This is a genomic window from Litoreibacter arenae DSM 19593 (assembly GCF_000442275.2).
Taxonomy (GTDB): Bacteria; Pseudomonadota; Alphaproteobacteria; order Rhodobacterales; family Rhodobacteraceae; genus Litoreibacter; species Litoreibacter arenae.
In genome coordinates, this window is the sequence record NZ_KE557307.1 from 1 (window position 1) to 57,671 (window position 57,671).

The 57,671-nt window shown below is 57.6% G+C and carries 50 protein-coding genes, 8 pseudogenes and 1 other annotated feature (1 of these 59 running past the window's edge); of the genes and pseudogenes, 26 read left to right on the top strand and 32 right to left on the bottom strand.

Annotated features, from left to right (window positions below; translation table 11 throughout):
- Together THALAR_RS07235 and THALAR_RS07240 are read right to left on the bottom strand one after the other, a co-directional pair.
- Positions 1-254: helix-turn-helix domain-containing protein (locus tag THALAR_RS07235; RefSeq protein ID WP_040818003.1), on the bottom strand; the 254-nt coding region annotated here is incomplete at its 3' end.
- Positions 217-621 (bottom strand): hypothetical protein, encoded by a 405-nt coding sequence (locus THALAR_RS07240; protein ID WP_040817958.1) that lies wholly within the window; start codon positions 619-621, stop codon positions 217-219. The genes THALAR_RS07235 and THALAR_RS07240, both read right to left, overlap by 38 nt.
- Positions 622-700: 79 nt before the next feature.
- Between THALAR_RS07240 and THALAR_RS07250 the strand changes: the two genes are divergently transcribed.
- Positions 701-1,830, top strand: a protein-coding gene (locus THALAR_RS07250) for an IS3 family transposase (protein WP_154666771.1) whose coding sequence is annotated in 2 segments (ribosomal slippage) — positions 701-935 and positions 935-1,830 — 1,131 coding nt in all. Because the reading frame shifts where the segments join, the coding sequence is not laid out codon by codon here.
- Here the strand turns inward: THALAR_RS07250 and THALAR_RS18935 are convergent.
- Both THALAR_RS18935 and THALAR_RS18375 read right to left on the bottom strand, forming a co-directional pair.
- On the bottom strand, positions 1,780-1,962 hold the full coding sequence (locus THALAR_RS18935) for a DUF6330 family protein (protein WP_083483420.1): 183 nt from the start codon (positions 1,960-1,962) through the stop codon (positions 1,780-1,782). The genes THALAR_RS07250 and THALAR_RS18935 overlap by 51 nt on opposite strands.
- A gap of 22 nt (positions 1,963-1,984) precedes the next feature.
- Positions 1,985-2,179 (bottom strand): annotated as a pseudogene (locus tag THALAR_RS18375) (zincin-like metallopeptidase domain-containing protein); the annotation flags it as partial.
- A 308-nt stretch (positions 2,180-2,487) separates the two neighbouring features.
- Here THALAR_RS18375 and THALAR_RS18070 point away from each other — a divergent pair.
- A pseudogene (locus THALAR_RS18070) lies at positions 2,488-3,157 on the top strand (IS3 family transposase); the annotation flags it as partial.
- Positions 2,646-2,761 (top strand) — a sequence feature (AL1L pseudoknot). Its footprint overlaps the pseudogene before it by 116 nt.
- Before the next feature lie 15 nt (positions 3,158-3,172).
- Here THALAR_RS18070 and THALAR_RS07265 read toward each other — a convergent pair.
- Positions 3,173-4,183, bottom strand: a complete 1,011-nt coding sequence (locus tag THALAR_RS07265) for a GlxA family transcriptional regulator (protein WP_021100866.1) — start codon at positions 4,181-4,183, stop codon at positions 3,173-3,175.
- A gap of 140 nt (positions 4,184-4,323) precedes the next feature.
- On the opposite strand from THALAR_RS07265, the gene THALAR_RS07270 reads away from it, so the two are divergent.
- The 9 genes from THALAR_RS07270 (at position 4,324) to THALAR_RS07310 (ending at position 11,196) form a co-directional block, all read left to right on the top strand.
- On the top strand, positions 4,324-5,406 hold the full coding sequence (locus THALAR_RS07270; protein WP_021100867.1) for a class I SAM-dependent methyltransferase: 1,083 nt from the start codon (positions 4,324-4,326) through the stop codon (positions 5,404-5,406).
- Between the two features lie 24 nt (positions 5,407-5,430).
- Positions 5,431-5,646, top strand: a complete 216-nt coding sequence (locus THALAR_RS07275; protein ID WP_040817965.1) for a DUF1127 domain-containing protein — start codon at positions 5,431-5,433, stop codon at positions 5,644-5,646.
- 32 nt (positions 5,647-5,678) lie between these two features.
- Positions 5,679-6,902 carry a flavin-containing monooxygenase gene (locus tag THALAR_RS07280; RefSeq protein WP_021100869.1) on the top strand — a complete coding sequence of 408 codons (1,224 nt, stop codon included), beginning with the start codon at positions 5,679-5,681 and terminating at the stop codon, positions 6,900-6,902.
- 23 nt (positions 6,903-6,925) lie between these two features.
- Entirely contained in the window at positions 6,926-8,065 is a 1,140-nt protein-coding gene (locus THALAR_RS07285; RefSeq protein WP_021100870.1) for a YncE family protein, read from the top strand.
- Positions 8,066-8,156: 91 nt separating this feature from the next.
- Positions 8,157-8,561 carry a cupin domain-containing protein gene (locus THALAR_RS07290; RefSeq protein ID WP_040817967.1) on the top strand — a complete coding sequence of 135 codons (405 nt, stop codon included), beginning with the start codon at positions 8,157-8,159 and terminating at the stop codon, positions 8,559-8,561.
- Positions 8,558-9,250, top strand: a complete 693-nt coding sequence (gstA, locus tag THALAR_RS07295; protein WP_021100872.1) for a glutathione transferase GstA — start codon at positions 8,558-8,560, stop codon at positions 9,248-9,250. Before THALAR_RS07290 ends, gstA begins: the two co-directional genes overlap by 4 nt.
- Positions 9,251-9,252: 2 nt before the next feature.
- Positions 9,253-9,945 (top strand): class I SAM-dependent methyltransferase, encoded by a 693-nt coding sequence (locus tag THALAR_RS07300; protein WP_040817970.1) that lies wholly within the window; start codon positions 9,253-9,255, stop codon positions 9,943-9,945.
- A 36-nt stretch (positions 9,946-9,981) separates the two neighbouring features.
- Positions 9,982-10,608 (top strand): LysE family translocator, encoded by a 627-nt coding sequence (locus tag THALAR_RS07305; protein WP_021100874.1) that lies wholly within the window; start codon positions 9,982-9,984, stop codon positions 10,606-10,608.
- Between the two features lie 48 nt (positions 10,609-10,656).
- On the top strand, positions 10,657-11,196 hold the full coding sequence (locus THALAR_RS07310; protein ID WP_021100875.1) for a dihydrofolate reductase family protein: 540 nt from the start codon (positions 10,657-10,659) through the stop codon (positions 11,194-11,196).
- Between the two features lie 319 nt (positions 11,197-11,515).
- Here THALAR_RS07310 and THALAR_RS07315 read toward each other — a convergent pair whose 3' ends face one another.
- The 6 genes and pseudogenes from THALAR_RS07315 to THALAR_RS07340 form a co-directional block, all read right to left on the bottom strand.
- On the bottom strand, positions 11,516-13,672 hold the full coding sequence (locus THALAR_RS07315; RefSeq protein WP_021100877.1) for a hypothetical protein: 2,157 nt from the start codon (positions 13,670-13,672) through the stop codon (positions 11,516-11,518).
- Complete coding sequence (locus THALAR_RS07320) at positions 13,669-15,474, bottom strand: hypothetical protein (RefSeq protein ID WP_021100878.1); 1,806 nt, start codon at positions 15,472-15,474, stop codon at positions 13,669-13,671. Before THALAR_RS07320 ends, THALAR_RS07315 begins: the two co-directional genes overlap by 4 nt.
- Positions 15,471-16,856, bottom strand: a complete 1,386-nt coding sequence (locus THALAR_RS07325) for a tyrosine-type recombinase/integrase (protein ID WP_021100879.1) — start codon at positions 16,854-16,856, stop codon at positions 15,471-15,473. The genes THALAR_RS07320 and THALAR_RS07325 overlap by 4 nt, the downstream gene beginning before the upstream one ends.
- Positions 16,857-17,025: 169 nt before the next feature.
- Positions 17,026-17,748: pseudogene (locus THALAR_RS07330) on the bottom strand (ArdC family protein); the annotation flags it as partial.
- Between the two features lie 34 nt (positions 17,749-17,782).
- Positions 17,783-18,253, bottom strand: a pseudogene (locus THALAR_RS07335) (hypothetical protein).
- A gap of 343 nt (positions 18,254-18,596) precedes the next feature.
- Positions 18,597-19,753 (bottom strand): IS3 family transposase gene (locus tag THALAR_RS07340; RefSeq protein ID WP_407638134.1). Its coding sequence is split into 2 segments (ribosomal slippage): positions 18,597-19,516 and positions 19,516-19,753, totalling 1,158 coding nucleotides; the frame shifts between segments, so codons are not numbered across the junction.
- A gap of 230 nt (positions 19,754-19,983) precedes the next feature.
- Here THALAR_RS07340 and THALAR_RS07350 point away from each other — a divergent pair.
- The 3 genes from THALAR_RS07350 (at position 19,984) to THALAR_RS18380 (ending at position 23,778) form a co-directional block, all read left to right on the top strand.
- Complete coding sequence (locus tag THALAR_RS07350; RefSeq protein ID WP_021100884.1) at positions 19,984-20,925, top strand: glycosyltransferase; 942 nt, start codon at positions 19,984-19,986, stop codon at positions 20,923-20,925.
- A gap of 227 nt (positions 20,926-21,152) precedes the next feature.
- On the top strand, positions 21,153-22,418 hold the full coding sequence (locus tag THALAR_RS07355) for a lipopolysaccharide biosynthesis protein (protein ID WP_021100885.1): 1,266 nt from the start codon (positions 21,153-21,155) through the stop codon (positions 22,416-22,418).
- A 235-nt stretch (positions 22,419-22,653) separates the two neighbouring features.
- Positions 22,654-23,778: a hypothetical protein gene (locus tag THALAR_RS18380; RefSeq protein ID WP_154666773.1), complete on the top strand. Its 1,125-nt coding sequence runs from the start codon at positions 22,654-22,656 to the stop codon at positions 23,776-23,778.
- Positions 23,779-23,815: 37 nt separating this feature from the next.
- Here the strand turns inward: THALAR_RS18380 and THALAR_RS07365 are convergent, their stop codons facing one another.
- From THALAR_RS07365 to rfbC, 7 genes are all read right to left on the bottom strand, one after another.
- The gene (locus THALAR_RS07365; RefSeq protein ID WP_021100888.1) at positions 23,816-24,634 is read right to left on the bottom strand and encodes an ABC transporter permease; all 819 of its coding nucleotides are present in this window, start codon (positions 24,632-24,634) and stop codon (positions 23,816-23,818) included.
- Entirely contained in the window at positions 24,631-25,287 is a 657-nt protein-coding gene (locus THALAR_RS07370; RefSeq protein ID WP_021100889.1) for an ABC transporter ATP-binding protein, read from the bottom strand. The genes THALAR_RS07365 and THALAR_RS07370 overlap by 4 nt, the downstream gene beginning before the upstream one ends.
- Positions 25,288-25,290: 3 nt before the next feature.
- Positions 25,291-26,436 (bottom strand): capsule polysaccharide export inner-membrane protein, encoded by a 1,146-nt coding sequence (locus THALAR_RS07375; protein WP_021100890.1) that lies wholly within the window; start codon positions 26,434-26,436, stop codon positions 25,291-25,293.
- A 162-nt stretch (positions 26,437-26,598) separates the two neighbouring features.
- Positions 26,599-27,477: a glucose-1-phosphate thymidylyltransferase RfbA gene (gene rfbA, locus THALAR_RS07380; RefSeq protein WP_021100891.1), complete on the bottom strand. Its 879-nt coding sequence runs from the start codon at positions 27,475-27,477 to the stop codon at positions 26,599-26,601.
- The gene (rfbD, locus tag THALAR_RS07385) at positions 27,474-28,325 is read right to left on the bottom strand and encodes a dTDP-4-dehydrorhamnose reductase (protein WP_021100892.1); all 852 of its coding nucleotides are present in this window, start codon (positions 28,323-28,325) and stop codon (positions 27,474-27,476) included. The genes rfbA and rfbD overlap by 4 nt, the downstream gene beginning before the upstream one ends.
- Positions 28,322-29,371 (bottom strand): dTDP-glucose 4,6-dehydratase, encoded by a 1,050-nt coding sequence (gene rfbB, locus THALAR_RS07390; RefSeq protein ID WP_021100893.1) that lies wholly within the window; start codon positions 29,369-29,371, stop codon positions 28,322-28,324. Before rfbB ends, rfbD begins: the two co-directional genes overlap by 4 nt.
- Positions 29,368-29,931 (bottom strand): dTDP-4-dehydrorhamnose 3,5-epimerase, encoded by a 564-nt coding sequence (rfbC, locus tag THALAR_RS07395; RefSeq protein WP_021100894.1) that lies wholly within the window; start codon positions 29,929-29,931, stop codon positions 29,368-29,370. The genes rfbB and rfbC overlap by 4 nt, the downstream gene beginning before the upstream one ends.
- Positions 29,932-30,643: 712 nt before the next feature.
- On the opposite strand from rfbC, the pseudogene THALAR_RS18815 reads away from it, so the two are divergent.
- A pseudogene (locus THALAR_RS18815) lies at positions 30,644-30,909 on the top strand (IS110 family transposase); the annotation flags it as partial.
- A 1,236-nt stretch (positions 30,910-32,145) separates the two neighbouring features.
- Complete coding sequence (locus tag THALAR_RS18680) at positions 32,146-34,296, top strand: calcium-binding protein (protein WP_021100895.1); 2,151 nt, start codon at positions 32,146-32,148, stop codon at positions 34,294-34,296.
- 353 nt (positions 34,297-34,649) lie between these two features.
- On the opposite strand, the pseudogene THALAR_RS18820 reads toward THALAR_RS18680, so the two are convergent.
- The 3 pseudogenes from THALAR_RS18820 to THALAR_RS18085 form a co-directional block, all read right to left on the bottom strand.
- A pseudogene (locus tag THALAR_RS18820) lies at positions 34,650-34,883 on the bottom strand (integrase core domain-containing protein); the annotation flags it as partial.
- 397 nt (positions 34,884-35,280) lie between these two features.
- Positions 35,281-36,448 (bottom strand): annotated as a pseudogene (locus THALAR_RS07415) (nucleotide sugar dehydrogenase).
- A gap of 960 nt (positions 36,449-37,408) precedes the next feature.
- Positions 37,409-37,561 (bottom strand): annotated as a pseudogene (locus THALAR_RS18085) (IS481 family transposase); the annotation flags it as partial.
- Between the two features lie 313 nt (positions 37,562-37,874).
- Here THALAR_RS18085 and THALAR_RS07425 point away from each other — a divergent pair.
- A complete protein-coding gene (locus THALAR_RS07425; protein WP_040817985.1) occupies positions 37,875-38,801 on the top strand; it encodes an FAD:protein FMN transferase in 927 nt (308 codons plus the stop codon).
- A gap of 15 nt (positions 38,802-38,816) precedes the next feature.
- On the opposite strand, the gene THALAR_RS07430 is transcribed toward THALAR_RS07425, so the two are convergent.
- The 10 genes from THALAR_RS07430 to THALAR_RS07475 all read right to left on the bottom strand — a co-directional run bounded on the left by THALAR_RS07430 (position 38,817) and on the right by THALAR_RS07475 (position 48,242).
- A complete protein-coding gene (locus tag THALAR_RS07430) occupies positions 38,817-39,494 on the bottom strand; it encodes a CbiX/SirB N-terminal domain-containing protein (RefSeq protein WP_021100902.1) in 678 nt (225 codons plus the stop codon).
- 13 nt (positions 39,495-39,507) lie between these two features.
- Positions 39,508-41,055, bottom strand: coding sequence for a cytochrome D1 domain-containing protein (locus tag THALAR_RS07435; protein ID WP_040817988.1), 1,548 nt, complete (start codon positions 41,053-41,055; stop codon positions 39,508-39,510).
- The gene (gene nirJ, locus THALAR_RS07440) at positions 41,030-42,247 is read right to left on the bottom strand and encodes a heme d1 biosynthesis radical SAM protein NirJ (protein ID WP_021100904.1); all 1,218 of its coding nucleotides are present in this window, start codon (positions 42,245-42,247) and stop codon (positions 41,030-41,032) included. The genes THALAR_RS07435 and nirJ overlap by 26 nt, the downstream gene beginning before the upstream one ends.
- Positions 42,248-42,250: 3 nt before the next feature.
- Positions 42,251-42,736, bottom strand: coding sequence for a siroheme decarboxylase subunit beta (ahbB, locus tag THALAR_RS07445; protein ID WP_021100905.1), 486 nt, complete (start codon positions 42,734-42,736; stop codon positions 42,251-42,253).
- A complete protein-coding gene (locus THALAR_RS07450; protein WP_021100906.1) occupies positions 42,733-43,182 on the bottom strand; it encodes an Lrp/AsnC family transcriptional regulator in 450 nt (149 codons plus the stop codon). Before THALAR_RS07450 ends, ahbB (THALAR_RS07445) begins: the two co-directional genes overlap by 4 nt.
- A complete protein-coding gene (gene ahbB / locus THALAR_RS07455) occupies positions 43,179-44,171 on the bottom strand; it encodes a siroheme decarboxylase subunit beta (RefSeq protein ID WP_021100907.1) in 993 nt (330 codons plus the stop codon). The genes THALAR_RS07450 and ahbB (THALAR_RS07455) overlap by 4 nt, the downstream gene beginning before the upstream one ends.
- Positions 44,172-44,174: 3 nt before the next feature.
- Positions 44,175-45,323, bottom strand: a complete 1,149-nt coding sequence (locus THALAR_RS07460; RefSeq protein ID WP_021100908.1) for a cytochrome D1 domain-containing protein — start codon at positions 45,321-45,323, stop codon at positions 44,175-44,177.
- Positions 45,320-45,622, bottom strand: a complete 303-nt coding sequence (locus tag THALAR_RS07465) for a c-type cytochrome (RefSeq protein WP_040817991.1) — start codon at positions 45,620-45,622, stop codon at positions 45,320-45,322. The genes THALAR_RS07460 and THALAR_RS07465 overlap by 4 nt, the downstream gene beginning before the upstream one ends.
- Complete coding sequence (gene cobA / locus THALAR_RS07470) at positions 45,615-46,394, bottom strand: uroporphyrinogen-III C-methyltransferase (RefSeq protein ID WP_021100910.1); 780 nt, start codon at positions 46,392-46,394, stop codon at positions 45,615-45,617. Before cobA ends, THALAR_RS07465 begins: the two co-directional genes overlap by 8 nt.
- 93 nt (positions 46,395-46,487) lie before the next feature.
- Entirely contained in the window at positions 46,488-48,242 is a 1,755-nt protein-coding gene (locus THALAR_RS07475; protein ID WP_021100911.1) for a nitrite reductase, read from the bottom strand.
- A 167-nt stretch (positions 48,243-48,409) separates the two neighbouring features.
- On the opposite strand from THALAR_RS07475, the gene THALAR_RS07480 reads away from it, so the two are divergent.
- The 3 genes from THALAR_RS07480 to THALAR_RS07490 all read left to right on the top strand — a co-directional run bounded on the left by THALAR_RS07480 (position 48,410) and on the right by THALAR_RS07490 (position 51,820).
- Positions 48,410-50,392: a NosR/NirI family protein gene (locus THALAR_RS07480; RefSeq protein WP_083483425.1), complete on the top strand. Its 1,983-nt coding sequence runs from the start codon at positions 48,410-48,412 to the stop codon at positions 50,390-50,392.
- A gap of 148 nt (positions 50,393-50,540) precedes the next feature.
- On the top strand, positions 50,541-51,248 hold the full coding sequence (locus THALAR_RS07485) for a Crp/Fnr family transcriptional regulator (RefSeq protein WP_021100913.1): 708 nt from the start codon (positions 50,541-50,543) through the stop codon (positions 51,246-51,248).
- Positions 51,245-51,820 carry a DUF4202 domain-containing protein gene (locus THALAR_RS07490; RefSeq protein WP_021100914.1) on the top strand — a complete coding sequence of 192 codons (576 nt, stop codon included), beginning with the start codon at positions 51,245-51,247 and terminating at the stop codon, positions 51,818-51,820. Before THALAR_RS07485 ends, THALAR_RS07490 begins: the two co-directional genes overlap by 4 nt.
- Before the next feature lie 50 nt (positions 51,821-51,870).
- Here the strand turns inward: THALAR_RS07490 and pdxR are convergent, their stop codons facing one another.
- Positions 51,871-53,343, bottom strand: coding sequence for a MocR-like pyridoxine biosynthesis transcription factor PdxR (pdxR, locus tag THALAR_RS07495; RefSeq protein ID WP_021100915.1), 1,473 nt, complete (start codon positions 53,341-53,343; stop codon positions 51,871-51,873).
- Between the two features lie 154 nt (positions 53,344-53,497).
- Between pdxR and THALAR_RS07500 the strand changes: the two genes are divergently transcribed.
- From THALAR_RS07500 to THALAR_RS07525, 6 genes are all read left to right on the top strand, one after another.
- Entirely contained in the window at positions 53,498-54,514 is a 1,017-nt protein-coding gene (locus THALAR_RS07500) for a TRAP transporter substrate-binding protein (protein WP_021100916.1), read from the top strand.
- A gap of 63 nt (positions 54,515-54,577) precedes the next feature.
- On the top strand, positions 54,578-55,144 hold the full coding sequence (locus tag THALAR_RS07505; protein WP_021100917.1) for a TRAP transporter small permease: 567 nt from the start codon (positions 54,578-54,580) through the stop codon (positions 55,142-55,144).
- Positions 55,144-56,484: a TRAP transporter large permease gene (locus THALAR_RS07510; protein ID WP_021100918.1), complete on the top strand. Its 1,341-nt coding sequence runs from the start codon at positions 55,144-55,146 to the stop codon at positions 56,482-56,484. The genes THALAR_RS07505 and THALAR_RS07510 overlap by 1 nt, the downstream gene beginning before the upstream one ends.
- 24 nt (positions 56,485-56,508) lie before the next feature.
- Positions 56,509-57,012, top strand: coding sequence for a universal stress protein (locus THALAR_RS07515; RefSeq protein WP_021100919.1), 504 nt, complete (start codon positions 56,509-56,511; stop codon positions 57,010-57,012).
- Between the two features lie 25 nt (positions 57,013-57,037).
- Complete coding sequence (locus tag THALAR_RS07520) at positions 57,038-57,424, top strand: nuclear transport factor 2 family protein (protein WP_021100920.1); 387 nt, start codon at positions 57,038-57,040, stop codon at positions 57,422-57,424.
- 27 nt (positions 57,425-57,451) lie between these two features.
- Positions 57,452-57,671, top strand: the start of a protein-coding gene (locus THALAR_RS07525) for an NAD(P)/FAD-dependent oxidoreductase (RefSeq protein WP_021100921.1). It continues 1,175 nt past the right edge of the window; the window shows 220 of its 1,395 coding nt (coding positions 1-220); its start codon is at positions 57,452-57,454; its stop codon lies off the right edge, out of view.

Here is a 57,671-nt window from a genome sequence, read left to right on the forward strand (position 1 = left end):
CCCAAGTGATACTTGCGACGCAGATACAGCACTTTCTCGACGATCTCGGCAGGCGTTTGATTGGCGGGGTTCTTCGGAATTGATTTGGCGTTCTTCAAGCCAGCCTCGCCATGCTTTTGGTATGCATCGCGCCATCTATAAAAACTGGACCTGCCGACCCCAAAATACCGGCAGGCCTTGCGAGCATTGCCGATCTTCTCGGCGTGCTGGAGCACTCTAAGTTTGCGTTGAATGTCGCGTCCTTCGTTCGTCATGAATACTTCCTCCATCCCAAATCAGGGAATTTACAGGAAGTGTCCCGAGAGTCCGTACATATCTACAGTCGGCTTCGTCGGGCGAGTCTTCTGCCACGTTTGGCTCGACATGCTCAGAACCAGTCGTTTGCATCATCGGCGGACACCAGGTGGCGACCGCCTCGCGTTGCGCATCCGTGAGCGTGGCAAAAGGTTCGGCAAAGAGCTTGTCGCAGAAGGCGACGATCTCCTTCTTGGTCGACGAGGCCAGCGTGATGGCTTCCTGCGCGAGCCCCAGCTCCTCGCCGAGGATCTTGAGGAGCCAGGCCTTCTTGAAGCGGTTGAAGAGCGCGGCATTGGGTGTCCAATGCGCCCGAACATCCGGCATCACCTCGATCTCGAAATGGACCTGTCGCGGTTTGGTGCCGCTCCTTTGGTAGCATAATGTGCAGCAAAGGAGACGAACTATGGGCACAGGAAGAACGGATGAATTCCGCAAGGATGCAGTGCGAATTGCGCTGACCAGCGGGCTAACACGGCGGCAAGTTGCGGATGATTTAGGCGTTGGGCTTTCGACGCTGAACAAGTGGGTGACAGCGCACCGCGCTACGGATGTGGTATCGCCCGAGGATCGCGAGCTTGCGCGGGAGAACGAACGACTTCGGCGCGAGAACCGTACCCTCAAGGAGGAGAGGGACATCCTAAAAAAAGCCACCCAGTTCTTCGCGAGCCAAAAGCCATGAGGTTCAGGTTCGTTGAAGAACAGTGCGGGGCCTTTCCGATCGACCGGCTGTGTCAGGTCATGAACGTCAGCCCGCGCGGGTTGCGGGCGTTCCGCAGCCGTCCGGCCAGCCACAGGCAGCGCATGGATATGATCGTTCTGGCGCACATCAAGGAACAGTCGCGTCTCAGCCTGGGTAGCTACGGCAGGCCCCGAATGACCGAAGAACTGAAGGAGGTCGGCATTGATGTGGGGCACCGCCGGGTTGGTCGCCTGATGCGCGAAAACGGGATTACCGTTGAGAGAACACGCAAGTTCAAGGCAACCACTGACAGCGATCACACGTTCAATATTGCGCCGAACCTGCTGGATCGCGACTTCCGTGCGACTGAGCCGAACCAGAAATGGGCAGGCGACATCAGCTACATCTGGACTCGCGAGGGGTGGCTATATCTGGCGGTCATCCTCGACCTGCATTCCCGGCGTGTCATTGGGTGGGCCGTCAGCAACCGGATGAAGCGCGACCTGGCGATCCGGGCGCTGAAAATGGCCATCGCCTTCCGGGCACCACCCAAGGGCTGCATCCATCACACCGACAGAGGTAGCCAATATTGTTCGCATGACTATCAGAAGATCCTGCGCGAACACGGCTTCCAGGTCTCGATGAGCGGGAAAGGCAATTGTTATGACAATGCGGCAGTCGAGACGTTCTTCAAAACCATCAAGGCTGAGCTGATCTGGCGCAGACCTTGGGTAACCCGGCGCCAGGCCGAGATGGCAATCTTCGAATACATCAACGGCTTCTATAATCCGCGACGACGCCACTCAGCACTGGGCTGGAAAAGCCCGGTCGCTTTTGAACGGAAGGTGGCTTAAACGAGCACTCGGAGCGGCACAAATACGCGACAGGTCCATCCACCAGTAAGCGCCTTGCCGATACGCAATGATCCATCGGCTACCATCGGACCAAAACGCGACTCGCAGCGTCTTCGGTTCTTTCCTGCTCATGGGTCACACCTCCACTCGCGAATCACGCAGCCTCATCGGCCGAAGCGGCGATGAGCCAGTCACAGGCCCGCTGCGCATCCGCGGCGTGTTTGAAGATTGCGGTTTTGTCCGAGCGCAGGACGCGGAGCCAGTTGTCGAGATAAGCGGCACTCATTTCGAGTGTGTGAGCCGAAAACCCAAGCGCCTGCCCCAGAAAACACGAGGTGAGTTCGGCCACTTATCCTGACAGTCAAGCTCGAAATATGCCTTGTCAGTGACCGCAGACATTCGTGCGAGCTGCGGCTAATGCCCGGAAAGAGCCCAGAGCCGACATGTCGATTTCACGCTGTAAACGCAAAATGAGAGAATCTTTCTGCGCAGGCATCAAGATCTGATCTGCGGTCCGGCAGAAGTTGCAGCCATTCATGTAGCGTGCAGCAAACCCCAACGAAGAATTTTCACAGCGCGGGACAAAGCGGCCGTAGGACGATTGTCCGGCTTTGGCGCACTAGCGAGCTACTCTTCAATCAAGCCGGTTGTTTGGGCGGCTGCTCGACGGAGACCTTGCGCAAATGGGTGCGCCGCGAGGAGCGTGACACCGGCCAGCGAGCGGGGCCGACCAGCGATCAGCTTGCGCGTCTCAAGGAGCTGGAGCGGGAGAACCGTGAGCTGCGGCAGGCCAATGAGATCCTGCGCAAAGCGAGCGCTTTTTTGCCCAGGCGGAGATCGACCGCCCTCTGAGGAAATGAAGATGTTCATCGATGACTATCGCGAGAGCTACGGGGTCGAGCCGATCTGCGACGTTCTGCCGATCGCCCCGTCGACCTACTATGCTCATGCCGGGCGGGCGGCCGATCCCTCGAAGCGGCCCGAGCGGGCCAGGCGGGATACTGAGGTGCGACGCGAGATCCGGCGGGTCTGGGACGACAACTTCCAGATCTACGGCGTGCGAAAGGTGTGGCGGCAGCTGAACCGGGAAGGGATCGCAGTGGCAAGATGCAGCGTCGCGCGTCTGATGTCCGACATGGGCCTGGCTGGCGCGGTCAGGCGAAAACCCGTGAAAACAACGCGGCCCGACCCGGCGACGCCCTGCCCCGAGGACCGGGTGAACCGCCAGTTCAACGCAAGGGCGCCAAACCGGCTCTGGCTCTCGGACTTCACCTATGTCGCGACATGGACCGGCTTCGTTTACGTGGCCTTCGTCATCGACGCCTTCCCAACACCCAACCGATCACTGAGATGCTGGTGAGAGAGCCTGCCATTTCTTTCGGTAGGCCGAGGCGGAGGCACCGACGCGTTTTCGGAATGCCGAGCGGAAGCTTGACGGCTCGGAGTATCCGACCTCGGCGGCGATCTCGTCGATCGGCGCGGCGGTGGTTTCGAGAAGCTGCTTCGCTTCTTCGACCCGCAGGGTCTGGATGTACTCGACCGGCGCCTGACCTGTCGCCTTCCTGAACCGACGATGGAACCCGCGTTCGGTCATGCCGCTCAGCTCTGCCATGGCTGCGACGGGGCTTGGCGTGTCGTAATGCTGCGCCGCCCAGACTTGTGCCTCGGCGATCAACTGGTCCTCGTGCTGTCGCGCCGAGGTTAGCGATGCGTATATCAACTGCCCGTCGAGATGCGGATCGATGAGGTATATTTTCGCAATCCTACGCGCTTCTTCGGTGCCCGCGAAACGCCCGATCAGATAGAGCATGAGGTCTTCCCAGGCCGACATGCCGCCGGCGGTGATGACGCGGTGGCCCTCGCCTGTGGGCACGAGGATCCTTTCGCGGCAGACGTTCACCTTGGGGAAATTCCGGCCCAGCATGTCGGCATAGCCCCAATGGGTCGTCGCCTCCTTCCCGTCAAGCAGGCCGGCCATCCCCAGAAGCACCGCACCTGAGCAGACCGAGGCGACGATGGCGCCACGCGCATGGGCGTCACTGATCCACTCGGCGATCGAGGCGAAATCATCGGGTAGCCCGCTCTCGGGGGCGAACATCAGATCGGGCACAACGATCAGGTTGGGGACGGGCAGTTCGTCCAGCATGGCGTCCGGTGTGATCTTGCGCCCGTTGATGTCCCAGTAGGGTGCACCGTCCAGGGTTCTCAGACTGACTTGGAAAACCGGTTCCGATGCGGGGATGCCATGCAGCATGGCCCAGTCACGCCCGACCGACGCCAGCACGTCGAGGATCGAGAACAGCACCGAGGATCCGGCAAGGCGCGATCCGATAACAGCCGTATGGATGCTCATTTGGGCCTCCTGACTACTGGATTGGTCCGATAAGAACCGTTTTGGTCTTTTTCGCTTCTATCTCGACTCGCCTGTTAAGTCCATCTCCTTGCACATGACTACGGCCGTTCAGGCCAAGCAAGCACCAGAAAGGACAGAAGGTGACAGTTCAAGAACAGATCCCTGCGTTCGACGATGCGAAAGCGGAAACCTTCGCAGAGCGTTTCGTCGGCACGTTAAACGAGGCGGCTTTGGCCGTTATGACTTCGCTCGGCCATCGCGCCGGCCTGCTCGACGAGCTGGCAGCCAATCCTGACCTCACCTCGGAGGCACTTGCCGAACGGATCGGCGTCAACGAACGCTACCTGCGTGAGTGGCTTGGCGTGATGGTGACGTCCGGTGTCGTTGACTACGATGCGCAGGCGAGAAGCTACGCGCTGCCGCCCGAACACGCTGCCTTCCTGACGCGTGCGGCCAGCCCGGACAACATGGCGGTGACGACCCAGTTCATCGGTCTCGCGGCGTCTGTCGAGGACAAGCTGCTTGAGCGATTCCGCACTGGCGAGGGCCTGTGCTATCACCATTTCGACCGTTTCCACGAGGTTATGGCGGAAGACAGCGCCCAGCTTGTCGTCGCCAACCTGACGGAAGCGATTCTGCCGCTTGCTCCTGGCCTCGTGGAACGCTTGGAGAGCGGCATCGACGTGGCCGATTTCGGCTGTGGCGGAGGCTGGGCGATGCTGCGTCTCGCGCGGGAATTTCCAAACAGCCGCTTCCACGGGTTCGACCTCTGCGAGGACGCTTTTGCCGACACGCAAGCCGAGGCGCACTCCGAAGGACTGAAGAACCTGAAATTCGAGGCCCGCGATCTATCGTCGGCAGAGACCGTCGGACAATTTGATCTCGTGACTGCGTTCGATGCCGTCCACGATCAAGCGGATCCCAAAAGGTTTCTCCGGCTCATCCAGCGGTCGCTTCGACCTGACGGCGTCTTCCTGATGCAGGATATCGGCGGTTCGCGCGATCTGGAAAAGAACATCGCCAACCCCTTCGCGCCGTTGCTTTTCATGATTTCCAGCATGCACTGCACGCCGATCTCGATCGGTCAGGGCGGACCGGGGCTGGGCGCGATGTGGGGTGTCGAGACGGCCGAGGAATACCTCGCGGAAACCGGCTTTGCCTCGGTCGAGACGCATCGGCTGCCGCACGATCCCCTGAACGCATACTTCATCGGTCGCCCTTGAGAGCGGCCAGAAAGGACCAAGCACATGAGCATGATTTCACCCCACGTAGGTGCACGGCGCCGGAACTTCGTCGGCTTCGCGCACCGACTTCATCAATGGCTCGGGGCGGCCCGAGAAAGACGACGCGTGCGCCGCGAGATGGCGGCGCTCTCTCACCTTTCCCGGCATCTGCTGCGCGACATGGGCCTCGAGGAATACGCGGCGCCGCGTGAGCCAGTGCAATGGCGCCAGTTGCCATGAGACGGCGAACTCAAACAACGAAGGGAAAGAGAATGAAACCGATCGATATCGCCGACACGCTGGTGATCGGCGCGGGGCTTTCGGGCCTTGCGACCGCCCGCGCCCTCGCCGACCGTGGTTTTCCCGTCACCGTGCTGGAGGCGCGGGAGCGGGTCGCCGACCCCTGGCGCGGCCGTCACCCGGCGCTCAGGCTTAACATCCATCGCCGCTTCGCCGGACTGCCGGGACAGACGGCGCCGAAGACCGACGGCACCTACCTCAAGCGCGACACCGTTGTGGCGCATCTGGAACGCTACGCCTCCAGGCTCGATGCACCGATCCACTACGGTGCTGTCGTGACCGAGGTCGCCCCGTTCGCGGGCGGATGGGAGGTCAGCACGACGACCGGCGGTTATCATGCCGGGAATGTGGTCATCGCGACCGGCCGCGAGAGCATCCCCCATATCCCGGAGTGGCCGGGGCGGGAGAGCTTTGCGGGCGAAATGCTGCATGTTGCCGACCTGGGCGACGTATCCCGTTTCGACGGCAAGCGCGTGCTTGTCGTCGGCGCCGGAAACTCCGGCACGGACGCGCTGAACCACCTTGCCTTGCACCGACCCGCGGAGGTCATGGTTTCCATCCGGTATGGTCCGGCGGTCGTACCGAAGCGGATATTCGGCTATCCGATCCATGGGCTGGCGCGCGTCTTCGCCACCCTGCCGAACAGCGTCCTCGACCCGGCTTTCAGGCTGACGGAGCGGCTGTTTCTCGGCGATCTCCGGCGCTACGGGCTGACCAGCCACCCGGACGGCGGCAGCACGCGGCTCTTGCGGGACGGCGTGACCTTCGCGATCGATGATGGGTTTGTCGCGGCGCTGAAGGCCGGACGTTTCCGGATCGTCCCGCGCGTGGAACGCTTCGAACGCGACCGCGTTCTACTTGCCGACGGCTCGTCCTGCGCGCCCGACATCGTCATTGCGGCGACGGGGTATGGGACGGGGCTCGAACCGCTACTGGGTCATCTCAGCGTGCTCGACGAAAACGGAAGGCCTCGCCATCCGATGGGCGAGCACGACCCGGACAATCCGGGGCTCTGGTTCACGGGCTACAAGCCAATCTACACCGGCTTCTTCGACGCCGCCGGGATCGCGGCCCAAAGGATCGCTACCGGCATTGCCGCTGATCCGCGCCGCGTTTCGGCTCCCGAAACGCCCGGCGCATCTGTCAGTTGCGCCACCCCGAAGCCCACCGCAACAGCGGATGCAACACTCTCCTGAAACCTGATGAAAGGACCTATCCAATGAAACCGATTTGCACGCTTCTCGCCACCACCGCGCTCGCCGCCATTGCAGGCTCGGCCACGGCCGAGCAGACCGCGGTGGTGCTTTACGAGACCAAGGGCACCGCCACCCCTCGCCATGAGGCGCTCGCCTTTGTCGAGGTCGATCCCGAGGCACCCGACTTCGGCGAGATCCTCGCCGAGATCCCGTTGCCTTCGGACATGATCGCGCACCACATCTTCTACAACCCGGCGCGCGACAGGGCGTATGTCACCTCGCTCGGACGCAGCGAACTGACCGTCTTCGACGTGACCGCCTTTCCGTGGCGCAAGACAGTGGTTGACGTGCCCGACTGCGTTGTCGGTGAGGACGTGGCCTTTTCGGCGAAACTCGACCGCTGGTATCTGACCTGCATGGGCAGCTCGGTGATCGTGGTCGGTGACGGCAAGACCGACAAGGTGATCGAGACGGTCCCGACGCCCGAGCCCTGGCCGCACGGCATCACCGTGCGCGACGACCTTGGGCGTGTGCTGGCCACCAGCACCGAAGACCCGGTCGATCCGACCGTGATCGGCGACAGCATCGTGGAATTCGACCTGGAGACCATGGAGCATCTCGCCACCTATGCCACGACGGATCCCGACGGCGCGCCGTCCTCGCCGGTCGAGATCTTCTTCGTTCCCGGCGCCGAGCCGCCCGTGGCCTATGTCACAAACGCGGCCTCGGCCGATCTTTGGATCGCCGAATGGCGACCGGAGGAGGAGCGCTTCGATTTGCGTCAGGCCTTCGACTTCGCGCCGCTCGGCCAGAAGGTTCCTCTCGAAGTCTATTTCGACGCAGACGCCAAGCGCGCCTATGTCACGACCACGGCTCCGGGCCATCTCAACGCCTTTGACATCACCGACCCGCTCTATCCCAGACACCTCGGGGCGGCGGAGACGGCGCCTGGGGCGCACCATCTCGCCTTCTCCGAGGACGGGCGGCTGGCTCTGGTGCAGAACGGGCTTGCCAACATCGAGGGGATTAACGACGGCTCGATCTCGGTGGTCGACCTTGAGGTCATGGAGATGATCGACAGCATCGATACGTTCAAGAACGCCGGATTCACGGTGAACATGATCGAACTTTTGCCCGATTCGCCACACGTCCATACCCACTGATCGAACGGGGCCGGCCTGCACAGGCCGGTTCTGCCCCCGCCGGAGTTGCTGCCCGGCGGACCCATTGGACATCTTCAAGGGAAGAAAAGCGATGAAACATGTTCGGATTTGCGCCGACGCGAACGGCGGTTCCTACATTGCCGAGGGCTCCTGGCCCCTGAAGAAGGGCAACTTCACGCCGCCATCACCCTCCGGATACAGCGTCACCGACACCCTTTGCGCGACAGGCGTTTTGATGATGCACCACCCTGCCGGGTATCGGGACGAATGGCATTGCGCCCCTGCACCGGTTCTCGGAACCGTTCTGACCGGGGCCGTTCGCATCCAGACCAGCGACGGCGATTCCCGTGTTCTGTCACCGGGCGATCAGTTCGCCGCGGCGGACCTGACCGGAAAGGGGCACAAGATGGAGGGCGTGGATGGAACCGCCTACGACCTGATGCTGGTCGTTCTCGCCGCACGTCCCGACACACCGTTCGGCGGAGGGGTGAAATGAAGCTCTACTTCATGCCCGGCGCCTGCTCTATGGCACCCCATATCGCGCTTCGCGAAGCCGGACTGCCGTTCAGCTTGGTCGAAGTTGACTATCGGTCACGACTGACAGAGTGCGGTTGTGATTTCCTTGAAATCAATCCCAAGGGCTATGTCCCGGCGCTGGTGCTGGAGAATGGCAAGATGCTGACCGAAGTACCAGTGATCCTGCAATTCGTGGATGGCCTCGCACCCGATGCGGGCCTGTTCCCCACGTCCGGTATGCGGCGGTGGCGAGCACTGGAATGGCTGAATTTCATTGCGACCGAGATTCACAAGAGTTTCAGTCCGCTCTTCCGGCCGACGACGCCCGAAGCCTTCCTGAACCCGGGCAAAGACCATCTGACCCGACGCATGACTGTGATCGAGCATCATCTGGGCGTTCACAGATACCTGATGGGGCGCGACTTCTCGCTGGCCGATGTTTATCTGTTCGCCGTCTGCCGTTGGATGGGGGATCAGGACCTGTCCATCGCCGACTGGCCGGCGTTGCAACGGCATTTTGATGACATTCAGGCCCGGCCGGCTGTCGGGAAGGCTTTGGCCCGAGAGGGGCTGACGGGAACAGCCGTGGTGCCCGACCAGCTTGCGGATTGTGATCGGTCCGAGCAACTTTGCCATAGCCATCACATGCAACATCGGTGCAGGAGGTAGGCATGATCACCCGTTCGGCGGGCCTCCAGGCTGACCGGAGAGCCATGTATCGGGAAATGCAGCGCGCAGTTCCCGGTCTCGACGCAATGTATCGCCTGGTGCAAGCCCTGGTCACCAGCCACACCGGCGATGCGCCGCATGTCCTGGTCGTAGGGGCCGGGAGTGGCAGGGAGATCGAAGCACTTGACGGTTGCAACGTGGTCGGCCGGATTACCGCGATCGACCCCTCGGCCCGGAACCTCGATACGGCGCGGGACACTGCGGGAGCCTTGGGCGCATCGCTCGATGTCCGGTTCGTCGTCGGAACAACCAATGACATCCCCGACGGCGAAGCCTTCGATGTCGTGACATCGCTTCTGGTGATGCACCATCTGCGGGATGATGGCACCAAGTTCGCTTACCTAAAAGGCCTTCGGGACAGGCTCGCCCCCGGTGGGCGATTGATCCACGCCGACGTTTGCTTCGATGAGATCGACGACTTCGACCGGCTGGTCCCGATGTATCTGGCGCACGCAGACATCGTCGGCGTATCAGCCGACGCGGCGCGTCTGGAGCTGAACGCGATCCCCCAATTGCCGGTGATATCAGAGAGGCGCACCCGCGCGCTCTTTGCCGAAGCGGGCCTGACCGAGCCGTTCGAGATTTTCCGCAGTCTCTGGTACAGATGCTGGACCAGCAGCCGAGCCCCGCAGTGACCAAGCCCGCGCGCCGCAAATGAAAGAGACCACGCCATGCCCGAATTGCCGGTTCTGCTAACCTACATCGCCGTTCTAACGGGGTTCGTCTTCTTTCCTGGCCCGTCGATCCTGCTCACGCTCACCCGGTCATCTATCTCTGGAATGCGCATCGGCGTCGCAACAAGCCTTGGCATCGGGCTGGGCGACCTCTTCCATACGGCCATGGCGGTTGCCGGGATCTCCGCGATCCTGCTGGCCTCGGCACAGGCGTTTACGCTGATCAAGCTGCTTGGAGCAGGATACCTGATCTATATCGGCTTGCGTTCACTATTCGAGGGCCGCCTTCGCAAGGCGTCCGAAGCCGCCCCTCCGATATCGACAGGTCAGGCATTCCGACAAGCCTGCCTCGCCGAAATTCTGAACCCGAAGTCCGCAATGTTCTTTCTCGCGTTCCTGCCGCAATTCGTCGATCCGGGCCTCGGACAGATTGCGCTGCAGCTTACGATCTTTGGACTGCTCTTCGTCCTCATGGGGACATTCGCAACGCTGGTAACGGCGGTTGCGGCCGGTCATGTCGGTCGGTTTCTTCGACAGAACCCGGGTATCCAGCGCTGGCAATCGAAGGTCGTCGGTAGTATATACTGTGCCCTTGGGATCAGGCTGGCATTTCAGGAGCGCTGACCGGCTGGGATTTTCGTTAGCCAACCAACGCAACCAGAGGTCTATCAGATGCAACAGATCATTTATGATTTCGCCGTCTCGATCGACGGATATATTTCCGGGCCCGGCGGCGATATCTCGCAGTTTGCCCAGGAAGGCGCGGTGGTCGAAGAGTACTCAGCCCGCCTCCAAACCTATGCGACCGCGATCATGGGCCGGGCGACATACGAGTTCGGCTATCGTTTCGGCATGCAGCCGGGCCAGAATCCCTATGCGCACCTGGAAACCATCGTCCTTTCGAAGTCGCTCGACCTGCCGGATGGCGCCGAGGTCGCAGTGCAGAGATCCAGCGACGCCGAGGCAATCGACGCCATAAGAACCCGATCTAGCGGGCCGATATACCTTTGTGGCGGAGGTGCGCTCGCCGGATCGCTTCTTAGTACGGGACACATCGATGTCCTCCGCCTGAAACGCGCACCCATCGTTCTCGGGGAAGGCGTCCCGTTGTTCGGCGGCACCAGAGTGTCGCCTCACCTCGAACACACCGGGACACGGGACTATGGCGACGGATACCTGTTTCAGGAATTCCGGGCTCGCCACGAAGTGTGAGCTACCTGATCGGAAGATCCGGAGACCAGTTCAGGGCGGTCGTTTGCATCATTCAACCCGAAATCCGCCCGCTGCGCTACTTGTCTGTCAAAGCCGGTCGCCGCGAATGATCAGTTCCCGACCCCTGAAAACTGAAAATCGGGCGGCTCGAACAGCCGCTTCAGCGACTTGCGCTGCATTGCAGCAAATGGCACGCCGCACTTGCGAAGCCATGCTGCGCTAGCAAAAGCCTCAAACCCGAAGGTCCGCAGAGTCCCGCAGTGCGGGAGTTCGTGACCGCCCTGGCGAACGGCCGGTTAGCCAACGTACATGAAAACTCTCATTGCTCCGAAAACTCCCTGATCACATCGCGAATACGCTCCCGCTCTGCCTTTAACGCGGATCGCTGTGCGCCCGATAATCGCTTCTCTTTCAGAAGTAGTTTGGCGTCAGCCTCCGCCCTCTTCCAAGCCGGAAGATGCCGGGCCCGGATACAGGCGTTGGGACACTTTGTCGGCTGGCAGAGCGCAGTTTGCGGCTTGCTCTGGTCGGTGGCCGCCTTGAGACAAAGGGCCATCGTGGGATCGAAGAAACAATCTGCCAAAACGCCAATGTGAAACGTGCGGGCAAGATCGCCCAGCATCGTCCGCAGCCGTCCCCGATCGGCGATACGCGCGGGAAGCGAGTCAAGTTCGTTGACTGTTTCCTCGAACGAGACCGTCAGACGGGCCGCCGCCGGGCCACCGAACGTGTCACCGACCCGGTGTGCGTCGAAATATTCCAGGATGTCATCCAGTTGGCCGTACCGATGCTCTTGATCGACCTGTCGCATAAATCCGGACGGGCTCGATCCCGCATATCCTTCGAAGGCGGCGACCGAGGCGTGCTTGTACTGGATCATGCCAGCGATCGTGCCAAAGGGCCGGTTGGCGATGTGCCACGCGAGAGTGCGGCGAAACTGGCGGGTGGTGATCTTGAACGCCTTGTCCATGTGCGTCGTCGGGATCGACTCGACCGGATCGTTACTCGCCAATTCGGCATTGATATGGTCTCGGAAAGCGTTGAGGGAGCGCACGATCTCCGTCGACAGATGGGTCTTGCCCGCAGCCTTCACGTCGAGAACGGGCCAGAGCGTGTCGATGCCGTGCGCGACGCAGGCGTCCTTCGAGAGCCGTTCGAGGACACCGATCACCTCGGCGACTGGCTCTATCGTGATCCAATCTGCCGGAACCCCCGCCGCGCGCTTCCATTTGTACGCCGTCGAGCGCACCCGGTATCGCTCGATTAGCCCGTCCTCGCTGCGCTTGATGTCCAGACAGCCGGGGCGCATCGCCTGGACTTCGCAATCGCGCATGCCGGTCAGATAGGCGCAGAGGATGTATCCCGCTGCCTGCAACATACGCTCTTCGCGCTTCACCGCCAGATGATCGAAGCCCGAACGCCACGGCCGTTCGGTATCCGGGTCGCAAGAGACGGGCGTGTCGAAGCCGCCCCGTTCGACCCCGTGTTCAGCCATGTGGCGTTCGACCATCTGCCTCGCAGATTTCCGCATCCTGAGATGGCTTCCGGGGCTCATCCGCACATCAACACCCGCAACAAGATTCAGCAGATGCCAGTTAATCGGTGGGCTGTCCGCACTGTCGCGCGTCGCTCCGTTCGTCGGCTGCGCCCAGATCGGCACCCCGCGGCCTTCCCGCGCTCTTGCTGCGAGCCAGCGCTCAATCCGGGCGTAGCGCAAAGCAAGTGCATCTTTCCGGGGGCGATCCCGATCCGTCTTTACAAGACGCTCGGCACGGTCTGCTATTGCAGACAACTCGGCACGCGCAGCGAAGATGTCGCCCGCGAATACCTGCACGTATTTGAACGCCCAGTTCAATAGAGGCATCAGGATCGGCTCTGGAATGCGGGCCGTCCGGTTCTCCTGCGATTTCGAAGAATACCCCACGACGGACGCAGAACTCTGCCCTGGCCAGGGCTCGAATTGCAGACCGCCGCCGGGAAGGTGCATGCGATAATGATGCAGATGCCAGATCGGCTTGAGCAGCAGGGCGTTAACCGCCGGCTGCCGTGCCTTCGAGGTCATGACGGATTTTGCGTATCGATCCAGCAGCGCCTGATCGACTCCGGCAAGATCGACCGCGCCCACTTCATCATGAACAAACTCGAAGAATGGCCGTAAGTGATTGAAAGCCTGCCGGATACTCGCGGGTGGCAGGGGAGGTGCCCAGCCTGGAATGCGGATGTTGAGCCGTGCATGGAGATATGCCCGCATAGCTGCAGCCATCGCCGGGTCTGGCAGCGTGTCGAACCTGACGGTGCAATGGCATCGCCGCGCATTCTCCCGGAACACCGCCGGGCTCAGATCCCAGTGCTCGTCATCGTATCGCGAGAGCGCCCGCCGGTCATATCCGGCACGGAGCGGCGCATGCGTCAGGACCGGCCAGTAGGATCGATTCTCGAAATCGGGCTCAGGATATGATGTTTGCACTTCGATCATTGTGTAGCCTCAGGCGGCAGATATGTCGGCGGCGGATCGACTGCGAGTGAGGCCCGTGCCGTCGCGATCACCTCCTCCGGGAACGACGGCAGCACCTGCTGCGTGATCCGCGCGTGGACATGCCCGAACTTGGCGGCCCACTCCTCCGCGCCAAGCGCAGCCCTTTGGGCAACGATGAAATCCAGAAACCCCAGGATGGCGGGCAGCTTGCGTTCCGAGATGACCGCGTTGCGACAATCGAGACAGCCCCAGAAAGGATGGCTGCATGGCGCGCCGGGACTAGAGAACGGGCTGTCATAGAAACCCGAACAACTCGCAAGCCAGACATCCTGAATGTCTGCCGACGCGACGTGACCATCCCCTTGCGGCGGGATGCAATGCCGTGTGTCCGTGTGAGAGTCATCAACCGCTGGAACCGGGTCGGTCGTCACCGCCGCACCCGGTCGTATCGCGTCCTCCAAAGCATCGACGACGGTCGCCTCGTGAAGCGGACGCAAAGACGGAATATCGGCATAGTGTCGGGCGGCGATATCGACCGAATGTCCGACCGCGAAGCGCGCCATGTGGCCGCTGGTCTTGAGATACCAGAGCGCCTTGTGCGTCTTACGTAGCCGCGAGAGCAGCAGTGTGAGGGGGTGCCCGTCGTCATCGACGATGCCGTGGCGCGCTATCCAGTGGCTCAGCGTCAATTTGGGGTGCCGAACGACCGAACGGAAACCGCAGGCATGGTAAAACACAAAGAGCGCATCGGACGACTCGAACTGTCGCGCAGTTTGGGTCATCTTCACGATGGCGCGGATCAGACCACCGGGTGTCGTCGGTCCACCGTCCCGCACGCGCATCGCCTTTTGCGCAAGCCCGTGGGCGCGGCGTTTGGTGTAGCGAAGGGTGACAGTGCCAGCCGACGCATTGCTCAGGCAGTTGGTCTTGAGAGCCTTGACGCATTCGATCTCAAGGCCGGTATCGAGACTGAGCAATGTCAGTAATGGCGGAAGGTCGTGAACCGTCAGATAGAACCGGGCATAGATACCGTCGAGAAGCGATGACGTTGGCAGACCGCGTGAATAGAGCGCGCGGTAGAGGGCGGAGCTCGCCTTGTCATTGCGCGGAAGAAAGCCGCGTCGGGCGACCGCTTCATGCAGGGCGACGGCCCTCTGCCGAATGACCGGATCGGTGTGCGCAATCAGCGTCTCGGGCAGGTGCCCATCTATTCGCCGCATCATCATTGCGACATCGGCACGGGCCGCATCGCGCAATTGCCGGGCGACAAAGGGACTGTAGGCATCACGTGATCGGGGGCGCTCGAAGGGCCGTGCGCTGGTATATCGCAATCGGTCGCGCAGGCTTTGCGACACCCGGTCGGGCTGGTCCGCGTCGATCTCGCGGAAAACGACAACGGCCTTCGACAGGATCGTGAATGCATGGACCCGGCTCTTGCCTTCGGCATCCAACCAATCCTCGAACCCGTCGATATGCGCGGCTTCGATCTGACGACACGTCGTAAGGTTGGGCGCTTCCGACGCCAGAAAGGCGAAGAAAATGCGTACTGTGTTGGCATAGGCCATCACAGTCGAACGCGCGCCAAGCGGACCGCCGACCTCGGCCAGTCTACGAATGGCCTGGGCGGCGTCAATCGCCAGCGGCCGAGGCCGCAGGTCGGTGAAATCGAGCTGGGCGGTCCCGCCTGATCGGGCCACGATACTGAACCGCAGACCAGTCACCGAACTGGGTTCATGCGCGTCGACGGTGCCATCATCGGCTGAGAAGGCGGCAACGCGGCCCTTGCGCGGTCTGGCGGTCATAGAACGTCACCATCGCTCACAAGCGCAAGAAGCCTTTCCACGGCAGTATCCACCGTATCCGCCTGCGCCGCAATCTGGTCGAGATAGACATAGGTCGTCGTGATGCTCGCATGACCGAGCAGCCGCTGCACCTGTTGCAGCGGATCGCTCAAAAGCTGGCGGTAGGCCTCCATGCCGCTGACGTCATGTGCGGTATGACCGATCTGTTGTTCGATCAGCATGGCCAGCATATGGACGGCGAACGTATGCCGGAGCTGATGGGGCGACAGCCGGATATCGAGGCCCACACCGCTACAGCGCCGGCTTGCGCGCAGAAATATCGCCTCCCAGGAATTGAACCGAACCGGCAGCCCGATCTCTGACAGCCACAGCGCGGCTGGCGCATAAGGCACGCCCGCCTTGCAAAGAACAAGCCGCTGACGTTCTTCCGGATCGAACCGGTCGATACGGGCGCTGGAACCGTCTGGCAACGTGAGCATCGTCCGATTGCCTTCGGACCACTCGACAAAAATCGGCCGTGTGGTCCTGGTCCAAACCGATCGCGCCTTGAATTTGGCGATGGCACTGGCGCGCTCGATCTCGATGTAATCCTGAAGCCGCGCGATGACGCGGCGCGGGATCAGGATCGTCCGGCCACGATTGCCTTTGGAAACCGGTGGCGGCAACTCGAATCTGATTTGTCGCGGAGACCCTTCGCCAATGTCCTCGGCATCGACTTCGCAGGCCAACAGAGATCCCGCCTCTTCGAGCCGTAGCCCAGTCGAAACCAGCAGATCGGCAAAGAGCGCATTCCGCGTACCATTGCGGTCCCGCGCACCGGGCCGCTCGTGTCCCTTTCGCGTCAGGCCCCGGAGACCGAGCCTGTTGAACAGCCGATAGGTCTCCAGTGAAGCAAAATGAGGATGGGACGGCGCGGCGGATGGCTCATAGGCCATGTTGCGTTCTGTTTGGGCCGAGCGGCGCCCAGCAATACCACGCTTCCAGACTTGCCGGTGCCGAAATGGACTGACAGCAATCAACTCCCGATCCACGCCCCACCGATAGAGCTTGTCAAGCGATGCGACGGAACGGTTCCAGGACGACGCGGAAATGCGATGAGAAGCACCGCTGCGTCGTCTTGTGCCGTGAAAGGCGACGACGTCATCATGTGACACAGACCAAACGGAAGTCGTGCGAGCCTGTTCCAGAAATCGAAGCCAGACAACAATGTCGTAACCGATGGCACGCAGCGTGTGCCGGGACCGCGTGCCGTTCAACGGAAGTTCCAGGAAAAACCGGTCGAGGTAGGGGTCATAAATTGTTCCATCGGCAAGGATCGTCGGAATGTCCCGATCAAGACCATCTACGTTGCGGGTCTCCTGAAGCCTAATATCACGTTCCACACCACTGCCCGCCCAAATAGCCCATGCCTGTGCACTTCATCCGACGGCGGTGATCAGGCCAGCCACCGCCAGCTTTGTGGTGAGCGCGGCGTCTGGCCTGACCACCCCCTGCGTTGCGCAACTGGCCTTGAAACCAGAAACGAACAGATGGTGCAGACTGTCAAGATAAGGCGACGATCTCTTCGCGCGCGTAGGCCGTATTGCCGAACCTCGCATCACCATAGGACCGGTTGAGCCGGTGCCGCGCCTTCGTGGCATGGGCCAGCTCATGCGCCCAGACCCCGTAGAAGGATCGCGGATCCTCGAAGAGCGAGATGTCGGGCATATAGACCTTGTCGACGGCGGCCATGTAGTAGGCCTCCCGACCGGTGAAGCTGGTCACGATATCGATCGCGTCGAAGAAGTCCTGCATGTGCGGGATCGGTTCGTGCGGCGGGTGATCCGGAGCCGGTGCAGGCGCGGGATGAAAGCTTTCGGGCAGACCTTCGACCTGGTCCGCATTGAACACGCGGTAGGCTTTCTGAAACCGGAAGCCGCTCGACGCAGTCTCTTCGGCCTGCGCGTCGCTTTCTTTCTCTCTGTCGCGCGGTTTCGCTTGGCCGTAATAGACGACGACAGAGGATTTCTCGCCTTTGCGCACCTTTGCCTCCAGTGCGTTGACCTGGCGGATCGTCATCCAGAACGGGGACGCGTAGCCTGCGTGCTGCATGCGCATAGTCAGAAGGAAGTTGTTGATACCCTGATAGGGTTCGCCGGTGTGCCGCAGCGGTCGCGTGCTGGCACCGGCAATCCACGGTTTGCGCCAGGGTAAAACACCGCGTTCGATGACGCGGATCAGTTCGTTGGTGATCACCTCAGAGGCGTCGAATTTGGACATGCGGGATCGGGCCATGACAGGCCTCCTTTCGAAAGGGTTGAAGAACGGATCAGCGATTGCGATGTTGGCGCTGATCGATCAGGATCTGAGCACCGAACGGTTCGACCAGATCGAGATACGTGGTCAGCGGCACAGCGGCGGATGTTTTGACCGAGGTGTCCTCATCGGACGGCACTCGGATCACCCGCGGCAGCCTTGCGAGGGCAACCACGTCTGAGACCGGCCGGATATCGATCAAAGGAACGCCGAGTGCGACCGCCAGCGTCGCGAGCGGAAAACGCTCAACCGGCGCGTAGGTCGATACCGTCGTCCATCCGAAGTGAATAAAGGTACCGCCCCCGCCGCAAACGATGTGCGCATTCGGCAAAGTCGTTGCCAGGCGGAGATAGCCGACATCGCGACGGATGGATTCACGCTCAAGCCTACGTGCGAGGTCAACCTGACCGATCTAGCGCAGATCTTTGTGCCGCCACCATGAAGCGGCGGTCGCGCGTAGCACGCGCAGGATTCCTGTTTGCATGGGAAAGGTCTCAGCCAGAAATGTCAGACCGGAACCCGGCCCGGACCCGTCAGAGAAACCCCCAAAGGCCCTCTTCCGTCAGTCCCAAAACCGGAAGGGAACTTTCACTTTCAGCGTTTGAATCCGTACCGCTGGATCGGCGCTGCCGTCCCAAGGTCCTTTTGTGTCGTCAGATCTGCTGCCGAAGCCACAAGAGCTTTCCGAAATACCGGTGCGATGCCAATAGGAGGTCGGCAATGTGGCCTGTGACGATAATGTGTTCCATTATCGTTACCGCACTTGGGGTCCGATTTCGACGATTCCGATGACCGTGATGAACTGCCTGTGAGGTGCCCCTAGTTTCCTAGACGCCTGCTTCGTTCATTTTCTTCTGTTTCATTTCATAGTCAACGGGCGACAGCATGCCGTTGTTCGTGTGTTTGCGTGTTGGGTTGTAGAACATCTCGATGTAATCGAACACATCCTGCCTTGCAGCATTGCGCGTCAGGTACGTCCGCCGCCTGATCCGTTCTCGTTTCAATAGCTGGAAGAAGCTTTCTGCGACGGCATTGTCATGGCAGTTTCCACGTCTGCTCATGCTTGCATCCAGATTGTGTTTGCCGAGAAACGATTGCCACTCTTTGCTGGTGAACTGTGAACCTTGATCGGAGTGGATCATAACTTTGATCTTTAGTTTGCGCCTCCATACTGCGGCCAGTAGTGCCTGCAAGGCGAGGTCAGTCGTCATGCGCGATTGTATCGACCATCCGACAACCCGCCTGGAGAACAGGTCGATCACGACAGCCAGGTATGACCAGCCCTCATGGGTTTTGATGTACGTGATATCGGTCACCCAAACTGTGTCCGGAGCATCAACCTCGAACTGCCGGTCGAGCGTGTTGTCGGCGACGGCCGCAGGTTTGCCACCATATCGACCAGGGCGGCGTTTGTAGCCAATCTGTGCCGCTATGCCCGCTAAGCTGGCCAACCGCGCAACACGGTTCTCAGAGCAAATCTCACCTTGATCCAGGAGATCATCATGAAGCTTGCGGTATCCATATACTTTGCCGCTATCTGTCCATGCTTGTTGGATCAGATCAGTTTGCCGGGCGTCTTCAAGCGCTCGCTGCCTTAACGGTTCTTTAAGCCATGCATAGAACCCGCTGAAATGGACAGCCAGCACACGACACATCGACCGCACCGAGAACTCCGTCCGATGAGCCTCGATAAACGCGTACCTCACTGAGACTCTCGCGCGAAGTACGCGGTCGCCTTTTTTAAGATGGTGCGTTCCTCGGTGACCCGCGCCAGTTCACGCTTCAATCGCCTTATCTCTGCAGCTTGATCCGCCACTTCTGATCTGACGCTCGGTGACTTCGCGGACTGCGCCTTCCAAGTGTACAAGGACTTGGTGCCAATCCCCAGCCGTTCGGCCACCTCGCTGACCGCGTATCCGCGCTCCACGATCTGCGCCACAGCGTCCTGCTTAAACTCATCTGTAAAGCAAATGCCCTTGCTCATATCGTCTCTCCTTGGTTCCAAAATTACCAAGCAAAGCGTCTACAAATCTAGGGGCACCTCAGGCCACCTCTGACCGGATAAACATACAGAGACATAAAGATGCCAATAAGCGGTGTAAGATATGCAGAACTTAACTTGAAAAGCATCTCGTTGAAGTGGTACATGCTTGATCAGAATCTTGGGGCCGAAAGTGGACAAATCAGGTCGTACCGGTTTTAAAGGTGGTACCTGTGACAGATGAACGTAGTGCAGCTCTTATTCTCTTGGCGTCGTTCAACGGCGGCAAATATTTGGAAGAACAGTTGGCTAGCTTTTTAGCGCAAACTTACAAACGGTGGAACCTTCTGGTATCCGATGACGGCTCATCGGACGATACCACAGATATTTTAGCCAAGTTTAGAGCCGAAGTAGGAAGCGATCACGAGGTTACCATCGTTTCAGGTCCGGGATCAGGCTGTACCGATAATTTTCTTTCGCTCATAAAACGAATACCTAAAGGCACTTCTTTGGTTGCTCTGTCCGATCAGGACGATGTCTGGCTTCCTGAGAAGCTCGAAAAGGGGCGTATCGCAATTGAATCTGCAACGGATGGAGAACAACCTGTGCTTTATTGTGCAAGCAGTTTCATCTGCAATGAAACCTTGGACACCAGAACAGCATCACCTGCATTCAGGCGCGACCCAAGCTTTGAAAATGCACTTGTCCAGTCCATTGGTGGCGGCAATACAATGATGTTGAATGGCCCCGCTATCCGCTTGATCCAAGCCGCCGCACAGGAGGTCGGCGACGTGGTCATTCACGACTGGTGGATTTACCAGATTATCACAGGCTGCGGAGGTACGGTGATCCGTAAAGACATCCCAGTGTTATATTACCGTCAGCATGACAAGAATGTTATCGGAGCAAATAGCTCGATCCGTGGAAAACTACATCGTATTCTTTTCGTCGCCGGACGCCAGTTTTCGAAATGGAATGAGATAAATATCGCTGCTCTCAGCGCGTCGCGTCATAGATTTACACCGGAGGCGAGAAAAGCGCTGGCGTACTTTTCCGAGGCTCGTCATGGCGGTCTGATCAAACGGCTCAAAGCACTCTACCGGTCCGGCGCTGTTCGTCAGACCAGCAAGGGGACACTTGCACTCTATCTCGCATGCGCTACTCGAAAGCTATAAGCGGATGGCCGCTTGGGGTGGGCTAAAACTTACACCGTCAAGCTGTTGCAAACTTCGGGAAATAATGGGATAGGTTCGCCGCAAATCGGTAAGAAAGAAAGTGCTTTGCTCATTCGAAACAAACTAGCTCTGCCTGTATGATCAGCGAAAATCCTTGGATCAACATTTCCCTCGCAGAAGCGTCTTTCGCCAAGGCTTCTCGCAACATTAAAATGAAGCAGTAAACAATGCTCAAACGTATCGTCTCCTATTTCCATACACTTACTCTATATCCAGCGGCTCGTGCGATGGTGACTTTTCAGTCCGAGCGTCAGCGCTTTAAGACAATGGGACAGCAGCCCAAGGTGCATTTTGAGGCCTCGTACGAGGGCCAGCGCATCATGTTGCTCGCGTTGTATGAAAAGGGTCAGCTACGCCCCGACGTGATCCGCCTGATCGAAACGGCTCGCGCCGAAGGGCTCTATGTTCTCGCGGTCAACACCCTCAAGCTGAGTAACCCGTCTATGTTTGAGGGCATGATTGATTGCTACATCGAACGCCCCAACTTTGGCCGTGACTTCGGGAGCTATAAGACCGGCTTTTTGCACGTTTTCAAGAACAACTGGCATGAGACATGCCAGCGCCTTCTTATGATCAACGACAGCATTTTCTTTTCTTCCGAACGCATGCCGAAATTCCTTAACGACATGATGAACTCCGACATAGAAGTACTCGGCTCAACCGAGAACTATGACATGGAATACCATCTTGGATCGTTTTGCATTGCAATCGCGCAATCTGTTCTGAAGCAGCCATCATTTCAAAAGTACTGGCACAGCTATCGCCTCACTGATGTGCGACCGCGGGTTATAAAGAGAGGCGAGCTTAAGCTCTCGAAAGTATTGAAAAGTTGCGTTTCAAAACATAGCGCCTTTAACGCACTTTATAGTGCGTCTAGATTCAGTTCGGCGATTGCCGCAGATGACAATCTCCTCAGCTTTGCCATTACGAGCGTGCGAACTTCTACTATATTTGCTTGGAAGCGAGCATCGTTAAAGAATGTAGCTGATGAATACCGTGACAGATTCGCCGTGCCAAAACTGGAAATGGAGAAGTCTCCGAAATCTATCGAAATTGCCGTAAAGGAATATTTTGACGAAGTTCACGTTCAAACCTATTCAGAATTGAAAGAGTTTCTCAAATCGCGACTTAGTACCAATAATATCTCTGACGAGCATTTGCGTCGGATTATGCATGCAGAGTTTCTTGAGAGTTTCATGTCTGGCAGCCAAATCCACCAGAACGCCTCTATTCTTATTAGATTGGGGCTTCCGATTATCAAGCTCGACGGTCTCTATAGGGGTATCTTCTCGTATGAGGATATGGCGCGTATCTGTGAAATGCTAAAGGATGATGAAGGCCACGAACTCGGTGCTCTCCTAATCTCACGGCCATATGGCGGTCGGTACTTGACGGGTTGGAAACGCGCTGCGTTTGAAGCTGGGCTTCTATAAGCGCCTGAAGTAGGAATAAATAATGAAACAGAAAATTAACCTGTTCAGAGCAGATATTTACGGTGCTATAACTTCGGAACCGGATTTGAAAAAGTCCTTCGAGCGGCTCAAAGCGTTGAACGGAGCACATTTTAAGGCTTAGTATAGAAAAGAACTGAAGATATCTGATCTTAGAGTCTGACCGACGTATCGTATAGGGGTACAGAATTTGAATAGAGTATTTTTGCATATTGGAATGCATAAGACCGGATCTACAGCGATTCAATCGGCGTTTAACGGTTACGACGATGGTCTATTGAAATACGCAGATTTCGGTTATGAAAATCATTCGATCCCGATCTATACCGCCTACTCAGCTCATTATAAAACCTACCACATCTGGCAGAACGCAAACCTAAGCCCTCAGCAGATTGAGAACAAAAGACAATTGTACAGAAACCGAATTACTCAGGAGATTTCACAATCTGGTGAATATGACCTTCTTATCTCTGGGGAGGATATTTCGCTACTGTCGGACTCTGAACTTTGTGAACTTCAGAAAGCTTTCGAAAAATTCGAGAAGCAAGTTGTAGTCATTGTCTATGTTAGAAGTCCAATATCCTTTATTCGAAGCAATTATCAAGAAGTAATAAAGAACGGGTTGAATCCTAATATACCCCCTCCACCAAACTATCGGTTCAGGATCGAGAAATTCGTCAAAGCTTTTGGGCATAGCAGTGTTATTGTAAGACCCTTTAGCCGTGGGGAACTTCGCGAACATAACGTTGTCGAAGATTTCTCCCAGTTGATCGGTGTTGCAGCTCCAAGGCATAGCAACGATGCGAATACCTCACTATCTACAGAAGCCACAAGGATCCTCTATCAGTTGAACGAAATGATTTTGACTTTTGGCGATGACCCCGATTATTTGCATGCTAGAAATCAAATACGAGCACATGTAAGATGTGCGTTCCCCGGAAGTTTTGAGATTCCTCTACCGCTCATATCGGGCCTAGTCGATGAAGCAGATAGCGAATGGCTCTATGGAGCGACAAATGTAGACTTCAGGTTGCCTGCTATCCAAGTTAATCATTTTTCTGAGTCCGAGCTTAATAACTATTTTAACATGCTGGAGCCAGTAACCATTAACAAACTCAAAGAGTATCTGAACCAGAAACTTGGACTCCAAAAATTTCCGGAAAATAAACGCTCTTTACTAGCTCACTATTTTATGTCTTTCTTAAGGCCGAAAGATACGTGTTATTCGAAATTCGATCAGGACTGTTATCTTCGTTTAAACCCGGACGTCAAGGAAGCGGGTATGGATCCATATCAACACTACTTGCAATATGGAAGATTTGCTGGACGTCGCATTGGATAAATGGCGGTTAAAAAGAGAATACCTATTGAAAGCGAGCTTAGTTTTCTAACAAGCCCTGATGATTCCTCCACAGAAGTAAAATCCCAAGTGCCATGAGCACGAGAGAGGTGATGACAGGGAAAGCTAGGGACAAATACGCGCCTTCATAAGATGGCGCGTAAATGCCTTTACGTAAATAACCGACCACGTGCATCAGGGGGTTCCACCACAGGATATCCTGCGCAAATTTGGGCATCGCCTCAAAGGGAAGAAACAGTCCGGAGATCAAAATGAGCGGGCGCGTCAGGATTTGCCACATCCGCTCCCAAACCGGAAAAGCCATCATCACGTAGCAATTGAAACATCCGACACCAAAGCCAAGCAACCCACCCAAGAGGTATGAAAGCGCGACCTGCGTGTAGTCGGGGCTGATCCTGAGATCAAGAATGATAAACATGCCAAAGAACATGGCATACCCGACAAGAACATGGGTGAGCAGGTGCAACGCACAGCGTGCGATAAGCGCATCCATGAAGGTAACGGCCGGATACTTCAGCAAGCTGCGTGAGTAATTGAGCGAGGTCGCGGTTTTGTTCGCGATATCGTTAAACAGCATAAACGGTAGATAGCCCGTTGCGTAAAACAAGGGAAAACTATCTCCAAGCGGCGGAGATTTTATCACGAACGAGAAGACTGTCGTCAGGACGGTGAGTGCGAGCACAGGCTCAAGAATTGCCCACGCGTAACCACCCGGAGACCGTCCATAGGTCGTTGACATCTCACGCATGATCAGTGCGAAAATAGTTCGGGCTGTCCGGAATTTACGGGCGCGTAGCCCGTCTTGCTCTAGCAAGTCGCCTTTCGAAGGACTGTTCATCGCTTCATATTCTCCATGTGGTGGGAGATCGCATCTTCGACACTCTCATACATTGTCAGAGAACCGTTTTCGAGCACCGCAGCCTTGCTGCACATCTGGCGAACGATAGCCATGGAGTGAGAGACCACTATCGCTCCGGATGCACCAATCCGTCTTTGGAAAACTTCATTCGCCTTCACCTTGAAACGTTCGTCGCCAACGCTTGTCACTTCGTCAACCAGATAGGTATCAAAGCGGATACCCATGGAGACGCCAAAGGCGAGCCGCGATCGCATGCCAGAGGAATACGTGCGAAAGGGCAGATGATAGTGTTGACCCAGCTCCGCGAAATCTTCGACGAAGGCACTGAGCATGTCGGTATCAACGCCATAGACACGTGATATAAAGCGCACATTCTGCGCGCCTGTTAAGTCACCATGGAACGAGCCTGCAAACCCCACGGGCCATGAGATCGTTCCATCACTCCAGATGCGTCCGCTTGTCGGTTTCTGATTGCCGGCGATGAGGTTCATCAGGGTCGACTTGCCCGCACCATTGCGACCAAGGAGTGCGACAGCTATTCCCGTTGGAAAAACCACATTGATACCACGTGCGACGGTCTTTACTTCCCCGCGGGTGCGGTAGGTCTTCCAGACATCCTCACAAACAATCATGGCTCAACGACGATCCCGGATACTGTAGTAGATCAGCAAGCCAACGGACCAAAGCAAAGTAACGAACAATACAACAATGAATAGTTGGATAAGCCGTTTGGGATATAAGCTTTTCTCGGCGACGGTAGGTTTGACATGCGCGACCAGATAGCGTGCCTTACGCTTGGCATCCGCAAGGGCCGCGTTGTAGGCCAATTGCGCCGAGCGATAGGCTTCCTCGGCAAAGAGCATATCCGACGCAAGCCTTTCATACGTTGCAAAGAGCGTGGCATAGTCTCCGCCGCCCTGCCCCTGCCCTTGCCCCTGACCGCCGTGGCCGAACTTGTTTTTCTCTATGTCAATCTGCGCCTGGAGGGCTTCAATCTTTCTGGTCACCTCATGGACGCGGGGGTCGTCCGTTCCTGCTGTCCTTGTCAGAAGATCCCTCTGGATGAAGGTTTCCGCTTGTTGCACCTGTAACTCGGTCAGGATCCGCATCTGGGCTTCAAGAGTTGCATTTGGATCAACTATTTGAGCTTGCAGCCGGAAACCGGTCATTGCTTCGCGTGCCGCTGCGAGACGGTCTTCGGCGGCTTCGAGCTCGTCCCGGCTAAAACGGGTCGCATCTTCGTGAGCCTCTTCGGACAGCCGGTTTATCAATTGTCTGTTGGCTTCATAAATTGCGAGAGTGATCCGGTTCGAAGCTTGCGCATCATAACTGCGCACCGAAAGTGTCACGATTCCGTTCTCGGTGTGGGTGAGCACATTGCTGTTCCAGTAATCAAGCATGTCCTCGAACTGCCCCGATGGATTATAGGCAAAGAGAAAGTCGGCAGGCCACTCCTCAGAAAAGACACTCACCAAGTCTGTTTCGGATTCGATAAGGCGAACCATGTCGCCGCTAGCGATGTACTGAGTCAGGATATCAACATCGCTCGAGCTGCTTCCCGTTATCGACGAGAGCCCCCCGAGCAGGTCTGTGGCTGACTGAAGGCTCTCTGTACGCACCGAGAATGACATGCTTGAAATGTATTGATCCTTCGCAAACCCCCACAAGTACACCGCTGACAATAGCATCGGGGCGACAACGACGAGCAAAAAGGAATTCAAAATCCGATGGTGACGAAGCTTCATTCGCGCCGGCCCTGCGATCTCGACAATGTCATTCATGCTCTTAGCCTATCTTTTTTGTTTGATTTGAGCATCATACACTCATGCCCTGAAAAGCCGTCAACACGAAAACCCAGAACTTAAAATCGCCTCTGTCAGTGAAAGAGAAACTTGACATAGTAAATTGGAAGCAGCCATCCAACAGCCGGAACACCTGAACTGTCAGGCCCCTAATAGCCCGAACAGATATTTGCCATATTCTGTTTTTTCATACTTTTCGGCCTGCGCACGCAATTGGGAGTCGTCTATCCAGCCGTTGTCGTAGGCGATCTCTTCGGGGCAGCCTGATTGCATGCCTTGCCGTGTCGAGAGCGTACGCACGAAGTTTCCCGCATCTAGAAGCGAGCCGTGAGTCCCCGTATCGAGCCAGGCGTAGCCACGGCCCATACGTTCCACCGATAGCGTGCCGTCATGCAGATAGCTTTCCAGAAGCGTGACAATCTCGAGTTCCCCGCGCGCGGAGACTCTGACATTTCTTGCGCGTGCAGGGGCCTCGGCATCAAGGAAATAGAGCCCAGTGACGGCATAGCTCGAGGGCGGCACTTCCGGCTTCTCGACGATTTCCATAACAGTGCCGTCCTTGTCGAAGCACACAACGCCGTAGCGTTCGGGATCGACAACGTGGTAGCCGAAGACGGTGCCGCCTTCGCTCTTTTCGTTGGCTGTCCTGAGCAATTCTGTCAATCCGTGGCCAAAAAAGATGTTGTCGCCCAGAACCATCGCCGAAGGTGCGCCATCAAGGAAATCCTCTGCCAGACGGTAGGCTTGCGCCAAGCCATCGGGCGAAGGTTGAATTATATAGGTAAGACTCAGGCCCCACTGGGTGCCGTCGCCCAGCAGGTGCTTGAACTGGAGTTGGTCTTGGGGTGTCGTAATGATTGCTATCTCGCGGATGCCTGAAAGCATAAGTACGGATAGCGGATAGTAAATCATCGGCTTGTCATAAACTGGCATAAGCTGCTTGGAGACTGCCATGGTCAGCGGATAGAGCCGCGTTCCCGAACCGCCTGCGAGAATAATACCTTTGCGTAGTTTGGTCATGTCGTTTTCTCCAGATCGCTCAATACGTCGGCCAGTCCGGCCTTCCAGTCGGGTCGTCTAATGCCAAAGGCGGCCTCGAACGAAGTGCAATCCATACGGCTGTTGTAGGGGCGCGCAGCGGGCGTCGGATAGGATGTCGCGGGGATGCCTTCAACCACGACTTTTTTGCCCGTTTGTGCAAATATCTCGCGCGCAAAGTCGGCCCAGCTTACGTCCGGGGCGCCCGAGAAATGATATATCCCTGCTTTATCGGGATAGACTTTCAGTTTCCGCGCGATCGTGACACAGGCTTTGGCTATGTCGCACGCGGCCGTCGGGCCGCCGATCTGGTCGGCAACCACGGTGAGCTTGTCACGCGTTTCGCCGTACCGCAGCATGGTTTTGACAAAATTGCCGCCGTGGGCCGAAAAAACCCACGAAGTGCGCAGGATCGCAGATCTGCCGCCAACCTCAGTGACGCCGTGCTCGCCGACCAGCTTGGTGCGCCCGTAAGCACAAAGCGGCGCAGTTATATCACCTGGTTTGAAGGGAACCACCCCTGATCCGTCAAACACGTAATCCGTCGAGATGTGAACAAGGGGAATGTCAAGTTCAGCGCAGGCTTTGGCCATTTGTACGGGTGCCACGCCATTCACCACATCAGCCGTAGCTTCGTTCTCTTCCGCATAGTCGACAGCCGTATAGGCCGCTGCGTTGATCACCGCTTCGGGACGCGCCGCAAGGATCGCGTCGAAACAAGCCTTGGGCTCGGTCAGGTCAGCCTGCTCGCGGCCAAGAAAGCGGGCATTCGGCAAGAGCGCACGAAGTTCTGTAGCAACCTGGCCTGTCTTACCAAAAACCAGCATCATACTCGCACTCCCAACCGCTCGCCAACGCCATGCCGCTCCAGTAGCTTGCGCCACCAGGCTTCATTTTCAAGATACCAGTCAACGGTGCGCACTAGCCCCGCCTCAACAGTCACAGACGGCCGCCAGCCCAGCTCCTTACGGATTCGGTTAGGGTCGATCGCATAGCGCGCATCATGGCCCGGACGGTCGATAACATGGGTGATCTGGTCGGCATAGCTACCTCTCGGCTTTGGCCTTCTCCGGTCGATAATTGCGCAGATGGTATGTACCAGTTCGAGATTCGTGCACTCATTTTCGCCGCCAATGTTGTAGCTGCGCCCGACCTCGCCCTTCTCGATGACAAGCAGCAGCGCATCAGCGTGGTCTTCGACAAACAGCCAGTCGCGAATATTGGAGCCGTCGCCATAGACCGGGAGAGGTTTGCCCGCCAATGCGTTGATTATGATCACCGGAATCAGCTTTTCGGGAAAGTGGTAAGGTCCGTAATTGTTTGAGCAATTTGTCAAAAGCACCGGCAAGCCGTAAGTCTCGTGCCACGCGCGAACGAGATGATCGGAGCTGGCTTTGGAAGCCGAATACGGCGAGCGAGGGTCATAAGGTGTGTCTTCGGTGAACTGCACACCCGGATCCGCAGGAAGCGAGCCGAAGACTTCATCGGTGGAAATATGGTGAAAGCGGAAAGCATCAGGCGTTCCGCTTTCAACCCACAATTTGCGCGCAGCCTCCAGCATGTTAAACGTGCCTATGATGTTCGTTTCGATGAATTCCGCAGGCCCGTCAATCGAACGATCAACGTGACTCTCGGCCGCCAGATGCATCACCGCGTCAGGCTTATGACGGGCAAAAACACGGTCAAGCTCCGCGTGGTCGCGGATATCTACCTGCTCGAAGGAATAAAGCGGGCTATCAGCCGCTTCGACGACATTGTCAAGACAGGCTGCATAAGTTAGTGCATCGACGTTCACGACTTCATGGCCACGCGCAATCGCGAGCCGGACCACAGCCGAGCCAATGAAGCCCGCCCCGCCAGTTACCAATAATTTCATATGATTTCCTTTGAGAAAAGAGTCTCGAAATCCCGAAAACTCTGCGCATTTTCATCCTTCTCCGAAATCACCGGCGTGATCCCGTCCAGCGGCCACTCGATGCCGCAACTGTCCCATTTCACCGTCTGGTCGCACTCGGGCGCATAGTAATCGGTGCATTTGTAGACGATCTCACTGTCCACTTCGAGCGTCATGAACCCATGCAGAAAGCCCGCCGGAATCCAGAGTTGCTTGCCGTTCTCGAACGACAAATTCTCGCCGATCCACTTACCATAGGTCGCCGAGCCTTTGCGCACATCAACGGCGACATCGTATATCTTTCCGCGGCCGCAGCGCACTAGCTTGCCCTGCGCATGCGGCGGTCTCTGGAAATGCAGCCCCCGCACCGTGCCAACATCGCCTGACAGCGAATGATTGTCCTGCACGAATTCCGGCAAAACAAGGCCGGCATCCTCCAACTTGGCCTTGTTCCAGCTCTCGGAGAAAAACCCGAGATGATCACCAAAACGTGAAGGCGTTACAAGCACAACTCCCGGCAGCGCGGTATTTTCAGTAAACATTGGGTTCCACCCGTCAGACAAACTAAAAGACATATTTCGACTCAAGCTCAGCGCGTCTAATGAACCATAAAACACCCACAGTCAAAAGACGTGTCTCCTGCGAACAAATGAGATGAACCGAGGTGCTCCTAGTTTACTGGGACTATTGCATTAATGGTAAGCTTTGGCGAGGTTTGAGCCGCCCTGTGTTTTCCGCAGAGTAAAACAATCAATGGATGAGCCCTATGACGAAGAGACTATTCATCCCCGCCTATTCGGCTGAACTTCGTGAACGCGGTGTTTGGCTGTTTCAAGAGATCCGCGCAGATCCGCCAGCGATACCGCAGCCTACTGCGCTATTGCGACCAAGCTGGGCTGTTCGCCTGACAGTCTGCGAGCCTGGTGCCAGCCGATCGAGCTCGATGCCGGTCAGTTGCCGGAGTGACGAGTGCCAAGAAGGACAAGGGTCCAGGCACTGAAGAGGGACGACAGTCGACTTCGCACCTCCAACGAGATTCTGAAGAAGGCTAGCGCACAATTCGCTGAGGTGGAGCTCGACTCTTCGTTAAAAAGTTGACCGCGCCCATCCAGGAGGGAATAAGGGGCGTCTTTAAAGCCAACCGGGGGCGCTCTGGTGCCTGCAAAGCCTTTCATGTCTTGCGCCGGGTGTCCGTCGTCAGGGTTTTTGGCATCAAAGGCGTCCACACACGAGCACATTGCATTCAACCTGCCTCTGGGACGCGCGCAGCTATTGCCGTTATTCTCCAAGATTGAATCTTACTTGATTGGCACGGAGGCTTGCGGCTGTACGCATCATTGGGCGCGCAAGCAGACAGCGTTGGGCCACTAAGTCCGGTTGATCTATGTCAAACCATACGTCAAGCACGGCAAGTCTGACGCCATTGATGCAGGGACCATTTGCGCGCAGTGACCCGTCCGACGATGTGGTTTGTCGCCATGAAGTTCGTTGAACAACAAGCATTGCTATTGCTCCGTCGCATTGCGCGACCCATCAGGTGGTCAGAATTGATTGTTGGTGCATTCTGGGACTCTGGCCCAACAGAACGCCGCTCTCCTGTTCTGGTCGTGGATATTATTCAGGGAAAGCCGCTTCTACGACCTTTCGCACTCGGAGATTGAGGGCTGGGTCGAGGATGCGCAGCGGAGCATAGAGAACTCCAGGCGGGGCAGTCCGCTCTACATCCGCGAACTATGCGAGAAGTAGCTGATGGACCTTCAGGAAGCTTACGGCGAGTCGGGTGATTTTCTATCCTAAGCGCCAAGAGCCTCTAATGTAACGGTTCCATGAAAGCCATATTTTTCGGAAATCGCATTTTCTGTTAACGGTTCGTTAACCAGCGCCCTGTACAGTCCTACGAAATTAATGAGATATAAGTGAAACACAAAAATCGAACTCCATTAAACCAACGACACTTTGATGATCTGTTGATAGCGCAACGAGCATCCAATCAAGAGTGTTCGCTGTTATTAGAAGATTTATTGATGAGTTACATCGAGAAGTTCGGGTTGACAGATCAAGTAAGAGAATGGGCCCTTAGCGTTCCAAACTCTTCGTTCCCCCAGAGGTCGACTGGAGCGAATTCGACTTTTTCAGAACGCTTGGGGTCCCGAGATGAATCGATCTCCTTTATCCGAACTTCAGCCATCAGAGGATCATCCAGTTAAGTTCAAGTTCAAATGTAAGCCCCAAAATCAAGACGGAAGAATGCCCTTGCTCCACTTCGGACTAAAAAGCAGTTCATTTGCGACCAAACTTTATTCACCGCTCCGAGCTTTGTTGCTCTTAGGTTCGATTTGTGGAGCAACTTTGGAAAGGATCCGCCTTTTCTTTGGATCCCGAGTGCTTTTGGCGGCTTGCGCGCACTCCATCGATGGCACGACAAGTCAAGCTGAGGCCAGTTTTCTCTTTCGAGACGCCAGAAAGAAGATGGGCGAGCAGAGTGCTCAATACGCATTCTTGCAAATTCCCATCAAATTAATGAAGCTTCAATACTTGAGCCGTTGGACTGTTGCAATTAAGCGATTTCTGGAATGGCCAGCGCCTGTTCGTTGAAGAGTAGTTGAAAACTCTAATCCAATTATTTGCTTGTGATCAAGCATTGCTTGAAGGAGTTATCAATTGAATATCTTTGTGTGAATTTCTGATTTAGTTTGCCATCGCTGCTTGCCTGGCGCTTCCAAAAGAATAAGTCGAATAAGTGAGGATACTCAAAAGTGCCGAATTATAAAATTTTAGAAACGGTATCCTTCAATTCAGTCACAATTTCCTCGAATCACTTTGGCGGAAATTTTGTTACTTCTTTTGACAATGAATTCACCCCGAACTCCTCTCTTAATGATCTCTTAGAACATATGAATTTGTCAAATCTCCGTTTTCCAGGAGGGAGTGTGACCGAGTATATTTTCGATATGACACAGCCAGATTCTGCCGCAGCCGCGGATGGATCGAGTAACGTGTTGATGCCCATGAACGAGTTCTTTGCAACCGCCGGTGAAATTGGTGCTGACGTCACCCTTGTCGTCCCAACGCGCATCGCTTTCTCGCAGTCTGCCGTCGAAGCGCTTCAGGGGGGAGGGCCGAATGACCAAGGTTTGTACGGGAACAGAACTGATTTGGCCAGCAACTACCTTACCGATATGAAGTCATATGTTGATGAAGCGCTGGCAGATGCGTCTGAAAATGGCGTGCAGATCACTGCATTCGAAATTGGGAATGAATTCTGGGGGAGTGGCGAAATGACTGCCTCGGAGTATGGATATCTTGCCGGAACAGTGGCTGACTTTCTGCAATCTAACTACGGCGACAGTATCGATATACTCGTGCAAGGGGTCGGTGCGGCAAACAGGTACTCGCCCAATAAGGGGACTGTCGTCTGGCTTGAGGACATTGGCAACGGTGAATATGATCTATGGACGCCGACAGACATTATTGGCCCGCCGTATAACGGCGTGGCAGATTCGACATGGGCAGAACACTACATGCCAGGTTCGGGACAAACGCAAGCCCAGAACGAAGCGATTGCCCATGGCCTCAATAGTGTCAGTGGCGCAGCAGATGCAATTGACGGGTTAATTGCTCATGTCTACTTGGCAGGCGGGTTTGACAGTGCCGACACGGAACGTGAATTTCGATTGAAAAATATCTATGCTTGGCTGTCTGACCAGCTTGTGCGTGGCAACCCAGCAGAATTGAGTTTCAACGTCACTGAATGGGGCGCGAGAAATGACAATACGCAAGGTTTGCAATATGCCTCAATGTTGGGTGAGGCCTTTTTCGAGCTGGTATCGCATGGCGTTAACACAGCTAACGTCTGGCCACTCACATTCCCGGACCAGAACAATATCAACCGAAATCTGGTGGACACACAAGAAGGCGACCTGACTTTTGGTGGAACAATGCTCCAGTTGATGAGTGAGTCTTTAATCGGACTGGAAGCCGCCTTGGACTATGAGGTAGCTGATGAGATCGACATCCACGTTTTCTACGGCGCGAATCGCATGGTGAACTTTGTTTCTGAACGGACCGGCACTGACGTGTTGGACGTAGAGCTTGACCAGAGCGATTTTGTGCTAAGTGGGTCGTATTTCTTCACGTGGACTCAGCTTTGGGATGGAGGCGGAACTGGCGGCACCGACAACGGGGTGGCCCCGGTTGTGACCTATTGCGATGGCTTTATCAGTTCTGGTGGAACTGAAACGATAGATATGGGCGCCTGGGCTGTGTCACGGCTCGAGTTTACGGCCGTCACCGAAGGTAGCGATAGCATTCAGGGTCGCGGTGGCAATGACACCATACACGGAGCCGGCGGTGATGACTTCCTATTCGGATCATCAGGCAACGACGTCTTGGGCGGTGGAGCTGGTAGCGATACTATCTTCGGTGAAAATGACAACGATCTGCTGCAGGGCGGGGCGGGCAATGACCGGCTGTTCGGCGGCGCAGGAGCAGACCGGCTGGAAGGCGGCATCGGCGACGACATCCTGCACGGCGAAGACGGCAATGACCTGATCTTCGGCGGCATTGGAGCGGACATGCTGAACGGCGGCGCGGGGGACGACACGTTGCACGGGCAGGACGGCGTGGATGTCATCCGCGCTGGGGGCGGGGTGAATGTCGTCTCCGGCGGGGCAGGTGTGGACCAGTTCCTATTCGCAGACGGCGACGACGGCTCCACCACCATTGTCGATTTCGCCGACGACCTAATCGATCTGACGCAGGTCGGCAGCATCAGCGGCTGGCAGGATCTAGTGAGCACCCACATGACGCAGTCCGGGGCCAATGTGGAGATCGTTTTTGACCAGACCGTCGTCAGTCTTGTGCATCAACTGTTGGCGGACATGACCGAGGACATGTTCTGTTTCTAGCGTCAGTCAGGTTGCTGCGAGGAGGGTCTGATAAGCCTCGATCGCGTCGTCGAAGTCGTCGTAATAGGTCAGCTCGCTCTTTTTCAGTCTCAAGTTTTTTCTAACACCGAAGGCATCTTAAGCTATACGTTTCGGGGTGTTCTTGAGGCCTATCCTGCAGCCTGGAAGTAGTTCCAACATTCTTGCGGGTCGTAGAGCTCGAAGATTGTGCCGATCGCATCGAGAATGTCTGCGAAAGTCCGCGCCCCGATTCGGCGCAGATGTGAATTGAGTTTTGAAGAAGCTGGGGTGTTCCAATCAGGTGGTCTGGGTTGATAGTTAGTACAATCTGGCCTCTGGGCCACCGTAACGTTACTCTCCGGCGCAGGTGGGCGATATCTCAAGGCGCTATGCGCCCTGACGGTGTTGTAGCAGAAACACCGTTGCTCAATTAGGAATTGCGTCTCTCGCTGGTTGTAGAAGATCTCGCCGTTCAAGAGCTCGTCACGTAACTGGGCATCGGAACTTTCGCAGTATTCGTATTCCAAAAGAGAACCTAGTTCGATTTATGCCGTCTTAGCTCCGACAACAGTGATCCAATCTCGCACCTTCTAGGCGATTAATTTTCGTCGCGTAGTTTGATCAGCCCCACCTAAGTGGTCCAGTTTGAATGTTAGTGCATGATCGGCCTGAAGATCCAGCGCCCACATGAGATCGCTTTCGACACTGAAGATCAGCTTGCCGGGCATCTGCGCGGCAAGCCGAGTCGTGCCGCCTGATCCATATTCCAAGATGACATTTCCCGCTCGCTAAGTTTCGGCAAGAAGGGCCAGCTCCTCTTTCGGCATCGCGGGGTCGATAAATCCGGGCATGAGTCAGTCTCGTTCGTCTATGATACCCTACCGAACAACGCAGGATAACGCTGTGCAAGGATATATGTATCGGCGCTTCCGCCGATGCCAAACAGGATCAAAACGCGGCGCCCGGTCGTAAAGTAGCCCCGCGTTAATCGGTTCCCGACAGATCGCGGGTGAACACCTTGGCTTCGCAGTCGCGGATATCATCCGTCATGCGGTTTGCCACAATTTTGTCCGACCGCGCCTTGAACGCGTCCAGATCGCACATCACCTGCGAGCCGAAGAAAGCCTCCTCTCTCAAGACAGGTTCACAAACGATAACCTCCACCCCTTTGGCCTTGACCCGCTTCATGACGCCCTGGATGGAGGACTGGCGAAAATTGTCACTTCCCGCCTTCATGACCAGGCGATAGATGCCCACCACTTTTGGCTGGCGGGCTAGGATCCGGTCCGACAGAAAGTCTTTGCGCGTGCGATTGGCATCGACGATGGCCCGGATCAGATTCTGCGGCACTTCGGAGTAATTGGCCAGAAGCTGCTTGGTGTCTTTCGGAAGGCAATAGTCGCCATACCCAAACGACGGATTATTATAGTGATCGCCAATGCGCGGATCTAGCCCAATGCCCTCGATGATTTGGCGCGTATCATGCCACCGGCCATGGCGTAGCTGTCCAGCTCGTTGTAGAAGGCGACGCGCATCGCAAGATAGGTATTGGCGAACAGCTTGATCGCCTCAGCTTCGTCCGGGCCGGTGAAAAGCACCGGCGCATCCTTGGTGACCGCCGCCTCTAGCGGCAGATCTGCAAAATCGCGGGCGCGGGCACTGCGCTCGCCGACGATGATGATGCGGCTGGGATGCGAATTGTCATGCAGTGCGCGCCCCTCACGCAGGAATTAGGGCGAAAAGATAACCTGATCGGTGCCCAACTGCGCACAGATCTCTTGCACGAGGCCGACCGGTACGGTCGACTTGACGACAATTGTCGCTTCACAGTTCACCGCGATCACCGCGCGGATGACATCCTCGACCGAAGATGTGTCGAAATAACTAGTCTGCGGGTCGTAATTCGTAGGGGTGCGACTATGACGAAATCGGCTCCCTCATAGGCAGCCCCCGCATCGGTGGTAGCCGTCAGGCGTAGGGATCCGGTCGCCAGATACGTCTCGATGTCAAGATCCAAAATGGGGCTGCGCCCCGCATTCACCATTTCCACCCGTTCCGGCGAGATATCGACGATCGTAATGTCATGCGCTGCTGCGAGAAGCACCGCATTCGACAAACCTACATAACCGATACCGGCAACTGCAACCTTCATCGAGTATCACTCGCTTTAACAAATCACTGTCTCGCTCCAAACCACGTTGATGGTGAATACTATCCGTTTGGGATTTGTTCCCGTCCAACCTGGCTTCGGACACCGATCAAAAGTGGAGTATCTGCTGCGCCGCGACTAGTCATCGTTTCCACTGCCTGCTTTCAGCAAAATTCATGCTTCTACCTTCATGGATATGTTCACTAAATTTATGACGGGACGATGTCGCCCCCCACTTAGGAGCCGATCATTTCCGCCGTCAAATCATTGACTGGGATAGCTCAGCGCAGATCTGCAGTAGATGTTCCTCAGCATCAGTTTGAGGCAATTTTTCAGCCGGGAAGCCCACCATGCCTCACAATCTCCCGACTAAGTGGGCCGCATGCATGGCAAATGTCCGAAGCAGAGTGTGCAATGGCCGTCGCGAAGTGGGTAGACCTCTAGGCCATCACCGTCGATGGCGCGAGGTCAATCTTGGCAATCCTCCAACTGCTGACAGATTGCGTGAAGTTTTTATTAGATGCCCGTGAAGGAGCTTGGCGTGCTCGCCCTCGCCAGCGAAAATCCACAACTCTCAGAGAAAGAACAAATTCTATTTGTCCGGGGTTTTGCGTCGCCATCTTTGGATCAAGATACTGGGTGGGGCCGGTGAAACACTATTCGGCCACGAAGCAACAGCACAATGTGGTTAGAGTGGTCTCGGAAAACCGGACACGAGCTTAGGTGTATCCCGAACCTCTGGGAGGGATACGAAATGGCGCAACGCCGGAGGTTTACGGACCAATTCAAGGCGAAGATCACGGTACGGCATCTGGTTCATCCCAACCAGGTGAGCACGTGGAGGCGCCAGGCAATCGAGAACGATGTCCTGTCCGCCGGGCTCAAACGATGAGCCCCGAGCAGGGGCCAGAAAACCCAAAGCTATCCTGGCCTGAAAGGCGGAGAATATGTCGAGGCACGTAATGCTTCTCCGCGCTCTGCATTAGCTTTGCGCCAGCGGTAGAAACTCGCACCGCCGATCTCGAAATAACGGCAGGTCTTGGCGACATGGCCGATCTCTTCAACCTATTGCAATATCCGCAACTTGCGACTGATCCCGCGTCGATCCTTCGACATAAACATCTCCTTCTTCCAGGCTCTGAAAGGTTAAAAGAAATGTCTCGCGAGTAACGGCATATCTACGGCCACGAAAAGGCCGACACCCCTACCCTGAGAGACAATATGAGCCGCAATTCAAGTATCGCTCACATTCGTATCCGCACGATCAACTGGCCAAGATGCCCCCCGCCTTGACATCCGTCAAGTCGCAGCCCGGCGGGCTGCTTTAATACCTTAAGACGCAAGGCTACCGTGTCCCCGTCAGCCCGTCCACATGTGGCCGCCCGGTCGGGGTGGCAGATGACCGGGACGACGGGCTGGAGGAGCAAACATGAGCCAGAGTTTCACACGCCGTCGTTTCCTCACGATCTCGGCCGCAAGTATGACTTGTGCGGCGATGCCGGTGCAGGCCGCGGAAACTGTTATATGGACCGGTCGCGCGATGGGGGCGCAGGCCCGCATGACACTGGCAGGGCCGGTGCCGAAAGATCAGGCGCGGTCGATCCTTCGCGCAGTAGAACATGAGCTTGCCCGCCTTGAGCGGATATTCAGCCTGCATCATCCCAGATCGCAAATCGTGCAGTTGAACAGCTCCGGCATTCTCAAGGCGCCTGCGTCCGAATTTGTTGAAGTTCTCGACCTTTGCGATCATCTGAACATGGCGACCAAGGGCGCATTTGATCCGACGCTGCAACCGCTATGGCTGGCGCATGCCAGATCGGCGGCGCAGGGACGCATCCCGTCCGAGGACGATTTGATGCAAGCACGTGACGCCGTCGGCTGGGAGCATTTGCGATTTGACGCAGGCGCAGTGCGCTTTGGCAGGGCCGGTTGCAGCCTCACCCTGAACGGTGTCGCGCAAGGCTATGTGACCGACCGGATTGCAAACTTGCTTCGCCAACGGGGGCTTAGCGATATTCTGGTGGATATGGGGGAAATTGCGGCTTTGGGCAAACACCCTTGGCCGGTGGGCATCGTCACGCCGGGCGGCGATCTCGTCAGTCAGGTCACCCTGCAAGATCGGGCGATGGCGACGTCTGCCCCTATGGGCACGTTACTGGCGCCGGAAATCGGGTTGGGCCATATCATTGACCCCCGCAACACCGAGAACCAGCCCCGGCATAAACTCGTGTCTGTCTCTGCCAACTCCGCCGCGTTGGCGGATGGGCTTTCGACCGCGTTTTGCCTTATGACGCGGCCCGGCATCCAGTCTTGTCTGGAGCAAACTGACGGGGCCAAACTGGAGGCTATGGCCTGACGCTTGTTGTGTCTTTCAAATGCCGCCGAGGGCCGCGCGCGAGATGCCTTGAACGATCAGCCCTCTGACCCCGGGCAAAAGCCCGACAGGGTCCATGCAGGGTCCCGAAAATCCGCAAGCTGTTAGCGCGTCTTGAATATCGTCCTGCACATGTCCGCCATCGGCGGCGAAGAACGGCAGGCAAATAGACTTTGGCGGGCAAAGCACGGTCACATCGGGCAGAAACGGCGGTTGCTCGACATAGCCGGTACGTATCTTTTCAAACCGGATCAGCCTGCTTAACCGCTCGACAAACTGCTCCGTATCACGTGCGGAATTCGGACTGCGGCCAGATCCATGCGCTGCCACCATCAACGTGGTCTCGTCCGCCTTCCAGCCTTGGCGCGTGAGTTCCGCCTTCAGCGCGCGCGCGACAACGCCGGGCAGGTCGGGGTCAACGCCGAGCGGCGGCAGGATGACGGGGCGGTCAGCCGGACTCAGCCGGTCGCGCAGGGCCGATTGTACAAACCAGCCATCGGTCATGAACATCGGGTAGATGACGGGCGACGTTCCCGCGCGGCTCAAAGCTGTTTCCAACGCACTTGGTTTGGCCAGTGTCGCGCTTTCGACGCGCCAGCCCGGGACGGTCGGAGTGATACGGGACAGCGCCGCCTCTGCCGGATCGGGATCGGACGGCTGACCGTGGCTGACCACGATCGCGCAGCGCTCAGTGGCTTGTGCCTTCGGAGAAGGTGATCTTGTTGAATACATTGTATTTTCCAGATGGTTTGCGCATTGGAAGACGGCGCAGCTCCTGCAAGGTTTTAGCATCGTAGATGATGACCGCGCCGTCATCCTCCCAGACCGAGACCAGCGCGTGCGACCCGTCTCGGGTAAACTCGACATGCGCGACAGTCGCCCCCGGTTCGGGGCGCATGGTTTTGACGATCTCAAGCGTGTTTTGGTCGATGATGTGCATTACGTCCTTGTTCGGACCAAAGAACACGTCGGCCCAAATGTAGGGCGAGTTCTCGTGGCTTCTGAGGAAAAAGCCCGGCCCTTCGGTGTCGATGGTTTTCAGCACGCTCCAGTCCGCCGTGTCGATGATCGACAGCTTGCCTTCCTTCAAGTGCGGCGTGGCCATGACCCTGCGCCCGTCCAGATCCCAACTGATACCCGACCCCAGATGCGGCATACCTGGCAGCGGCAACTCCGCAATTTCGCGGCCCACGTTGAGGTTCACGACAACGCCCCGCGCACCATCTCGCGACGCGCCGATCAGATGGCGGTAGTCGTCCGTAAAGAAGAAGTCATCCAGCGGTTCGGCAATCTCGATCCGGCGACGGGCGAACAGGCCCTCGGACGACGGGATCGCCTCGATCATGCCTTTCTCCTGACTGTGGATGAAGCCTTCGTAAACCGGGGGGGCATCGGGGTCTGTGGCGACCTCCCAGATTTCCGGAGCGTCTTTGAGCGCCAAGATGAAGCTGTCGCGCTGCGGGGCCTGATAGACCGCCGACACCCGACTATGGACGCCGGTTTTGGAGATCACCGGCATGACCTTTTCCACACTCAGGTCATCCGTGGACAAAAGGGTCAGCGTCATCGGCAGGTAGTTTGCCACCGCAAGATGTTTGCCGTCGGGGCTGATCGCGATGTTTCGGCTGTTCAGTCCGGCACGGACGCGCCCGACCTGTTGCAGCGACCAGATATCGTATTTCTGCACATAACCATCTCGCGACATTATGAACACGAAGCGCCCGTCCGGTGTGAATTTCGGGCCGCCATGCACCGCGAACGGCGTCTCGAAGCGGTCCAGCACCTCGAACGTGTCGCCATCCAGCACACTGACGTGATGGTCTCCGGTTTCGACCACCAGTGTGATGTTCAGCGGGTCGGCGTCGAAAACGGGAGCGTCGGCGGGGACATAGTCGGCGTCCATCTCGCGTGTCGCGGCAATCTGCTCAGGGGTCCACTCGGGTTCCGTCTCAAGTGGTGTCTTCAGATAGTCCGCCAGCGCCGCGATCGCCGCGACTTCCAACTCGTCCTCAAACGCGGGCATCTGCGTGGACGGACGACCCACCGCAATCACATTCTCAAGGTTTGGCCCGCGCATCCGGCTTAACGTTTCGGGGATCAAGGCGGGGCCGATACCGCCCAACCTGTCACTGCCATGACACTCCGCGCAGCTGGTGGCGTAATCCTGCGCCGGATCAGCCTGCGCCATCACCGCGCAAAGCGACAGAAGGCTAGGTAAAACGATGCGCCGGATCATGGCGTTTCCCCCGGAATGGTGTGACGGTCAGGCGCTCGGTATCCTCGATGCCGATCTCGGAATTGCTGAGGTAGCAGGCCGGGTCTTCGGCCCATGGATCGCCGGTCAGTTGCAGCGCACGAATACGGGTATTGCCGCCGCAGATGGATTGATGCGCGCAAGCCCCGCAGCGGCCTTTGAGCGGTCGCGGGCGGGTGCGCAGTTGCGCCAGCATCGGATCATCGCCGGTCCAGAGCGTGGAAAACGGCGTGTCCTTGATGCTGCCGACGGTGTAGTCGGACCAGTACGTATCGGGGTGAACCTTGCCTTGCGGGTCGATATTGGCCACGCCCAGCCCCGACGAATTCCCGCCCCATGCCTCAAGATGGTCTCGTAGGTTTTCCAGCTTGTCGTCATCGAAATGTGCACGCGCCCATTGCATCATATAAACGGCGTCGGCATCGTTATTGCCGGTCACGATGTCCAGCGGATAGCCCGTCCCCGACGCACCGGCCCACGCGTGGTCGATCAGCATATCGAGCGCGGCCCGTGTGTGGCTGTGCATGGCATCCTCGCCGCGGTTTTTGTCGCCACGACCGGCATAGACCAGATGCGAGAGGTAGAATTTGTCCACGCCCTCGTCCTCGCAAAGTTTCAGCAAGCCGGGCAAATGCTCGGCGTTATCCTTGGTCAAAGTGAACCGCAGCCCCACCTTGATGCCGCGCTTCTTGCACTCGCGCACGCCGCGCACGGCATCGTCGAAAGCGCCGTCGACGCCGCGGAACCAGTCATTAGTCTTGCCGATCCCGTCGATCGAGATGCCGACATAATCAAACCCGATCTCTTCGATCTTGTCGGCGTTTTCGCCGTGGATTTTCGTGCCGTTGGTGGACAGCGCCAGCATCCGTGTAAAGGGACGCGCCGCGCGGGCAATGTCGAAAAAGTCGAACCTGTCCAGAGGTTCCCCGCCCGACAGGATCAGCGCGAAGACGCCAAACTCTTCCATGTCCTTGACGTTGGCCATCGCCTGTTCATGCGTCAGCTCGCCGGGGAAATGCACATCTGCCGAGACGGTGTAGCAATGGCGGCATTTCAGGTTGCAGCGACGCGTCAGGTTCCAGATCACGACCGGCTTGACCCCGCCGCTGCCACGACGTGTGCGCACTGGGGTCGGGTCGACCAGCTGATGCATGTATTCAGACATTCGAAACATGCCTTATCCTTTCTGCCGCAGCCGCAGCCCGGTCTTTTTGAGTATGCGGGTGGAGTAGAGGATATCGTTGCCACGGCAGGCATCCCCCAGAATTGCGGCCACTTCGGCGCGCAGGGCCTCGACCTCCTCGCGGGAGGTGCCGTGGATCATCGCGAACAGGTTGTAAGGCCAGTCCGGCAAGGCGCGGGGGCGCTCGTAGCAATGGCTGACGAAATCCAGATCGCCTATCTTCTGGCCCAACTCGGCAATACGAGTGTCATCGACATCCCAGACCGACATACCATTTGCCGTCATCCCCAACGCGTAGTGGTTGGGCGCCACGGCAATGCGGCGAATGATGCCGCTGGTCTGCAAGGCGCGCATACGGGTGCAGACCTCGTCTTCGTCCAGACCCAGATCGGCGGCGATTTGGGCGTAGGGGCGTGGCACCAGCGGCAAGCCCGACTGGGTGGCCGTGATGATGCGGCGGTCTGTGAGGTCCAGCGTCATGCCGCCACCCGAAAGCGGATGAAGAATTCCTGCAACTTGGGAAAACACAAAACGGGGTATCCGGTCTCGTGTTCGATCTTCGCCGCCACCTCCGCGATTTCGCCCTCGGATTCCGTCGCCAGCACAAACCACATATTCAGGCGGTGGGTGCGCTCGTAGTTATGCGCGACCTCGGGGTAGGCATTGACCATGTCCACGACGCCGTCGAATTCATCCTCGGGGATCGCCATGGCGCACAGACAAAACGCCCCGCCCATCGCGGCGGCGTCAAAGAAGGGACCAAAGCGGGTGATGATACGGCCCTCTTTCATCGCGGTCAGGCGCGTCAGAAGGTCACTTTCGGTCAGCCCAAGCTCCCGAGCCACCTGCTCGTAAGGGTTGGGTGTGATCGGAAAGCCGTCTTGCAGCGCGTTCAGGATCAGACGGTCGGTGTCATCAAGCGTCATGCAGTTTCCTTTTTATTGGCGTCAATCATCGCACCGGTTTGTTTGAAACAGCGTATCGAGAACAACGGCTGGTAGGGAACGCCGCGAAGCGCGGGCAAGGCGCGGACGCGGTCAAGAACTTCGAATGCGGCAGCCCGACTGCGGGCATGGATCATAGTGTAAAGGCTGTAAGGCCAGATGCCCTCCACGGTGACGCGTTCATAGCAAAGGGTGATGCCCGGCTGCGCGGCCAGCAACGGGCCGACCTGCGTAATGGTGTCGTGCGGCAAGTCCCAGACCACCATGGCGTTCGCCCGCCAGCCCAACGCACGGTGGCGCACGATCACACCAAGGCGGGAGATGATGCCAGCGTCGGTCAGAACCCTGATCCGGTCCAACACATCCGCTTCCGTTCGGCCAAGGTCGTTGGCGATGCGGGCATAGGGGCGATCTTCAAGCGGCAGCCCCTTCGTCAGGGCCTGAAGCACAGGGCGGTCGGCATCCTGAAAAACCGACGTATCGACCTGCCGCGCACTGCTGAGCGGGGCCGCCCCACCCCGCATGGAAAACCCCAGATCGACATTGAACGGCCGCACCAGCCGCAGATCCAGCACACGCAGACCGGCCTGCTTTTCGATGCGGGCAAGCGTTTCGTTGACATGCGCGCGGTCAGGGCCTGTGACGACAAACCAGAGGTTCCAGTCGTTTTCGCGCAGGTAGGAATGGTTCACACCGGGCTGGGCGCCGATGATCGCCGCGACCTCTTCGATCCGGCCCTCGGGTGCGGCAATGGCGGCAAGCGTGCTGGCCGAAACCGAGTTGGGCGCACATGTCGCGCCAACCCGTGTCACACGCCCGTTCTCGCAATGACCGCGCAGCCTTTCCAGCACGCTTTCGGTGCTGATCTGCAATTCAGCCGCAAGGCGGTCAAAGGGCCGCGGCTCAATCGGGAAGCCGCGTTGCCAATTGTCCAGCAAGGCCTCGTTTGTCGGGTCATTGACGCCATCCATTTTCTACAGCCCCGTCTTGTGCGCACGGTTAGTAAAGAAGATGCCTGATGGGCTGAGCGCATTGATCTCCCGCAATTTCTCGAAGGTTTGGGTGTCGTAGACCATGATTTTGTTGGCATCGCGCACGGACAGCCAGACCTCGTGGCCGCGCGGCGTGAATTCCATGTGAAGCACGCCGGGTCCGGGGGTGAATTGATGGATCACCTCCTTGCTCAGGGAGTCGATGACCTGAATGGTGTCGTTCAGCGGGTGGGCGAAGTTGACCCAGACCTGCCGCCCGTCAGGCCGCGCCATCGCAAAGATCGGCTGGCCGTGTGTTTCGGTCCGTCCGGTTTGCGTCAGGCTGCGGGCATCGACCCAGAGCACTTCATGCTGACCCACAGCAGGCAGCACGAAATCGGTTCCCGCCAGCGCCCAGCCTTCCAGATGGGGCATCTTGTAGACCGGCAGCCCTTCGCGTCCGGCGGAATAGCCGTCAAGGATCGGCATCGGTTCGGGGTTATCCTGCCATAGGTCCAGCGCGGTCAGGTGGTCCTCGCCAAAAAGCCCCGCAATGTAGGTGCGCCCGTCAGAGGTCACCAGGGCGTCATAAGGGTTGGACCCCATACCGGTGATCTTGGTGATTTCCGGCTCGGCATCCGACAGATCGGCAATCCACGTTTCGCCCTTGTCCCACAAGGTGAACACAAACTTGGTGCCCGGCACATCGACAAGCCCCACAGTCTTCGAGCCGGTCGGAATGTCGACGACAAGCTCCATCGTTTCGGCGTCGAACACCCGCACCCCGCCCGGCTCATAGTTGGAGACGGCAACATAGCGGCCATCGTCGGAAATAGCGCCCCCGATCGCGTTTCCGGCCTGTATCACCCTGCCCACAATGGCTTGCTCCAGAATGTCGACCTTGGTCAGCCCGCCATCGCGACCGAACACATAGGCAAACCGTTCATCCGGCGAATAGACCAGCGAGGCGTGCGACAGATCCCCCAGCCCCGTGATGCGGCCAATGCTGGCGCGTTCCGACTGGTCGATCACCAGCAACGACCCGTCGGCACGCTCCACCACAAGCCCCAGATCGCCGGTCGATTGCGCGACAGCGCTGGTGCTGGCAAAGGCGAGCGACAGGATCAACGCGTTCAGCCAGTTCTGCATCATTCTTCTCCGGTCAAAAGATAGTCGACCACCCAGTTGATTTCGGTTTGCGTCAACAGTGGTTGCCAAGGCGGCATAGCGGTTCCGGGGATGCCGTCCTGTATCACCTGCCCAAGGGTTTCGGGATCATAGTGCTGCAAGGACTCGGCCCGAATGTCGGGGCCGAGTCCGCCTTTGAGCGTCATGCCGTGGCATGATCCGCAGTCCTGATGGACCAAGTGCTTCAGCGCCATTGCATCCGGTGGCACCTCCCCTGCCACTGCTGCGCTGGCGCTGAAGACGAACAGGAGAACCCTACTCACCGGCTATCGCCGCTGGCAGCGGCGGCATCTGGTTTAGGGCCGCCTGTTGGTAAAGGGATACGACCCTGCCGATCACAAACAGAACGGGCGTGCGCAAGGCCAAGGTCTGCGCATCCACACCAATCTGGCCAAGGTGCGACAAGAGACGGGTTTCACGCGGCGTGGTGACGTTGGAGACCGCCAGAACCGGCAGGTTGGCGGGCAGGCCCGCGCTCATCAGACGCAAGGCAATCTCGGCAATGCTGGACGCCCCCATATAGACCACCAACGTGGTGTCGATATCGGCCAGACTTTCCCAATTCAGCTTGAGCGTTTTGTCCGCCGCAAGATGTCCGGTAACATATCGCACGCCGGTGGCAAGCCCACGGTGGGTTAGCGGCACGCCGGTGGCCGCCGCCATGCCTTGCGCTGCCGATATCCCGGGCGCGTATTCTACATTGATGCCCCGCGCTTGCAGATAGGCCGCCTCTTCCGAGCCGCGCCCGAAGATCATCGGGTCACCGCCCTTGAGGCGGGCAACGATCTGCCCTTCCAAGGCCCGTTCGGCCAGAATTTCATTGATCTGATCTTGCGGAACCGTGTGGCATTTCGGGGCCTTGCCCACGGGGACCATGTCCGCGCTCTTGGGTGCCATAGCCAGAATCTCGGGAGATACCAGACGGTCGTAAACCACAACATCAGCGTCGCCGAGCATCCGGACGGCGCGCAATGTCATGAGGTCGGGATCGCCCGGGCCTGCTCCGATCAGATAAACTTTGCCATTGGGTGTCATTGGCCGCATTCCTCACGTGGCAATCGTTTTTGTCATCTCGGGGTTCGTTGAAAACCGGGGGCCGCGCGTAACGCAGCCCCCGACCCTCGTGTTTTAGTAAACGTCGGCGCGTGTGTTGTAGACGTTGAACTTGCCGGTAGGCGTAATCAGGCGCGGGTCCTTGATCACGTGCTTGAGTTCCAGCGTCTTGTCGTCAACCACAACGATGGCCGATTCCAGATCCTTGGCGTTCCAGACCGAGAACCAGATTTCGTTCCCGGCCTTGTTGAATTCGCCTTGAACCACGCGGGGTTGCCCTTCGGCAATGCCAGCCCATTCGACAATCGGAAGCGTCGTGTATTCAGGCTCTTCCTCCGTCAGGTCGGACACCTTGAAGACCGCAACCGAGCCGGATGTTTCGGCATCCGGGTTCAATGTTGCATCAACATAAAGATGCTCGGATTCCGGATGGGTTTTGACGAACAGCGATCCACCGCCAAGGGCATAAAGCTGATGCACCATCTTCCACGCATGTTCCGGATGGCCTTCAGGGTCCGTCCCGATAAGCGCGACGGTGTCGTCGCCCAAATGCGAGGTGGCCCAAACCGGCCCGTAGGTCGGGTGGATGATATTGGCACCACGACCCGGATGCGGGGTTTCGCCTTCGGTTTCGATCACTGCCACCAACTTGCTTTCCTTGGTGTCGATCACCACGACCTTGCCGCGCGCGTTTGCCGCCGTCAGGAAGTAACGCTGGGTGCTGTCCAGCCCGCCATCGTGCAAGAAGCGTTCAGCGTTGATCTCGGTGACTTTCAACGCGTCGATGTCGGAATAGTCCACCATCATGATCTTGCCGGTTTCTTTGACGTTCACCAGAAACTCCGGTTTGTAGTGCGAGCCTAGGATCGCCGCCACACGGGGTTCAGGGTGGTAGGTCTGTTCGTCATAGGTCATACCACGGGTCGATTTGATCCGCAGAGGTTCCAGCGTGTCGCCGTCCATGATCACGAATTGCGGCGGCCAGTAAGCCCCGGCAATGGCGTATTTGTCCTCATAGCCCTCAAACTTCGACGTCTCGACCGAGCGCGCCTCTGCGCCGACCTTGATCTCGGCTACTGTGTCGGGGTCTTCCATCCACAGGTCGATCATGTTCACCTTGGCATCGCGGCCAATCACGAACAAATACCGTCCCGAGGCGGAAATCCGGCTGATGTGGACGGCGTATCCGGTCTCGAGAATTTTCTTGATCTCGTAGGTGGAGCCGTCAATCAGGGCAATCTCGCCTGAATCGCGCAGCGTTACAGAGAACAGGTTGTCGATGTCCCAATCGTTCAACTTCTCCGTGGGACGATCCGCTGGCTCTACATGCACTTTCCAGCTGGCGCGCATGTCTTCCATACCGAATTCCGGTGGCGCTGGCGGCTCGAGCAGCACGTAGCGGGCCATCAGATCAACATCGGCTTCGGTCATATCGCCCGAGGTGCCCCAGTTGGGCATACCTGCCGGCGAGCCATAGGTGATGAAGTCGCGCAGATACTCAAACCCGAGGTCACGTGTGATGTCGGGCGTCAGCGCCTTACCGGTCGCACCCTTGCGCAGAACGCCGTGGCAACCTGCACAGCGCTCGAAATATGTTGTTGTCGCTTGCTGGAATTCTTCGTCGGTCATCACCGGATCGCCGGGCTTGCGGCCGGGAATTTCGACATTGATCTCGCCCAGTGTCGTCATCGACGGCACATATCTGTCTGCGGCGGTGTCGGCATGGTCCGCAGGTTTGTCCTGCGCCGATATGCTCGTCACGGTAAGACCCAGTGCGACAGCAGCACTGGCCAATAGCGAAACGCGCTGTCTGGCAGTTGTAGATTTCATCACAGATTCTCCAGTTGCGGTAGGTTAACATTATCGTGACATTGGGCTCATCGGGCGTCCTTGACTTATGTTAAGGCGGGAACAGACAGAGCGGAGCAGAAGGGGGAATGATCCGATCTGTCCTCTTCACAATTCTGAGTGCATTTTGCATTGCGGGCAGCCCTTTGATGGCACCGGCCCAGAATGCGGGGCTCGTCCTTCACGATGAAGCCGTGGCAGTCGCCCCGACCCGCGAGGTCGCGGCATCCCTGTTTAGCCTCACAGAGTTGCCAAACATCATACATACCAAGGGCGCGGTGCCCGGATGGGAGGTGTCACAGGGCGGGGAAAGTGTCGGGCATATCGCGTCAACCTGGGAGATTATCCAGTCCGCTGGATATTCCGGGCGACCACTGGATGTGCTGGTCGCGGTGTCCTCAAACGGCGTTATCACCGGTGCCAAATTAGTGCGTCACAGCGAGCCGATTCTGACGCTTGGCCTGTCTGACCAGGACATCGCGCGATTTGTCGCAGGCTTTGCGGGAATCGATCTTCTGGACCCTGACGGCACCCGGTCCGGCCCTGAAATGCCCGACATAATTTCCCGCGCGACGGTCACGACCGGCGTTATCCGCGACTCCATCCTGCGCACCGCGCGGTTGCTGGCGATCAATCGCGGCCTCGTGCCGGGCGGTGGCATCGACCGCCTGAATTTCGAGCCACGCAGTTGGGCCCAGCTGGAGGCAACAGGCGCGGTTGCTGGCACCACAGTTACCCTCAGCGAAGCCCGGGCGGCGCTTGCTGATGCCCAGCCCCCGATCCCAGAAGGCAGCGCACCGTTTATCGCCCTCTGGGTGGCGCTGGCCGATCCGCCGACAATTGGCCGCAACATTCTGGGGGCCACGCAGTTCAATCGAACAACGGCGGCTCTGGGGCCTGACGCACATGTGCTTTTTGTGGGCTCGCACGGGCTCTATTCCCATCGCGGAACCGAGTGGCGCCGCAGTGGCTCATTCGACCGGTTGATGGTGACCCAGAACGGGGTGGATTATCCGCTAACCGAAGAGGGCTATACCAGAATTGATAAACTCCCCATTCAGGACACCCCACCTTTCAAGGAACGCAGCCTGTTTCAAATTGGCGGTGACGGGTTTGACCCGATACAGCCGTTCACGCTGACCCTAACCGCCACGCGCCCCACAGCATCAGGCGCAGACCAGTCGTTTTCAGTATCTCAGGACTATCACCTGCCAGCGGAGTTCGTGCAGGCCCCGCCCCCCGAAGCGGCCCCGTTGTGGCACCGCACTTGGGAGGACAAGAAATATGCCGTCATGAGCGTAGCCGCGATGCAGATCACGCTCACTCTGATCCTGCTGTTTCAGGAGCCGCTGGTGCGCCGCAAGCGTCTGTGGATGGTGCTCAGGGTCGGATTTCTCAGCGTCACGCTGGTCTGGCTGGGCTGGGTGCTGAACGGGCAGCTTTCCATAGTGCAGGTCGTTGCCTTCGTGCAGTCGCTGTTGACCGGATTCCGGTGGGAGACGTTCTTGATCGAGCCGGTGATCTTCACCCTATGGGCGGGGGTGGCACTGGGGCTGCTGTTCTGGGGTCGGGGTGTCTTTTGCGGCTGGCTATGCCCGTTCGGGGCGCTGCAAGAGCTGTCCAATCTCGTGGCCCGACGCCTCGGCGTGCCGCAAATAACGGTGCCTCACGCTCTGCACGAGCGACTCTGGATGATCAAATACACCCTGTTTATGGCGATCCTTGCGCTGTCGTTCTATTCGATGAAAGACGCACTGATACTGGCGGAGGCCGAGCCGTTCAAAACCGCAATATCCATGCGAATGATGCGCGCCTGGCCATTCGTTCTCTTTGTTCTGGTACTGCTATTTGCAGGGCTGTTTATCGAGCGGTTCTACTGTCGCTTCATGTGTCCGCTTGGTGCCGCGCTGGCGATCCCTGCCAAGCTGAAGATATTCGACTGGCTGCACCGGCGACCGCAATGTGGGCGGGAATGCAGGCTATGCGAAACAAAATGCACCGTGGGCGCGATTGACCCGATCGGGCGGATCAATCCTAACGAATGTGTGCTTTGCCTGCGCTGTCAGGTGGTGTTGAACGACCCCGAAACCTGTCCGGTTCTCAAACGCAGGGCGCGCGCGAAAGCCGGTTGATGCTTGGCTGAGCGCGCTGCTCCTGAATGGAAGATGTGCAAATATTGACCGTCGTCCAGATCGCAAGTCGGATTGCGCCTTCCCTTTCCGTCTTCAGTCGTGTCTCTTGTGGCCTCACCGTTGACCCGCGCGATGAGGAGTTTCTGGTATGGTTCAATCCGAAGATCGAAAAGTTGCCAAGGACTCTGTGTTGCTCCGAAACCTGCCGGACCGTGTCGTCGATGCCTTGTTGAGCGATGCCGTGAGCCACCAGTACAGCCGGGCTGAAACTGTGTTTTTGCAGGGCGAAAAGGCCCAATTTATTCATATTGTCGTTGACGGCTGGGTCAAACTTTACCGCGTCGCCCCAAATGGAAACGAGGCGATTGTAAACGTGTTCACACGCAGTCATAGCTTTGGCGAGGCCGTGTCGTTCAAAAACGGAGACTACCCCGTTTCGGCCGAGGCCGTGACCGACTGCACACTGTTGCTGCTACCGGCCCGTTCCCTCGTGGCGATGATGAAGGAAGAACCCGATCTATGTATTGCGGCGCTGGCGTCGACTTTCCAGCATCTGCATGAAATGGTGTCTCATCTGGAACAGATCAAAGCTCGAACCGGTGCACAGCGGGTGGCTGATTTCCTGCTCGACCTGAGCAATTGTGAAACCGGCAGTTGCATGGTCACCCTACCCTACGACAAAATCCTGATTGCGGGACGTTTGGGCATGAAGCCGGAGAGCCTTTCGCGGGCGTTTGCGAAACTACAGAAAGTTGGCGTCAAGATCGCAAGAAATCACGCAATGATCAGCGATATTGATGCTTTGAAAGAATACACCAGAGCCGATCCCGCCAGCGGATGGAGAAAAGCCCAATGACTGCTCTCTCCGCTGCATTTGCCGCCATTGACGCCGCCAACGCCCGCGATCCCGACAAGGTAGACGGGCAACCCGCCAGCCTGCTCTATGGCCAGCGGATGACGGCCGAACAAATCCGGCTTTTCCCCGACGCCCGCGAAGCCCTGCAAATCGCGGCGCGGGGTCAGCATATAGAACGCTGGGTTCTCAGACGCGCGGATTACCCCGAGGGGCGCGAGGGCTATCTGACCTGGCGCCGTGATCTGGCTGGCCATCATGCCGAACGTGTGGCCGCGATCATGGCAGAGGCTGGATATGACCAGCCGGAAATCGACGCCGCGCGGCGTATGCTTTTGAAGCAGGGTATCAAGCGTGATCCGGACGTTCAGGCGCTTGAAGACGTGATCTGTTTCGTTTTTCTGAAATGGTATTTCCAGCCGTTTTCCACCACGCAAAGCCCCGAGAAGCTGCAACGCATCGTGCAGAAAACCGCGCGCAAAATGTCGGCCGAGGCCCGCGCCCTTGCGCTGGATACGTTTGACATGCCGCCGCCGTTTACCGACCTTTTCACGGACGGAAATCCCGCAAAATAATTGTCGGCAGTTTTCGCACAATCTCCTGGGCTCTCTTCAAGCGGCTGCTGTCAGCGTGCCGACACCTTCGCACCGATCCGGCGAATTCCCTCGGCAATGTGCTCAACTGATATCGAGGAATACCCGAGCCTGAAAAACTCTGTCGGTTGATCCGGGCCGCTGAAGAACGGGGCCCCCGGCTCTATCACCACCCCGTCATCCAAAAGCGCCTTGGCGAGCATTTCGGTGTCAGTCCCGTTCGGCGCTTTGATCCACAGGCTTGTCCCGCCAAAGCGGGCGGCCCCGGCCATTTCCAGATCCGTCTTCTCCAGCGCCTCGACAATCGCGGTGCGCCGTTTGGCAAATTGCCTGCGCATGTCGCGGATCAGCAAATCGTAGTGGCCTTGGGCCAGAAAATAGGCCGCGGTGCGTTGCAAATGTCCCGGCGGATGGCGCAGCATCAGCGAGCGCAGTTCCCGCGCCTCGGCGATCACGTGCTCCGGCCCGACGAGATACCCCAGCCGCAGACCCGGAAACAACGCCTTGGAAAAGCTGCCCGCGTAAAGCACCCGCTGGTCTTTATCTATCGCCTTGAGCGCAGGGCTTGGAGGCTCGATAAAGCTCATCTCGAACTCGTAGTCGTCTTCCACGATGACGAAGTCGCGGGCTTGTGCCAGTTCAAGCAGCCTTTCACGCCGCCCGCGCGGCAAGGTTGCGCCAGTGGGTGCATGGTGGCTTGGCGTCACGAAAACCGCCTGGGTCCCCATGGGAATGTCATCCGGCGGCAGGCCGTTTTCGTCGACATCCACCGTCGTGACGCTTGCCCCACACCACCGCAGCGCCTGTAGCGTATCGGGGTAGCACGGGTTTTCACAAACCGCGTTGAGGGGCGTGCGGGTCAACAGCTCTATCGCCAGCCAGATCGCGTTCTGGGCGCCGACAGTGATCAGAACCTGCTCACGACCGGCCGAGATACCCCGCCGGGGCAACATGCGGGACAGGATGTAATCGACAAGCAATGGATCATCAGTGGCTTCATTGCTCGCCATCAACTCGAAATCGCGCGTTCCCATGGCCTGCCTCACGCATTCGCGCCAGGCCGAGTGTTTGAAGATGGTGGAATCCATCTCCCCGAATACAAACGGATATGGCATAGACCGCCAGTTTTTCGGCTTGATGATCCGGCGGCGGTTGCGCAGATTTTCCGACAGGACGTTCTGCCAAAGATTGCTGTTCTCTATCGGCGCTGCTGCGTTACCCATAGGAAGGCGGGGGGCCGCCTCCGAATCCGCAACCACGTATCCGCTGCGGCTTTGCGTCGTCAGGAAGCCTTGATCGACCAGTTCCTGAAAAGCCAGCGTCACGGTCATGCGGGCCACACCAAGGTGTTCCGCAAGCTTGCGCGATGATGGCATCAAGCTGCCCGGCAAAGCCCGTTTCGACAGGATCGACGCGACGACAGTTTCCCGTATCTGGGTTTGCAGCGGCCTTTTCGACGCCCGGTCCAAAAAGAAAACATCTGCCGCTATACGTGGTCTGGCCATAGCTCACCGTCTTGGCAAAACTGGTCTAAGTCAATGAAAATTCTGGACCTAACCTAAGGTCAGCGAATCCGCCTATTAGCGGTCAGCCTTCACTCAATTGACAAGTTTGCTCTGCCTGCAGAGGCTGAAGGTGCACATAAACTGGGAGGATCCTATGACAGTACTATCCAAAATCGCATCCGGTGCGGCAATCGCTCTAACCGCGAGCATCATGAGCATCAGCGCCGCTGACGCGAAGAATTTCAAGATTGCCGTTGGCGACAGCGGCGGCAGCAGCCAGGAAGCGACCGGCAAAGCGTTCGTCGAGGCGCTCGAAGAGCTGTCCGGCGGCGAGCACACCGGTACCCTGTTCCTGAATGGCCAGCTCGGCTCCGAGCAGGACACCGTGAACGAAGCGGCCATCGGCACGCTGGATATGTCCATTCTGGCCATCAACAACGTCACGCCGTTCTCGCCAACCGTTGGCGTGTTCTCGCTCCCTTACGTGATCCTGAGCCTCGAAGACGCTGAAAAGCTGACCCAAGGCCCAATCGGTCAGGAACTGACGGAAAACACGATCAATGACGCGGGCGTGCGCATCATCGCATGGACCTATACCGGGTTCCGCCGCCTGACCAACTCCAAGAAGCCGGTCAAGTCGGTCGCTGACCTGCAAGGTCTGGTTATCCGCGTTCCCAAGAACGAAATCATGATCGACACCTACAAAGCCTGGGGCATCAGCCCGACACCGATGGCGTGGTCCGAGACCTTCGCCGGTCTGCAAACCCAAGTGGTCGACGGTCAGGACAACCCTTACACGACCATCAACGCGATGAAGTTCTACGAGGTGCAAAAGTACGTCACGAACATCCGCTACATCTTCTCCATCGAGCCGCTGATCATCTCCGAGCAGGTCTTCCAAGGACTGTCTGCCGAAGAGCAGGAAATGATCCTGGAAGCCGGCAAGAAAGCCACTGCGGCCTCCGCCCAGTTCCTGCGTGACAATGAAGCGGAGATCAAACAGATCCTGCTCGACGAAGGCATGCAGATTGATGACCCCGAAAACAACGAGGAAGAGTTCATCAAGCTGGCAACCGAAGCCGTCTGGCCAAAGTTCTACGACAGCATCGGCGGCATCGAGAAAATGAACGCCGTGCTTGCTGAAATCGGTCGCGAACCCGTCTCCGAATAAACCGGAAATATAAAAATGGTAAGCGCCTTCGGGCGCTTGCCTCAACCGACCTGGGAGGGGAAGATGACTAAATTCTGGTATGTCGTCGACAATATAGAAAGCTACATCTGCCGCACATTGCTGGCGATCTTCGTATGTTTGCTTTTCTTGCAGGTCGTCGTCCGCACACTCTTCGATTTTTCGTTCTCATGGGTCGAAGAGCTTTCGATCTACATGTTCGTCTGGTTCGTTTTCTTCGGGGCAAGCTACGCCGCCAAAATGGGCGCGCATAACCGGGTTACCTTCCAGTTCAAGTTCCTGCCAGATCGGACGATCAAGTATATTGAGGCGTTTGCCGATCTGTTCTGGATCTTCTTCAACGTCTATTTCGTCTATCTCGCGATAGATTTCATCTTCAACAAGATGAACCGTTTCCAGTCGTCGCAGACCATGGGGTTCCACCTCAGCTGGGTCTACATCGTGCTGCCGATTGCGTTCACGTTGATGACGATCCGCGTCATTCAGGTGAACTACAAGAAGATCGTTCTGGGCGAGGATTTGCGCGACCCTGATGCGATCGACCTAGAGGAAGTGCGTGCAGAAACCGGGGATGCCGTGGCAAAGCCACGCCTCGATGAGGAGCAAAAGTAATGGAAAGCGAAATCATTCTGATCCTCTTCGGCGGGTTCCTTCTGCTGCTGTTTCTTGGCGCGCCGATCACGGTGGCCTTGGGTGTCTCGACCCTGATCTCGTTTATCTATCTGGATGAAGACCCGATCAAGTTCGTGCAGATCGCCTACACCTCCGTCGGCTCGTTCCCTCTGATGGCCTTGCCCGCGTTTATCCTCGCAGGCGCATTGATGGAGGCGTCCGGGTTATCAAGGCGGCTAATCAACGTGGCCGAAAGTTTCGCCGGTCCCTTCACCGGTGGCATGTCCGCGGCAACCGTCTTCGCCTGCCTGTTCTTCGGCGCGATCTCCGGCTCCGGTCCCGCAACAACGGCGGCTGTGGGCATGCTGATGATCCCCGCCATGATCCAGCGCGGCTACGGGCGCAGCTATTCTTCGGCGATTACCGCGTCTTCGGGTGGTCTGGGTATCGTGATCCCGCCGTCCATTCCGTTGATCATCTTCGGCATTGCAGCGCTTGGCATGCCCGCTCCGCCTGAAGCCGTGGAAAAATTCGGCAACTTTCAGACCGTTTCGATCCCGAAACTGTTCATCGCCGGTTTCATGCCAGCCTTCCTGATCGCGGGCAGCTTGCTGCTGATGAACTATATCCTCGCCAAAAAGCACGGCTACAAAGGCTCCGCCGAAGGCTGGTCCGCACGGCAGATCTGGTGTGAGCTATATCGCGGGTTCTGGGCGCTGATGGCCCCGATTGTGATCCTTGGCGGCATCTATTCGGGCTTCTTCACGCCCACCGAAGCCGCAATCGTGGCGATCTTCTACACGCTTGTCGTCGGCACCTTCATCTACCGCGAGTTGAGCTGGAACAAGCTGTTCACCGCGCTTGAGACGACGACATGGCTGACCGGACGTGTCTTGCTCATCATGTTCACGGCAACGGTGTTCGGCCGCCTGCTGGTGGAAAACCAGATCCCCGCCGTGATCGCCAACGGCATGCTGTCCGTGACGGACAACATCTATATCATCTGGGCTTTGGTGATCTTCTTCCTGCTGTTCGTCGGCATGTTCATGGAGACGCTGGCAACAATCCTGATTCTGGTGCCGGTCATGCTGCCTGTGGCCTACAGTGTCGGGATCGACCCGATCCACTTCGGTGTGGTGATGGTATGCTGCCTTGGCATCGGCTTCCAGACGCCGCCATTGGGTGAAAACCTGTTCATTGCCTCGGGCATCTCGAACATCTCGATCGAAAAGATTTCGATCGCGGCCCTGCCCTTCGCCTTCATCAACACGATCGCGATTTTCATCATCGCGTTTGTCCCTGAAATCTCGCTCTGGTTGCCCCGCTTCTTTGGCTACTGATCCGCGATCGAAAAGGAGTTTCCTATGAAAAACATGATAACACATATCCTTTGCGCGACGGATCTGTCCAAGCATTCGGCCTACACGATGTGCCATGCGGCCAGCCTTGCGGCGGCGACGGGTGCCAAGCTGCATCTGGTGCATGCTGTTATTCCGATGAGCGACGAGACCAAGACGGCCTTGCGGATGTATATGCAAGCCTCCGGCTCAGGCGAAGCGGCTGACAAGGCGCGGCATGACTACGCGAAAACCGTCATGGCGGAGCGTCAGAAGGAGTTCTGGGATCACGTCGCCGAAGAGGACAAGGACATCCGAAAGCAAGTCGCATCCATCGAGCTTGTGGACGGCTACCCGGCAGAGGTGATCTTGCGCCGTGCCGCGGAGCTGAAATGCGACCTCATCGTCATCGGGGCCCATGAGCACGGCTTCACGCAAACCTTCCTTGGCACCGTCGCGAAACGCGTCTTGCGACGGTCAACAATACCGACACTCGTCGTCCCTTATCAGGACACCAACAAGAACACCTAGTTCACTTAAAATAATGGAGACTACCATGACCAAGACCCTGACAGCTCAGGACTTGTCCGAAACTTTTGATGCCTTCAACCGCCATGACGTCGATGGCGTCATGACCCATTTTGCCGATGATTGCGTGTTCTACACCGTCGGCGGCGACGAGGTATACGGCGCAAAAATCGAAGGCGCAGACGCCATTGCGAAAGCGTTTTCCGCCGTTTGGGCAGGCATGAAAGACGCCCATTGGGACCATCACAGCCACTTCGTTCACGGCGACCGCGCCGTGTCGGAATGGACCTTCTCGGGCACCGGCGCCGATGGCATGCGCGTCGAGGCGCAAGGCGCGGACATCTTCACCCTGCGCGACGGCAAGATCGTTGTGAAACAAGCACTTCGAAAATCACGGCCGCCATTCAAGGCGTAATTGTCATCTCATTGATGGAGCAATAAAATGCCACACAGACCCAAACACTGGCCCAAGGCCAGCTACGACCCACGATACGACCCGATCGTCGACGCAGGCCCCGGTCACAACCGGGACCACGCGCCGACATACTGGATCGGCACGGCCGGAACACCGCCCGAGGATGACGGCCCCGTAACCGGCGATATTGACGCGGATGTCGTCGTCGTCGGCTCCGGCTACACGGGCTTGTCTACGGCAATCCATC

Excerpts from the sequence above, each read along its gene's own strand:
- THALAR_RS07300 (WP_040817970.1), top strand. The coding sequence starts at position 9,253 with ATGATCACCCGTTCGGCGGGCCTCCAGGCTGACCGGAGAGCCATGTAT.
- THALAR_RS07265 (WP_021100866.1), bottom strand. The coding sequence starts at position 4,183 with ATGAGCATCCATACGGCTGTTATCGGATCGCGCCTTGCCGGATCCTCG.
- THALAR_RS07490 (WP_021100914.1), top strand. The coding sequence starts at position 51,245 with ATGACTGCTCTCTCCGCTGCATTTGCCGCCATTGACGCCGCCAACGCC.
- THALAR_RS07485 (WP_021100913.1), top strand. The coding sequence starts at position 50,541 with ATGGTTCAATCCGAAGATCGAAAAGTTGCCAAGGACTCTGTGTTGCTC.
- THALAR_RS07355 (WP_021100885.1), top strand. The coding sequence starts at position 21,153 with ATGCTCAAACGTATCGTCTCCTATTTCCATACACTTACTCTATATCCA.
- THALAR_RS07475 (WP_021100911.1), bottom strand. The coding sequence starts at position 48,242 with ATGAAATCTACAACTGCCAGACAGCGCGTTTCGCTATTGGCCAGTGCT.
- THALAR_RS07450 (WP_021100906.1), bottom strand. The coding sequence starts at position 43,182 with ATGACGCTTGATGACACCGACCGTCTGATCCTGAACGCGCTGCAAGAC.
- rfbC (WP_021100894.1), bottom strand. The coding sequence starts at position 29,931 with ATGTTTACTGAAAATACCGCGCTGCCGGGAGTTGTGCTTGTAACGCCT.
- THALAR_RS07520 (WP_021100920.1), top strand. The coding sequence starts at position 57,038 with ATGACCAAGACCCTGACAGCTCAGGACTTGTCCGAAACTTTTGATGCC.
- ahbB (WP_021100905.1), bottom strand. The coding sequence starts at position 42,736 with ATGACGCTGGACCTCACAGACCGCCGCATCATCACGGCCACCCAGTCG.
- rfbA (WP_021100891.1), bottom strand. The coding sequence starts at position 27,477 with ATGACCAAACTACGCAAAGGTATTATTCTCGCAGGCGGTTCGGGAACG.
- ahbB (WP_021100907.1), bottom strand. The coding sequence starts at position 44,171 with ATGGATGGCGTCAATGACCCGACAAACGAGGCCTTGCTGGACAATTGG.
- THALAR_RS07275 (WP_040817965.1), top strand. The coding sequence starts at position 5,431 with ATGAGCATGATTTCACCCCACGTAGGTGCACGGCGCCGGAACTTCGTC.
- THALAR_RS07290 (WP_040817967.1), top strand. The coding sequence starts at position 8,157 with ATGAAACATGTTCGGATTTGCGCCGACGCGAACGGCGGTTCCTACATT.
- THALAR_RS07505 (WP_021100917.1), top strand. The coding sequence starts at position 54,578 with ATGACTAAATTCTGGTATGTCGTCGACAATATAGAAAGCTACATCTGC.
- nirJ (WP_021100904.1), bottom strand. The coding sequence starts at position 42,247 with ATGTTTCGAATGTCTGAATACATGCATCAGCTGGTCGACCCGACCCCA.
- THALAR_RS07370 (WP_021100889.1), bottom strand. The coding sequence starts at position 25,287 with ATGATTGTTTGTGAGGATGTCTGGAAGACCTACCGCACCCGCGGGGAA.
- THALAR_RS07425 (WP_040817985.1), top strand. The coding sequence starts at position 37,875 with ATGAGCCAGAGTTTCACACGCCGTCGTTTCCTCACGATCTCGGCCGCA.
- THALAR_RS07435 (WP_040817988.1), bottom strand. The coding sequence starts at position 41,055 with ATGATCCGGCGCATCGTTTTACCTAGCCTTCTGTCGCTTTGCGCGGTG.
- rfbD (WP_021100892.1), bottom strand. The coding sequence starts at position 28,325 with ATGATGCTGGTTTTTGGTAAGACAGGCCAGGTTGCTACAGAACTTCGT.
- pdxR (WP_021100915.1), bottom strand. The coding sequence starts at position 53,343 with ATGGCCAGACCACGTATAGCGGCAGATGTTTTCTTTTTGGACCGGGCG.
- THALAR_RS18380 (WP_154666773.1), top strand. The coding sequence starts at position 22,654 with ATGCATAAGACCGGATCTACAGCGATTCAATCGGCGTTTAACGGTTAC.
- THALAR_RS07375 (WP_021100890.1), bottom strand. The coding sequence starts at position 26,436 with ATGAATGACATTGTCGAGATCGCAGGGCCGGCGCGAATGAAGCTTCGT.
- THALAR_RS18935 (WP_083483420.1), bottom strand. The coding sequence starts at position 1,962 with ATGAGCAGGAAAGAACCGAAGACGCTGCGAGTCGCGTTTTGGTCCGAT.
- THALAR_RS07310 (WP_021100875.1), top strand. The coding sequence starts at position 10,657 with ATGCAACAGATCATTTATGATTTCGCCGTCTCGATCGACGGATATATT.
- cobA (WP_021100910.1), bottom strand. The coding sequence starts at position 46,394 with ATGACACCCAATGGCAAAGTTTATCTGATCGGAGCAGGCCCGGGCGAT.
- THALAR_RS07510 (WP_021100918.1), top strand. The coding sequence starts at position 55,144 with ATGGAAAGCGAAATCATTCTGATCCTCTTCGGCGGGTTCCTTCTGCTG.
- THALAR_RS07515 (WP_021100919.1), top strand. The coding sequence starts at position 56,509 with ATGAAAAACATGATAACACATATCCTTTGCGCGACGGATCTGTCCAAG.
- THALAR_RS07365 (WP_021100888.1), bottom strand. The coding sequence starts at position 24,634 with ATGAACAGTCCTTCGAAAGGCGACTTGCTAGAGCAAGACGGGCTACGC.
- THALAR_RS07305 (WP_021100874.1), top strand. The coding sequence starts at position 9,982 with ATGCCCGAATTGCCGGTTCTGCTAACCTACATCGCCGTTCTAACGGGG.
- THALAR_RS07280 (WP_021100869.1), top strand. The coding sequence starts at position 5,679 with ATGAAACCGATCGATATCGCCGACACGCTGGTGATCGGCGCGGGGCTT.
- THALAR_RS07240 (WP_040817958.1), bottom strand. The coding sequence starts at position 621 with ATGCCGGATGTTCGGGCGCATTGGACACCCAATGCCGCGCTCTTCAAC.
- THALAR_RS07460 (WP_021100908.1), bottom strand. The coding sequence starts at position 45,323 with ATGATGCAGAACTGGCTGAACGCGTTGATCCTGTCGCTCGCCTTTGCC.
- THALAR_RS07480 (WP_083483425.1), top strand. The coding sequence starts at position 48,410 with ATGGCACCGGCCCAGAATGCGGGGCTCGTCCTTCACGATGAAGCCGTG.
- THALAR_RS07320 (WP_021100878.1), bottom strand. The coding sequence starts at position 15,474 with ATGACCGCCAGACCGCGCAAGGGCCGCGTTGCCGCCTTCTCAGCCGAT.
- gstA (WP_021100872.1), top strand. The coding sequence starts at position 8,558 with ATGAAGCTCTACTTCATGCCCGGCGCCTGCTCTATGGCACCCCATATC.
- THALAR_RS07285 (WP_021100870.1), top strand. The coding sequence starts at position 6,926 with ATGAAACCGATTTGCACGCTTCTCGCCACCACCGCGCTCGCCGCCATT.
- THALAR_RS07315 (WP_021100877.1), bottom strand. The coding sequence starts at position 13,672 with ATGATCGAAGTGCAAACATCATATCCTGAGCCCGATTTCGAGAATCGA.
- THALAR_RS07500 (WP_021100916.1), top strand. The coding sequence starts at position 53,498 with ATGACAGTACTATCCAAAATCGCATCCGGTGCGGCAATCGCTCTAACC.
- rfbB (WP_021100893.1), bottom strand. The coding sequence starts at position 29,371 with ATGAAATTATTGGTAACTGGCGGGGCGGGCTTCATTGGCTCGGCTGTG.